51 protein-coding genes and 2 riboswitches (1 of these 53 running past the window's edge) are annotated in these 56,994 nt (G+C 69.4%); of the genes, 30 read left to right on the top strand and 21 right to left on the bottom strand.

The window, feature by feature from the left end; all coding sequences use genetic code 11:
* Positions 1–78 precede the first annotated feature (78 nt).
* Complete coding sequence (locus PHA84_RS18295) at positions 79–879, top strand: DUF1206 domain-containing protein (protein ID WP_270889580.1); 801 nt, start codon at positions 79–81, stop codon at positions 877–879.
* A 42-nt stretch (positions 880–921) separates the two neighbouring features.
* Here the strand turns inward: PHA84_RS18295 and PHA84_RS18290 are convergent, their stop codons facing one another.
* On the bottom strand, positions 922–1,854 hold the full coding sequence (locus PHA84_RS18290) for a proteasome assembly chaperone family protein (protein ID WP_270889579.1): 933 nt from the start codon (positions 1,852–1,854) through the stop codon (positions 922–924).
* A gap of 193 nt (positions 1,855–2,047) precedes the next feature.
* Here PHA84_RS18290 and PHA84_RS18285 point away from each other — a divergent pair, with 193 nt between their 5' ends.
* Both PHA84_RS18285 and PHA84_RS18280 read left to right on the top strand, forming a co-directional pair.
* Positions 2,048–2,668: a TetR-like C-terminal domain-containing protein gene (locus PHA84_RS18285; protein ID WP_270889578.1), complete on the top strand. Its 621-nt coding sequence runs from the start codon at positions 2,048–2,050 to the stop codon at positions 2,666–2,668.
* Positions 2,669–2,711: 43 nt separating this feature from the next.
* Positions 2,712–4,262, top strand: coding sequence for an MFS transporter (locus tag PHA84_RS18280; protein WP_270889577.1), 1,551 nt, complete (start codon positions 2,712–2,714; stop codon positions 4,260–4,262).
* A gap of 20 nt (positions 4,263–4,282) precedes the next feature.
* On the opposite strand, the gene hrpA is transcribed toward PHA84_RS18280, so the two are convergent.
* Positions 4,283–8,191 (bottom strand): ATP-dependent RNA helicase HrpA, encoded by a 3,909-nt coding sequence (gene hrpA / locus PHA84_RS18275; protein ID WP_442952934.1) that lies wholly within the window; start codon positions 8,189–8,191, stop codon positions 4,283–4,285.
* Positions 8,192–8,251: 60 nt separating this feature from the next.
* Complete coding sequence (locus tag PHA84_RS18270; RefSeq protein ID WP_270889576.1) at positions 8,252–9,571, bottom strand: bifunctional o-acetylhomoserine/o-acetylserine sulfhydrylase; 1,320 nt, start codon at positions 9,569–9,571, stop codon at positions 8,252–8,254.
* 111 nt (positions 9,572–9,682) lie between these two features.
* A riboswitch (SAM riboswitch) is annotated at positions 9,683–9,795 on the bottom strand.
* A gap of 114 nt (positions 9,796–9,909) precedes the next feature.
* On the opposite strand from PHA84_RS18270, the gene PHA84_RS18265 reads away from it, so the two are divergent.
* The gene (locus tag PHA84_RS18265) at positions 9,910–10,356 is read left to right on the top strand and encodes a nitroreductase family deazaflavin-dependent oxidoreductase (RefSeq protein ID WP_270889575.1); all 447 of its coding nucleotides are present in this window, start codon (positions 9,910–9,912) and stop codon (positions 10,354–10,356) included.
* On the opposite strand, the gene PHA84_RS18260 is transcribed toward PHA84_RS18265, so the two are convergent.
* The 4 genes from PHA84_RS18260 to PHA84_RS18245 all read right to left on the bottom strand — a co-directional run bounded on the left by PHA84_RS18260 (position 10,310) and on the right by PHA84_RS18245 (position 15,024).
* Complete coding sequence (locus tag PHA84_RS18260) at positions 10,310–10,735, bottom strand: hypothetical protein (protein ID WP_270889574.1); 426 nt, start codon at positions 10,733–10,735, stop codon at positions 10,310–10,312. The genes PHA84_RS18265 and PHA84_RS18260 overlap by 47 nt on opposite strands.
* A complete protein-coding gene (locus PHA84_RS18255) occupies positions 10,728–11,093 on the bottom strand; it encodes a hypothetical protein (RefSeq protein ID WP_270889573.1) in 366 nt (121 codons plus the stop codon). Before PHA84_RS18255 ends, PHA84_RS18260 begins: the two co-directional genes overlap by 8 nt.
* A gap of 10 nt (positions 11,094–11,103) precedes the next feature.
* Positions 11,104–12,690 (bottom strand): RNA polymerase sigma factor, encoded by a 1,587-nt coding sequence (locus PHA84_RS18250; RefSeq protein WP_270889572.1) that lies wholly within the window; start codon positions 12,688–12,690, stop codon positions 11,104–11,106.
* A gap of 96 nt (positions 12,691–12,786) precedes the next feature.
* Entirely contained in the window at positions 12,787–15,024 is a 2,238-nt protein-coding gene (locus PHA84_RS18245) for an MMPL family transporter (protein WP_270889571.1), read from the bottom strand.
* A gap of 113 nt (positions 15,025–15,137) precedes the next feature.
* On the opposite strand from PHA84_RS18245, the gene PHA84_RS18240 reads away from it, so the two are divergent.
* The 3 genes from PHA84_RS18240 to PHA84_RS18230 all read left to right on the top strand — a co-directional run bounded on the left by PHA84_RS18240 (position 15,138) and on the right by PHA84_RS18230 (position 18,946).
* Positions 15,138–15,929 carry a TetR/AcrR family transcriptional regulator gene (locus tag PHA84_RS18240; RefSeq protein ID WP_270889570.1) on the top strand — a complete coding sequence of 264 codons (792 nt, stop codon included), beginning with the start codon at positions 15,138–15,140 and terminating at the stop codon, positions 15,927–15,929.
* 164 nt (positions 15,930–16,093) lie between these two features.
* Positions 16,094–16,405 (top strand): hypothetical protein, encoded by a 312-nt coding sequence (locus tag PHA84_RS18235; protein ID WP_270889569.1) that lies wholly within the window; start codon positions 16,094–16,096, stop codon positions 16,403–16,405.
* Between the two features lie 246 nt (positions 16,406–16,651).
* A complete protein-coding gene (locus PHA84_RS18230; RefSeq protein ID WP_270889568.1) occupies positions 16,652–18,946 on the top strand; it encodes an FG-GAP-like repeat-containing protein in 2,295 nt (764 codons plus the stop codon).
* A gap of 213 nt (positions 18,947–19,159) precedes the next feature.
* On the opposite strand, the gene PHA84_RS18225 is transcribed toward PHA84_RS18230, so the two are convergent.
* Both PHA84_RS18225 and PHA84_RS18220 read right to left on the bottom strand, forming a co-directional pair.
* A complete protein-coding gene (locus PHA84_RS18225) occupies positions 19,160–19,417 on the bottom strand; it encodes a hypothetical protein (protein WP_270889567.1) in 258 nt (85 codons plus the stop codon).
* Positions 19,418–19,430: 13 nt separating this feature from the next.
* Positions 19,431–19,856 (bottom strand): Hsp20/alpha crystallin family protein, encoded by a 426-nt coding sequence (locus tag PHA84_RS18220; protein ID WP_270889566.1) that lies wholly within the window; start codon positions 19,854–19,856, stop codon positions 19,431–19,433.
* A 137-nt stretch (positions 19,857–19,993) separates the two neighbouring features.
* Here PHA84_RS18220 and PHA84_RS18215 point away from each other — a divergent pair, with 137 nt between their 5' ends.
* On the top strand, positions 19,994–20,350 hold the full coding sequence (locus tag PHA84_RS18215) for a MerR family transcriptional regulator (protein WP_270889565.1): 357 nt from the start codon (positions 19,994–19,996) through the stop codon (positions 20,348–20,350).
* Between the two features lie 16 nt (positions 20,351–20,366).
* Here PHA84_RS18215 and PHA84_RS18210 read toward each other — a convergent pair whose 3' ends face one another.
* Positions 20,367–20,882, bottom strand: coding sequence for a hypothetical protein (locus PHA84_RS18210; protein WP_270889564.1), 516 nt, complete (start codon positions 20,880–20,882; stop codon positions 20,367–20,369).
* 382 nt (positions 20,883–21,264) lie between these two features.
* Here PHA84_RS18210 and PHA84_RS18205 point away from each other — a divergent pair, with 382 nt between their 5' ends.
* Together PHA84_RS18205 and PHA84_RS18200 are read left to right on the top strand one after the other, a co-directional pair.
* A complete protein-coding gene (locus PHA84_RS18205) occupies positions 21,265–23,904 on the top strand; it encodes a hypothetical protein (protein ID WP_270889563.1) in 2,640 nt (879 codons plus the stop codon).
* Positions 23,905–24,006: 102 nt separating this feature from the next.
* Positions 24,007–24,303: a hypothetical protein gene (locus PHA84_RS18200; protein ID WP_270889562.1), complete on the top strand. Its 297-nt coding sequence runs from the start codon at positions 24,007–24,009 to the stop codon at positions 24,301–24,303.
* Here the strand turns inward: PHA84_RS18200 and PHA84_RS18195 are convergent.
* The 3 genes from PHA84_RS18195 to PHA84_RS18190 all read right to left on the bottom strand — a co-directional run bounded on the left by PHA84_RS18195 (position 24,285) and on the right by PHA84_RS18190 (position 26,848).
* Complete coding sequence (locus PHA84_RS18195; RefSeq protein ID WP_270889561.1) at positions 24,285–25,223, bottom strand: hypothetical protein; 939 nt, start codon at positions 25,221–25,223, stop codon at positions 24,285–24,287. The two genes, PHA84_RS18200 and PHA84_RS18195, sit on opposite strands and share 19 nt — an antisense overlap.
* A complete protein-coding gene (locus PHA84_RS20865) occupies positions 25,220–25,831 on the bottom strand; it encodes a DUF6318 family protein (protein WP_442952933.1) in 612 nt (203 codons plus the stop codon). Before PHA84_RS20865 ends, PHA84_RS18195 begins: the two co-directional genes overlap by 4 nt.
* A gap of 141 nt (positions 25,832–25,972) precedes the next feature.
* Complete coding sequence (locus PHA84_RS18190; RefSeq protein WP_270889560.1) at positions 25,973–26,848, bottom strand: LysR substrate-binding domain-containing protein; 876 nt, start codon at positions 26,846–26,848, stop codon at positions 25,973–25,975.
* 175 nt (positions 26,849–27,023) lie between these two features.
* Between PHA84_RS18190 and PHA84_RS18185 the strand changes: the two genes are divergently transcribed.
* The 8 genes from PHA84_RS18185 to mmuM all read left to right on the top strand — a co-directional run bounded on the left by PHA84_RS18185 (position 27,024) and on the right by mmuM (position 34,750).
* Positions 27,024–28,382, top strand: coding sequence for an MFS transporter (locus tag PHA84_RS18185; protein ID WP_270889559.1), 1,359 nt, complete (start codon positions 27,024–27,026; stop codon positions 28,380–28,382).
* A 139-nt stretch (positions 28,383–28,521) separates the two neighbouring features.
* Positions 28,522–28,980, top strand: coding sequence for a pyridoxamine 5'-phosphate oxidase family protein (locus PHA84_RS18180; RefSeq protein WP_270889558.1), 459 nt, complete (start codon positions 28,522–28,524; stop codon positions 28,978–28,980).
* A gap of 55 nt (positions 28,981–29,035) precedes the next feature.
* Positions 29,036–29,245, top strand: a complete 210-nt coding sequence (locus PHA84_RS18175; RefSeq protein ID WP_270889557.1) for a hypothetical protein — start codon at positions 29,036–29,038, stop codon at positions 29,243–29,245.
* Between the two features lie 182 nt (positions 29,246–29,427).
* Positions 29,428–31,542 (top strand): DUF6421 family protein, encoded by a 2,115-nt coding sequence (locus PHA84_RS18170; protein WP_270889556.1) that lies wholly within the window; start codon positions 29,428–29,430, stop codon positions 31,540–31,542.
* Positions 31,543–31,556: 14 nt separating this feature from the next.
* A complete protein-coding gene (locus tag PHA84_RS18165) occupies positions 31,557–32,309 on the top strand; it encodes an SDR family NAD(P)-dependent oxidoreductase (RefSeq protein WP_270889555.1) in 753 nt (250 codons plus the stop codon).
* Positions 32,306–33,388: a threonine aldolase family protein gene (locus PHA84_RS18160; RefSeq protein WP_270889554.1), complete on the top strand. Its 1,083-nt coding sequence runs from the start codon at positions 32,306–32,308 to the stop codon at positions 33,386–33,388. Before PHA84_RS18165 ends, PHA84_RS18160 begins: the two co-directional genes overlap by 4 nt.
* An 86-nt stretch (positions 33,389–33,474) precedes the next feature.
* Positions 33,475–33,858, top strand: a complete 384-nt coding sequence (locus PHA84_RS20860; protein ID WP_442952936.1) for a matrixin family metalloprotease — start codon at positions 33,475–33,477, stop codon at positions 33,856–33,858.
* Entirely contained in the window at positions 33,797–34,750 is a 954-nt protein-coding gene (gene mmuM / locus PHA84_RS18155; RefSeq protein ID WP_270889553.1) for a homocysteine S-methyltransferase, read from the top strand. Before PHA84_RS20860 ends, mmuM begins: the two co-directional genes overlap by 62 nt.
* 59 nt (positions 34,751–34,809) lie before the next feature.
* Here the strand turns inward: mmuM and PHA84_RS18150 are convergent, their stop codons facing one another.
* On the bottom strand, positions 34,810–35,319 hold the full coding sequence (locus tag PHA84_RS18150) for an SRPBCC domain-containing protein (RefSeq protein ID WP_270889552.1): 510 nt from the start codon (positions 35,317–35,319) through the stop codon (positions 34,810–34,812).
* 129 nt (positions 35,320–35,448) lie between these two features.
* On the opposite strand from PHA84_RS18150, the gene PHA84_RS18145 reads away from it, so the two are divergent.
* Positions 35,449–35,991, top strand: a complete 543-nt coding sequence (locus PHA84_RS18145; RefSeq protein ID WP_270889551.1) for a hypothetical protein — start codon at positions 35,449–35,451, stop codon at positions 35,989–35,991.
* Here PHA84_RS18145 and PHA84_RS18140 read toward each other — a convergent pair.
* The 4 genes from PHA84_RS18140 to PHA84_RS18125 form a co-directional block, all read right to left on the bottom strand.
* Complete coding sequence (locus PHA84_RS18140; protein WP_270889550.1) at positions 35,980–36,942, bottom strand: RNA polymerase sigma-70 factor; 963 nt, start codon at positions 36,940–36,942, stop codon at positions 35,980–35,982. The genes PHA84_RS18145 and PHA84_RS18140 overlap by 12 nt on opposite strands.
* Complete coding sequence (locus PHA84_RS18135) at positions 36,939–37,913, bottom strand: NAD-dependent epimerase/dehydratase family protein (protein ID WP_270889549.1); 975 nt, start codon at positions 37,911–37,913, stop codon at positions 36,939–36,941. Before PHA84_RS18135 ends, PHA84_RS18140 begins: the two co-directional genes overlap by 4 nt.
* Before the next feature lie 129 nt (positions 37,914–38,042).
* Entirely contained in the window at positions 38,043–39,443 is a 1,401-nt protein-coding gene (locus PHA84_RS18130) for a nuclease-related domain-containing protein (RefSeq protein WP_270889548.1), read from the bottom strand.
* A 156-nt stretch (positions 39,444–39,599) separates the two neighbouring features.
* Entirely contained in the window at positions 39,600–40,610 is a 1,011-nt protein-coding gene (locus tag PHA84_RS18125) for an aldo/keto reductase family protein (RefSeq protein ID WP_270889547.1), read from the bottom strand.
* Between the two features lie 68 nt (positions 40,611–40,678).
* On the opposite strand from PHA84_RS18125, the gene PHA84_RS18120 reads away from it, so the two are divergent.
* On the top strand, positions 40,679–41,011 hold the full coding sequence (locus PHA84_RS18120) for a TfoX/Sxy family protein (protein ID WP_270889546.1): 333 nt from the start codon (positions 40,679–40,681) through the stop codon (positions 41,009–41,011).
* Positions 41,012–41,043: 32 nt separating this feature from the next.
* On the opposite strand, the gene PHA84_RS18115 is transcribed toward PHA84_RS18120, so the two are convergent.
* The gene (locus PHA84_RS18115) at positions 41,044–42,315 is read right to left on the bottom strand and encodes an adenylate/guanylate cyclase domain-containing protein (RefSeq protein WP_270889545.1); all 1,272 of its coding nucleotides are present in this window, start codon (positions 42,313–42,315) and stop codon (positions 41,044–41,046) included.
* Positions 42,316–42,369: 54 nt separating this feature from the next.
* Here PHA84_RS18115 and PHA84_RS18110 point away from each other — a divergent pair, with 54 nt between their 5' ends.
* Positions 42,370–42,633, top strand: coding sequence for a hypothetical protein (locus tag PHA84_RS18110; protein ID WP_270889544.1), 264 nt, complete (start codon positions 42,370–42,372; stop codon positions 42,631–42,633).
* A 9-nt stretch (positions 42,634–42,642) separates the two neighbouring features.
* On the opposite strand, the gene PHA84_RS18105 is transcribed toward PHA84_RS18110, so the two are convergent.
* Positions 42,643–44,793 (bottom strand): MMPL family transporter, encoded by a 2,151-nt coding sequence (locus PHA84_RS18105; protein WP_270889543.1) that lies wholly within the window; start codon positions 44,791–44,793, stop codon positions 42,643–42,645.
* Positions 44,794–45,045: 252 nt separating this feature from the next.
* Here PHA84_RS18105 and PHA84_RS18100 point away from each other — a divergent pair, with 252 nt between their 5' ends.
* From PHA84_RS18100 to PHA84_RS18060, 9 genes are all read left to right on the top strand, one after another.
* Entirely contained in the window at positions 45,046–45,639 is a 594-nt protein-coding gene (locus PHA84_RS18100) for a YdeI/OmpD-associated family protein (RefSeq protein WP_270889542.1), read from the top strand.
* A 290-nt stretch (positions 45,640–45,929) separates the two neighbouring features.
* A complete protein-coding gene (locus tag PHA84_RS18095) occupies positions 45,930–46,895 on the top strand; it encodes an alpha/beta fold hydrolase (protein ID WP_270889541.1) in 966 nt (321 codons plus the stop codon).
* A gap of 160 nt (positions 46,896–47,055) precedes the next feature.
* Positions 47,056–47,979, top strand: a complete 924-nt coding sequence (locus PHA84_RS18090; RefSeq protein WP_270889540.1) for a phosphotransferase enzyme family protein — start codon at positions 47,056–47,058, stop codon at positions 47,977–47,979.
* A 377-nt stretch (positions 47,980–48,356) separates the two neighbouring features.
* Positions 48,357–48,471: riboswitch (SAM riboswitch) on the top strand.
* A 263-nt stretch (positions 48,472–48,734) separates the two neighbouring features.
* The gene (gene ssuE, locus PHA84_RS18085; RefSeq protein ID WP_270889539.1) at positions 48,735–49,310 is read left to right on the top strand and encodes an NADPH-dependent FMN reductase; all 576 of its coding nucleotides are present in this window, start codon (positions 48,735–48,737) and stop codon (positions 49,308–49,310) included.
* Positions 49,311–49,399: 89 nt separating this feature from the next.
* A complete protein-coding gene (locus PHA84_RS18080) occupies positions 49,400–50,413 on the top strand; it encodes an ABC transporter substrate-binding protein (protein ID WP_333742375.1) in 1,014 nt (337 codons plus the stop codon).
* Entirely contained in the window at positions 50,410–51,267 is an 858-nt protein-coding gene (locus tag PHA84_RS18075; protein WP_270889538.1) for an ABC transporter ATP-binding protein, read from the top strand. Before PHA84_RS18080 ends, PHA84_RS18075 begins: the two co-directional genes overlap by 4 nt.
* Positions 51,267–52,175: an ABC transporter permease gene (locus PHA84_RS18070; RefSeq protein WP_270889537.1), complete on the top strand. Its 909-nt coding sequence runs from the start codon at positions 51,267–51,269 to the stop codon at positions 52,173–52,175. The genes PHA84_RS18075 and PHA84_RS18070 overlap by 1 nt, the downstream gene beginning before the upstream one ends.
* Positions 52,176–52,212: 37 nt before the next feature.
* On the top strand, positions 52,213–53,670 hold the full coding sequence (locus PHA84_RS18065) for an LLM class flavin-dependent oxidoreductase (RefSeq protein WP_270889536.1): 1,458 nt from the start codon (positions 52,213–52,215) through the stop codon (positions 53,668–53,670).
* A complete protein-coding gene (locus tag PHA84_RS18060; protein ID WP_270889535.1) occupies positions 53,667–54,569 on the top strand; it encodes a TauD/TfdA dioxygenase family protein in 903 nt (300 codons plus the stop codon). The genes PHA84_RS18065 and PHA84_RS18060 overlap by 4 nt, the downstream gene beginning before the upstream one ends.
* Before the next feature lie 62 nt (positions 54,570–54,631).
* Here PHA84_RS18060 and PHA84_RS18055 read toward each other — a convergent pair whose 3' ends face one another.
* A protein-coding gene (locus tag PHA84_RS18055; RefSeq protein ID WP_270889534.1) for a hypothetical protein crosses the window boundary here: on the bottom strand, positions 54,632–56,994 show its 3' portion. 1,969 nt of this gene lie beyond the right edge of the window; 2,363 of the gene's 4,332 nt are visible here — the last part of the coding sequence; its start codon lies beyond the right edge, outside the window; its stop codon occupies positions 54,632–54,634.

Genomic DNA, 56,994 nt, shown 5'->3' with positions numbered 1-56,994 from the left:
ACGGGTTGGTGCACTGAGACCCACGGGCTTGGGGCGATCCACACTGTCGACGGCCTAGGTCAGTGGTTAGGTGGGCCCATGGATGGACATGACGTCAAGCTGGCCGCGGCCCGTGCCTCAGACCACCCCGCCCTGGAGGCCGCAGCCCGTGTCGGCTACGCCGTCAGCGGTCTGCTGCACGTCCTGATCGGCTGGATCGCCCTCCAGGTGGCGTTCGGAAGCTCCGGCAAGAACGCCGACCAGAGCGGGGCGCTGGGATCACTCGCGGGAAGCGGACTCGGCAAGGTGCTCCTGTGGATCGGCGTCGTGGGCTTCCTCGGTCTCGCTGTGTGGCAGCTCGCCGACGCAGTCGTCGTGTACCGGGGGCGGGAGAAGGACCTCTGGGCGGAGCGCACCAAGTCGGCCTCGACGGCTGTCGTCTACCTGGTCCTGGGCTGGTCGGCGTTCACCTTCGCGCGCGGCGGGGGGCACAACAGCCGGCGGCAGACGGTGGACTTCACGTCGAAGCTCTTGGACAAGCCGGGCGGCCGCCTGCTGGTCGTCGCCATCGGCCTGGCTGTCCTCGGCGTGGGGGTCTACTACGTCTACAAGGGTGTGACGAAGAAGTTCTTCGAGGAGCTGCAGAAGCACCCGGGGGCGTCGGCGGTGCGCGCGGGCCAGGTGGGGTACAGCGCCAAGGGCGTGGCGCTGGGCATCGTCGGAGTGCTGTTCGTGGCGGCCGGGCTGCAGCGACGGGCTCAGGAGGCGAGCGGGTTGGACGGGGCTCTGAAGTCCCTACGGGACCAGCCGTTCGGCACGGTCCTCCTGGTCATCATGGCTGCCGGCTTGGCGGCATTCGGCCTCTACAGCTTCGCGCGGGCACGGGATGCCAGCGTGTGAACCGGCTCCGGCCGTCAGCTACCGCCGTGCCGGCTCCAGCCGTCAGCCGCCGCTGTCGGCGCTGTCCCCGTCGTCGTTGACCTGCCGTAGGAACTGCTCGAACTCTGCCCCGATCTCGTCCGCCGAGGGCAGCTCGCTGACATCGGTGGCGAGCAGGCTCGGCTTCTGGCGCCCCTCGACGAACGTGTCGTACTGACGCTCGAGCGCGGCGATCACCTGGGACACCTCCTCGGAGCCCTCCACCTCGCGAGCGATCTCGGCGCGGTTGAGCCCCGCCTGAGCGACGAGGTCGTCGATCGGCAGGTTCAGCCCGGTCGCCGCGGTGATGGCGTTGAGCGCGGTCACCGCACCATCGGCGAACTCCGCCTGGGCCAGGTAGTGCGGTACGTGGACGGCGAACCCGATCGCGTCGTGCCCGGACTCCCCCAGACGTAGCTCCAGCAGTGACGCGAGGCTGCCGGGGACCTCCACCCGGCCGAACGGGTTGTCCTGTGAGGGGATGAGGCGAGGGTCGGTGGCGTGAGCGGTCAGGCCGATGGGCCGGGTGTGGGGCACCGCCATGGGGATGCCGTGCGCGGTGACCACCAGGTCGACGCCGAGGCGTACGACCAGCTGGCGGATCGACTCCGCCATCCGCTCCCACTGGAAGTCGGGCTCCGGTCCGGTGAGGACCAGGTATGCGGTGCCGTCACGGTCCAGCAACCGGTGCAGGACCAGGCAGGGGTCCTCATAGCTCAGCCAGCGGTTGGTGTCGAACACCATGGCGGGACGCCGGCTGCGGTAGTCCAGGAGCTGGTCGGTGTCGAAGGACGCGACGACGGTCGACTCCCCCGTGGCCAGGAGGTGGTCGGTCAGAAGCCGCTGCGTGTGCCCGGCGTCCATGAACCCCGCGAGCGCGACGATCATCACCGAGGCGCGCAGCTCCCGCGGGTCCGTGTCGGTCTCGAAGTGGTAGAGCTCGGAAGGGTTCAGCACGATGACTCCAACGGTCTGTCTGTCTGGCGTTACGTCAAGGATCCAGCGGTGGCGCGGTCTTGTCATTGGCAACGCGCGGGGTGGGCCCGGGATTCCATGGCACAGCCCCACGTTCGACTTGCGGAATAGACGAGGCTCGTCCGACTGTTCGATGAAACGAAACAGTTTCGTTCTATCGAGAGAAAGGCCGGTCGTGGGCCCCCGCACCAGCACCGACGAGGCGACGCGCAGCCGTCCGCGCGTCGAGGGCGACCGCGAGCGGCAGATCCTGGAGGCCACCCTCGAGACGCTCGTCGAGCTGGGCTACGACAAGCTCAGCTTCGACGCGGTCGCCGCCGCGGCGAAGGCGTCGAAGGCGACCCTGTACCGGCGGTGGCGGACGAAGGTAGATCTCGTCATCGACGCGCTGCAGCTGATGCTCGGCGTGGAGGCGGACCGCTACCCCGACACCGGCTCGCTACGCGGTGACCTCATCGCCCAGGCCTGCGCCAAGGGCGGCATCGCAGACGAGCGACCGATCCAGATCTTTGGGGCCCTGCTCACCTCGATGCACCGGGACCCGGAGTTCCACGACGCGGTCGTCACCCGGCTCGTGGCCCCGAAGCTCGCCGTGACGCTCCAGACCTTCCGCGCCGCCCAGGAGCGGGGCGAGATCGGCAAGGGCGCCGATCTCTCTCTGTTGGCCTCGATCCTCCCGGCCATGAGCCTCCACGAGGCGATGCTGACGGGTTCCGGCCCGTCCCGTGACCGCCTCATCGCCCTGGTGGACAGCGTCGTCCTTCCCTCCTGCGCAGCGACGCTGCCGCGCGGCTGAACCACCCGTCCACGCACCACCCACTACACACAAGGGGACCTCCATGTCTTCAACAGCAGTGCTCGAGCACGGCTCCACCCCGGAACCCGACGTGGCCGAGAGCCGCGGAAGGCACCTCGGCATCGCCCTGACCGTCATCAGCGCGGCCCAGCTGATGGTCGTCCTCGACGGCACGATCGTGAACATCGCGATGCCGCACATCATGACCGACCTCGGGTTCACCCAGGAGAACCTCTCCTGGGTCGTCACCGCCTACACGCTGGCGTTCGGCGGCCTCCTGCTGCTCGGTGGACGCCTCGGCGACCTCTTCGGGCGTCGCAGGGTCTTCATGACCGGGGTCCTTCTCTTCGCCGCCGCCTCGCTGCTGGGCGGCCTCGCTCAGACCGAGGGCATGCTGCTCGGGGCGCGTGCCCTACAGGGCGTCGGCGCGGCGCTGGCCTCACCGACTGCCCTGGCGCTGATCACGACGACCTTCCCCGCCGGGCCGGCTCGCAACCGGGCCATGGGTGTGTACGCCGCGATGTCGGGCGCCGGCGCGGCTGTCGGGCTGATCCTCGGCGGCGCGCTCACCGAGGTCGACTGGCGCTGGACCATGTTCATCAACGTGCCGATCGGCATCCTCGTCGCCACGCTGGCGCCCCGCTTCCTGGCGGAGTCCCCCCGCGGAGACGGGCGGGTCGACGTTCCCGGTGCGGTGCTCGGCACGGCCGGGCTCGTGTCGCTCGTCTACGGGCTGACGAACGCCGCGAGCGACTCCTGGACGTCCGCCACCACGATCGGAACCCTGGTCGCCGGCGTGCTGCTGCTCGGGGGTTTCCTCGTGGTCGAGGCGCGGTCTCCCCACGCCCTCATGCCGATCCGCATCCTCGCCGACCGCACTCGCGGCACGTCGTTCGCGGTGATGCTGATCGTGGGCGCGGCCATGTTCGCCATGTTCTACTTCCTCGGCCTCTACATCCAGCAGGTCCTCGGCTACTCGCCGCTGAAGTCGGGGTTCGCCTTCCTGCCGTTCTCGTTCGGCATCGTCGTCGCGGCCCAGATCGCCTCCACCCTGATGACGCGGGTGGACCCGCGCTGGATCTCGGGCTCCGGGGCGACGCTCGCGGCAGTGGGCATGTTCGGCTTCTCCCGGCTCGACGTGCACAGCGGCTACACGACTGGCCTGCTGCCCTGGATCGTCACCCTGGCCGTCGGTATGGGGCTGACCTTCGTCCCGATGACCCTCACCGCGGTCGCCGGTGTGGCCAGCGAGGACTCCGGCGTCGCCTCGGCAGTGCTCAACACCATGCAGCAGGTGGGCGGCGCGCTCGGGCTGGCGACGCTCAGCACCGTGTTCGCCAACGGGGCCAGGGACCGGGGGGCTGAGCTGGGCGCTGCCCTGCAGGCGAAGGCGGCCTCTGGACATCTCTCCGCCGACCAGCTGCAGGCCGCGAAGCACCAGATCGCCCTGCAGGCGCAGACCTTCGGCTCCGGGCACGCCTACCTGGTGGGCTCAGCGATGATCCTCGTCGGTGCCGTCATCACGTTCATGTTCCTCAACGTCAAGCACGAGGTGCTGTCCAGCGACGGACACGAGAACGTCCACCTCGCCTGAGCGAGGATCGCCGCCCCGGCTCAGCCGAGGGCGGCGATGGCGGCGCGGATCCGCTTCTCGGACACGGGGTATGCGGTGCCGAGCCCGTTAGCGAACAGGCTGACCCGCAGCTCCTCCACCATCCAGCCGATCTCGCGGACCCGGTCGGAGCGGCGCTCGACCGCCGGCAGCGAGTCGAGCAGGTCGGCATACGCGCTCTCCACCCGGTCGACCACCTCCTGGCTCGCGGCGTCCCGCGCCAGGGCGGCAGGTGAGGACGGCGCCTTCTGGAGCCGTTGCGCCATGGCCCGCAGATAGCGCCGGAGGTCCCGCAGTCGGTCCAGGCCGGTGTCCGCGACGAAACCCCGGTAGACCAGGCTGTCGAGCTGGGCACGCACGTCCGCAACCAGGGATGCCGCCGCTGGGGCAGTCAGCCGGTCGAGCTCGCTGCGGACCTGCCTTGCCTCGGCGAGCACGGGCTCGACCTCGTCCACGACCGCGAGAACCCGCGTCGCCACGTGGGTACGGACAGCTGCGAGCACCTCCTGGAACGCGCCGGCGTCCCGCACGGCGCCAGCGCCGCCAGGGCGCTCCGAGACGATGGAGTCGACCGCGCAGGCCAGCGCGTCCTCCAGGAGAGCCGGGACGGAGCCGTGTGGGTTGTCCCCGAGCGTCAGCTTCTGCGCGTTGGTGAGCCTGGCCAGTACGCGCTTCCAGGGTGCGGTCGTGTTCAGCAGGACCAGCCGGCGTACTCCCAGCGTGGTCGCGGCCTGGGCCTCCCGCTCGCCGGCCAGGACGAGGAGGTCCACACTGTCGCCGCGGTCGATGAGGGCGGGGAAGCCCTGGACGGTCAGCCCGCCCGAGTCGGAGGTGAAGGTCGCCGGCAGCTCGCCGAAGTCCCACTGTCGCAAGCCCTTGCGCTCGATGGAGGCACCGGCCCGCGACATCCGCTGCTGCACCTGCCCTGCCAGCGCTTCCCGCAGGGCTGTCAGGTCCTTGCCCCGTCCGAGCACTCGCCCACTACCGTCCTCCACGCTGTACGTCACCCGAAGGTGGTCCGGGACGGCCTCCACGGACCAGTCGGACGGGTCGACGCGCACGGCGGTCTGGGCGTACAGCACCCTGCTGAGCTCGTCGACGAGGCTGCGGCCACCTCCGGGTCTGGCGTCGGCGAGAGCGCGCGCCGCATGGTCCGGCGCCGGGACGAGGTTGCGCCGTACGGCCTTGGGCAGCCCGCGTACCAAGGCGGTCGCCAGGTCGTGGCGCAGCCCTGGCACCTGCCAGTCGAAGCCCTCGTCCATGACCTGGTTCAGAACCTGTACGGGGATGTGCACGGTGACGCCGTCGGCGGCGGAGCCCGGTTCGAACTGGTAGGTCACCGCGAGCTCGAGGCCCCCCTGGCGCCACACCCTCGGGTAGTCCTGCGCCGAGACCTCGTCCGCGCTGTCCCGGGTGAGCAGCTCCTCGGTGAAGCTCAACAGGTCGGCGTTGTGACGGCGCGCGTCCTTCCACCAGCGGTCGAAATGCCGCTGTGACACCACGTCGGCGGGGATGCGCTCGTCGTAGAAGTGGACCAGGTCCTCCTCGTCCACGACGATGTCACGGCGTCTGGCGCGCTCCTCGAGCTCCGAGAGTCGTTGCAGCAGAGCCTGGTTCGAGCGGAAGAACGCGTGATGGGTGTCCCAGTCGCCCTCCACGAGCGCATGCCTGATGAACAGCTCGCGGGACTCGGCGGGGTTGACCCGCGCATACCCGACGGTGCGCGCTGCGACCAGCGGGATCCCGTAGAGGGTCACGCGCTCGGTCGCCTGCGCCGCCCCTTGCTTCCGAGACCACCGCGGCTCCGAGTAGGTCCGCTTGACGAGGTGGGGCGCCAGCCGCTCGGCCCAGACAGGGTCGATCCGCGCGTTGGTCCTGGCCCAGAGCCGGGTGGTCTCCACGAGCTCGGCCGACATGACCCAGGTGGGCTGTCGCCGGAAGAGCGTCGAGCCGGGCGAGATGCCGAACCGCGCACCCCGGGCACCGAGGTAGTCGCGCCGTACCTCGTCGCGCAACCCGATCTGTGAGAGCAGCCCGGCCAGCAGAGCCTGATGGATGACGTCGGCCTGCGGCTCTTGGTCCGGTGCCGCCGTGGCCTGTCGCGGGTCCACTCCCACGTCCTGGCAGGCCTTGCGAAGCTGGCTGTGCAGGTCCTGCCACTCCCGGACGCGGAGGTAGTGCAGGAACTCGGTGCGGCACATCCGCCGGAACGCACTGTGGCTCAGAGACTTCTGGCGTTCCTTGAGGTAAGCCCAGAGGTTGAGCAGCGACATGAAGTCGGAGTGCTCGTCGCGGAAGCGGGCGTGCGACTGGTCTGCCTGGGTCTGCTTGTCGGCGGGCCGTTCCCGTGGGTCCTGCATGGACAGCGCGGCGACGATGACGAGCACCTCCCGGGTGCAGCCCAGCCGCCCCGCCTCCAAGAGCATCCGCCCGAGCCGTGGGTCGACGGGCAGCCGGGCCAGGGACCGACCGTACGGCGTGAGCCGGCGCTCCGCTCGCCGCCCACGTCCTCGCGACGAGGAGGCCGCAGGCGCCTCGACCGCGGTCTCGAACGCCTGCAGCTCCTCCAGCAACCTGACACCGTCGGCCACCTGGCGCGGGTCCGGGGCATCGACGAAGGGGAAGGCGGCGACATCGCCGAGCCCGAGCGAGGTCATCTGGAGGATGACCGAGGCGAGGCTCGTGCGCTGGATCTCCGGCTCGGTGAACTCGGGTCGGGCCTCGTAGTCCTCCTCGGAGTAGAGCCGTATGCAGATCCCGTCGGCCACGCGCCCGCAGCGACCGGCGCGCTGGTTCGCGCTGGCCTGGGAGACCGGCTCGATGGGCAGGCGCTGCACCTTCGTGCGCTGGCTGTACCTGGAGATCCGCGCAGTACCGGCGTCCACGACGTACCGGATGCCGGGAACGGTCAGCGAGGTCTCGGCCACGTTGGTGGCCAGCACCACCCGGCGGCCGCTGGAGCGTGCGAAGACCCGGTGCTGCTCCGCTGCGGACAGGCGTGCGTAGAGCGGGAGGATCTCTGTCGCGGGAAGGCTCATCGACGACAGAGCATCGGCGGTGTCCCGGATCTCCCGCTCTCCGGAGAGAAACACCAGGATGTCCTGGTCCCCCCCGTCACCCCGGCTCTCCGTCCACAGCTCCTCCACCGCGACGCAGACACCGGTGACCTGGTCACGCTCCGTGTCGTCAGGACGGTCGGGGTCGACCAGGGGGCGGTACCGGACCTCCACGGGGTACGTCCGCCCCGACACCTCGATGATGGGCGCCGGCTCCCCCGTCTCGGCGTCGGCGAAGTGCTGGGCGAACCGCTGCGGGTCGATGGTCGCCGACGTGATCACGACCTTGAGGTCGGGCCGCCGCGGAAGCAGCTGCTTGAGGTACCCCAGGATGAAGTCGATGTTGAGGCTTCGCTCGTGGGCCTCGTCGATGATGATCGTGTCGTACTTGCGGAGCATCCGGTCCCGCTGCATCTCGTTGAGGAGGATGCCGTCCGTCATGACCTTCACCAGGGTGCCGTCGCTGCTGTGGTCGGTGAACCGGACCTGGTAGCCGATGACGCCACCGAGCTCGACCTGCAGCTCCTCCGCGATCCGCTCCGCGACGGAGCGAGCGGCGATCCGCCGGGGCTGCGTGTGCCCGACCAGCCCCTCCCGGCCGCGGCCGAGCTCGAGGCAGATCTTCGGCAGCTGCGTCGTCTTCCCCGACCCCGTCTCCCCCGCCACCACCACGACCTGGTGGTGGCGGATGGCTGCCGCGATGTCGTCCTTGCGACCGACGACCGGTAGCTGCTCGGGGTAGCGCAGGGCCGGGAGCGCGATGGTGGCTCGCCGGCCGGCACCCCGGCGGCGACCACCCCGGTTCCGGGCAGTGGACGACTGCACGGAACCAGAGGCGGACACACACCGCAGCATACGTTTTCGCGCTGGCGGGCCCCGGCCTGCCTTGCTCTGCCGCCCCCGACCTTGCCGGGCTCAGCCGGCCTTCGCCGCGATGAACCCCTGATCGAGGTCCGCCAGGATGTCGTCGATGTGCTCGATCCCGACAGCGAGCCGGATCAGCCCTGGTGTGACGCCCGCTGCGAGCCGGTCGCCGTCGGCGCCCTGTGAGTGCGTGGTCGAGGCCGGATGGATGGCGAGGGAGCGGACATCCCCGATGTTGGCCACGTGGCTGTGCAAGGTCAGCGCCTCGACGAAGCGACGGCCAGCTTCCACCCCACCGTCGATCTCGAACGCGAGCACCGCTCCGGCGCCACGCGGCGCGTACTTCTTGGCCTTCTCGTACGACTCGTGTTCCGGCAGCGAGGCCCAGACCACGCGTTCCACCTGCTCCTGCGCCTGGAGGAAGGCCGCCACCTTGTGCGTGTTCTCCAGGTGCCGGTCCAGCCGCAGGCTCAACGTCTCGATCCCCTGCGCGATGAGGAACGCGTTGAAGGGCGAGATGGCCGGGCCGAGATCGCGCAGGAGCTGGACGCGGGCCTTGAGGATGAACGCCAGGTTCGCGCCGAAGGGGCTGCCGACGCCGAGGTCCCGGGCGAACACCAGGCCGTGGTAGCTCTCCTGCGGGGTGTTGTAGTGGGGGAAGCGCTCCGGTTCCGCCCCGAAGTCGAAGGACCCGCCGTCGACGATGATGCCGGCGATCGACGTACCGTGCCCTCCGAGGTACTTGGTGGCCGAGTGAACCACGATGTCGGCCCCCCACTCCAGCGGGCGCGTCAGGTACGGCGTCGCGATGGTGTTGTCCACGACGAGCGGGACGCCTGCCTCGTGGGCCGCGACGGCGACCGCCTCGATGTCGAGTACCTCCGACTTCGGGTTGGAGATGCTCTCCCCGAAGAACAGCTTGGTGTTCGGCCGGACGGCGGCCTTCCACGACTCGATGTCGTTCGCGTCCTCGACGAAGCTCACCTGGATGCCGAACTTCGGCAACGTGTGCTTGAGCAGGTTGTAGGTGCCCCCGTACAGGCTCGGGCTGGCCACCACGTGGTCGCCGGCCTCGGCGATGTTGAGGATGGCGAGGGTCTCCGCGGCCTGTCCGGATGCGACCAGGAGCGCACCGACCCCACCCTCGAGCGAGGCGACGCGCTGCTCCACCGCGTCCTGGGTGGGGTTCATGATGCGGGTGTAGATGTTGCCGAACTCCTTGAGCGCGAACAGGTTCGCGGCGTGCTGGGTGTCCTTGAAGACATAGGAGGTCGTCTGGTAGATCGGCAGTGCCCTGGCGCCGGTGGTTGCGTCGGGCTCCTGGCCGACATGGATCTGGCGGGTCTCGAACGACCAGTTCGTGGTGCTCATCTGGATGCCCTTTCAGTGGTGTACGCCGCGTGCGCGGAGGCTGGGTCGCCCCTTGCCGATGGTCGCCACAGGCACCACCGTCCGGGGACGGTGCGGGATACAGAGGTCGGTCTCCCGCGCTTGCGCTCGGCGGATGCCGTGCGCCAGGTCCTCACCCGGGGCACCCCACCGCGGAGGAGGGTTGCCGGCCAGCAAGCCGGGGCTGTGAGCTGGCACTCATGACCTGGGCCGAGGCTACGCCTGCCACGCCCGCGCGGGGCATCCCCGTCTCTCATGACGGACGGACGCAGCAGCACCCCCGTGATGCAAGGCGCTGGGCACCGTGTTTGCATGGGTCCATGACTATCCAGGGTGAGTACGCGCCCAGCGCCGCTGGCTGGGTGCGGGACCAGGTGGAGGCGATCGAGGCGAAGGGGACCACCCGCGCTGTCGACATCATGGGACGTCCCGTCGTGCTGCTCACGATGCTGGGCATCTCCGGCAAGGTGCGCAAGGTCCCGTTGATGCGGGTCGAGCACGACGGCGTATATGCGGCGGTGGCGAGCAAGGGTGGTGCCCCTGAGCACCCGAAGTGGTACCGCAACCTGCTGAAGAACCCTGTGCTCGACCTTCAGGACGACGACCGCACCTGGACCGTGCGGGCCCGCGAGATCCATGGGGCCGAGCGTGAGCAGTGGTGGCAGCGGTGTGTGGAGGCCTACCCGCCCTACGCCGAGTACCAGACCAAGACCGACCGGCTCATCCCGGTCCTGCTACTGGAGCCGCTGGACGAGCGGTCCGCCTGAGCCAGGCAAGCCCCAGCATGGGCAGGACCAGGGGCACGAAGCCGTACCCGGACCCGAAGTGCGACCACACCGTCTTGTCCGGGAAGGCGCTCGGAGCGAGGTAGGAGGCCAGCCCGACCACGAGCACCCCAGCCAGCTCCACGGAGATGGCCACGAGGGCGACCCTGCGCGAGGTGCGGTCGCCGCGGGCCAAGGCCACCGTCGCCACGACGTAGATGACGGCAGCCACGGCGGACAGCAGGTACGCCAACGGCGCGCGGGAGAAGTACTCCAGGATCTGGAGCGTCGAACGCCCGGTCGCCGCGAGCGCGAGGAGACCGTAGACAGCGACCAGGAGAATGCCCGGCCCGGACCGGGTGGACCGTACGCCGTCAGCCACGAAGGTTCCAGATCTGCTGCAGCCGAGCGGTCATCACGCCCGCGGCGAAGGCGCCCACGGCCACGACGCCCATCGACCAGCGGGTCTTCTCCTTGAGGGCGAGGAAGGCGGCTGCGGGTGGGACGAAGGGCAGCGTCACCGCGTACGCCGCGAACGTCGCCCGCTCACCGGGGCCGCCCGGCACCCTGCCGAGATGAGCCAGGCAGACGACGAGCTGGACGAGGAGACCGAGCTCGAGAAGGGCGGCGACCAGCAGCAGCCGGTCGTCCACGAGCCGGCTACGGACGGCGTACCACCCCGACAGCCCCATGAGGCACACAGAGGCGACGAAGACCACCACGGTCAGGGCGTAGAGCACGGCGGGAAGCCTACGCGGGCGACGCGGTCCCGGTGCTGGTGGGTTTGGGGCTGCCAGGCTTGGTGCTGCCATTCGTGCCCGAGCTCTTGGTGGTCGAGGTCCGGGGGGTCGACGTCGTGGTGTTCGACGTCGTGGTGTTCGACGTCGTGGTGTTCGACGTCGTGGTGTTCGAAGGCCTGGGCGTCGAGGTCCGGCTCTTCGACGGCTGGGGGCTGGAGGTCTTCGTCGAGCTCTTGGTGCTCGACGTCTTAGGGGTCGGCGCCTTGCTGGTGGAGGTCTTAGTGGAGCTCTTGGTGTTCGAGGTCCTCGTGGTCGTCGCCGCCGCGGTGTGAGTGCGCGAGCCGTGAGGTGCACGCCTTCCGCCCTGGGTCGCTGTCGTACTCGGTTCTTCAGTCTGCGAGCCGCTGGTGACGGACGGACCGCCGCCGGTCACCCCAGTCGCGGTGACCGTAGGGCCCGAACCGCGGGGACCTGGCGCACCCCCGCCCGGCGCGCCGGACGGCGTGGAGAGCACGACGGTGCGGTACGCCTCGACCTTCGCGGCTCCCCCAGCTGCGACGGACAGGGTGCGGAACGCGACGGACACCTCACGCGCGACGCCCTTGGACTTGTCCTGCCTCCACGCCTGGCACAGCCCCCGGGCCGGGCTGCCCGTCGCGTCCGGGCCCACGGGCGCGGGCACCGCAGAGCGATGACGTCTGCCCCAGGCGCCGGACCCCGGGCCGGGGGCGCCGAGCGCGTCGTGGGCGACCTGCTGCACCGCCCTCGGAAGGGCGCCGACGTACGCGGCCGCCCCCAGGCCACCCAGCGTGGCTGCCGACGCGCACACGGCGGCCACGCCGAGGAGCGCCGTACGGGACGCGCGGATGACGGTCACGCCTGACCGCCCGCCCTTGCCTGGATGCAGCGCACCCGCGGTGGCGACGATGGGCGACGCCCCCGGGCGATGCGAGGCCTTCTTGGGTACGCCGCGGAAGGCTGCGGTGGCGACGGACTCGTCCGCAAGCTCTGCTGCCAGGGGTGGTGCCGTCAGAGACCACTCCAGCAGCTCCGCGTCGGCGCCCAGCCTCTCCAGGCCCTGCTCCTCCGCCCGGCGAACGGTCTGGGCGTCGGCGCCCACCACGTCGGCGACGGCCTGCACCGGGAGCCCGGCACCGAGGCGCAGCATCACCACCTCACCCTGTCCCAGCGGCAGCTGACGCAGGGCGGCGACGGTGTCGCCGAGCCCCCGGTGTTCCGGGTCGATGGCCTCGCCCGGCTCGACGAGGTCCTCGAGCGTGATGTCGTCGTCGCGCAGTTCCAGCCCCTGCACCACCGTGACTTCCGACCATGCCTGACGAAGGCTGCCCTCCTGGGCCCGCAACCGTGCGCAGGCGAGCACCCAGACCCGCCAGGCCGTCTCGTCGCCGGAGAACCCGGGGAGGCCCCGTAGCACGGTGACCCACGCCTCACAGGCCCCGTCGTACGGATCGTCCTGCCCCGTCACGCGCAGGTAGCGGGTTATCACCGGGTTGGCGTCGCGCCAGAGCGCGCTGAAGGCTCGCTCGTCCCCCCGTTGGGCAGCGTCCAGCGTCTGCGCGAAGCGCGTCCCCAGCACGAGACCAGTATCAGTGGTCGCGCGTCTGGTCCGGCTCCTTCTTTCGGATCAAATCGCTGCTCCGTCCGATGCGGTAGACGATGCGGTACTCGCAGGTCAGGGCTGCGGCAACAGATCCGTGTGGTGAGGCACCGCACCCGGGGAGCTCGGCTGAGGCTCGGACCGGGAATCCGGGCTCTCCCGGTGCCCGTGGCGCTGCCACCACCGCGCCAGGGGCGGGGGGGCGTACCAGTTGGCCCGTCCGAGCAGCCGCATGGTGGCGGGCACGAGGAGCGCGCGGACGACGGTTGCGTCGAGAAGGACGGCGACGAGCATGCCGATCCCGATCATCTTGAGGAAGACGATCCCGCTCGTCGCGAACCCGCCGATCACGACGGCGAGCAGCAGCGCCGCACTCGTGATGATCCGGCCCGAGCGCTGCACCCCCGCGGCGACGGCGCGGGTGTTGTCCGCCGTACGGTCCCACTCCTCGCGGACGCGGCTGAGCAGGAAGACCTCATAGTCCATGGACAGGCCGAACAGGATGGCCAGCATCAGGATCGGCTGCGTGACGTCCAGATAGCCAGGGGAGGTGAACCCCAGGAGGCCGGACAGATGCCCGTGCTGGAAGATCCACGTGACGACGCCGAAGCTCGCCCCGATGGACACCGCGTTCATCGCAATCGCCTTGAGCGGCAGCACGATCGAGCCGAACGCCACGAAGAGCAGCACGAGCATGACGAGGGCGACGGCCAGCCCCATCCACGGCAGGTGCTCACCCACGGAGGAGATGAGGTCGACGGCATCGGCGGTGGCACCACCGACCAGCGTCGTGCCGCCCCCGGGCGGGTCGACCGCCCTCAGCTCGCGCACCACTGCCTGGCTGGCACCGCTCTGTGAGCTGCCCGCCCAGCTGGCCTGCACCAGGGTCAGGTCCTGTCCGCCGCGAGACCGCGCGGCAGCCACGTGCACCTCCTTGATGCCGTGGATGGTGCGCACCTCGGTGACGTACCGGGCGACCTGCTCGGGTGACGCTCCGCGGACCACGATCGACGCCGAGGCCGTCTCGCCACCGAAGAGCCTCGCCTGCAGGTCCGCCGCTTGCCGGCTGGGCGAGCTGGCGGGGAGGACGCGCTCGTCGACACTTCCCCATCGGGCACCGGCGAAGGGGCTGGCAAGGGTCAGCAGGCCCACGGTGATCGCGACGAGGTACACCACGGGCCGCCGCATGACGCTGTGGGCCACGCGTGCCCAGGCGCCTCGTACGACGTCGTCGTCCGTGCCATGGAGCGCAGTCGCCTGCTCGACCCGAGCACCGCGACGCCACGGCATCCGGCCCAGCTCGATGCGGTGCCCCAGCACGCTGAGCAGCGCTGGGAGGACGGTCAGCGCGGCCGTCATCGCGACGAGCACCGCGGCGACACCTCCGTATCCCATGGACCGCAGGAAGTTCTGCGGGAACAGCAGCAGAGAGGCCAAGGACGCCGCGACGATGAGACCGGAGAACAGCACTGTCCGGCCCGCGGTCGACATGGTGCGGGCGATGGCGGCGCGCACGCTTTCCCGCGACTCGTCCGGTTGCGCGGCGAGCTCCTCGCGGAACCGGCTGACGACGAACAGCGCATAGTCGATGGCAAGGCCCATGCCCAGCAGCGTGATGACGTTGATGGCGAAGACCGACACGTCGGTGAGGTCCGTGACGACGCGGACGGCCGCGAACGCCCCGAGCACGGCGATGGCCCCCACGAGGGTGGGCATCAGGGCGGAGACGAGGCTCCCGAAGATGAGCAGGCTGAGCAGCAGGACGACGGGCAGGGTGAGCGACTCCGCTCGGGCGATGTCCTTCGAGACCTGCTCGTTGACGTCTCCGAAGACGGCCCACCGCCCACCGACACTGGTGGTCAGCCCAGGCGCCTTCAGGTGACCCTTGACCGCATCCCAGCTCGTGCTCTTCTCGTCCTGGGTGGTGCCGGCCAGGGTCACCAGGACCCGCGTGGCGTGACCGTCGCCGCTGACCAGTGCGGGTGAGGGCGTGGTGTAGGTGCTCACGACCGCCTTCACGGCATCGCGCGGCAGCGCCGCCACCGTCTGGGTCACCGCGCGTTGGAAGGCCTGGTCCTGCACCTGCCTGTCGGCGCTGGAGTACACGACGACGAGGTCCGTCTCCCGGCCGGGGAAGGCGGCCTGCTCCAGGGCCAGCTCCTTCGCCGACTCGGTGGCGGGGTCGTCGAACCCGCCGTTGGAGAGGTCACCGAAGACCCCGATGCCGTATGCCGCCGCGGCGAGGACGACCGCCACTCCCGCCAGCAGCACTGCCCACGACCGCCTGGCCACGAACCGACCCCAGGTCTGCATGTCCACCAACTCCGAACCAGTTCCACTACGACGCATCACGGATGTTTACGGCATTAACAGTGAAGGGTGTAAACTTCGTTGTCAAGGGTTCACGGACGAGTCGAGGAGGCGTGATGACGACAGCACCAACGCGTCGTGAACGTCAGCGCCAGGCGACGTACGAGGAGATCGTCGAGGTGTCGCGCCGGCTTCTGCGCGAGGCGCAGGACGTCTCCCTGCGAGCAGTGGCGCAGGAGATGGGGCTCACGCCGCCGGCCCTCTACCGCTACGTGGAGAGCCACGCCGAGCTCATGCGCCTGGTGGCCAGGTCGGTCTTCGCCGACGTCGTCGCCGCGATGGCTGTGGCCCGTGACGCTCAGCCCCTGGACGACCCTGCGGCTCGGATCGTCGTCTCCACGGCGGCGTTCCGCGCCTGGGCGCTGACCAACCGCGAGGAGTTCCAGCTCGTGTTCGCCTCCCCGACGTCCGCGACGTTGGCAGCCGTGGCCGAATGCACGCCGCCGCTCATGACGTCTCTGGACAGCCGCGGTCCGGACGACACAGGCGTCCAGCTCTTCGCAGGTTTCTTCAGCGAGCTGTTCGGTGCCCTGTGGGCCTCGTACCAGTTCCCCGTTCCGGACGACTCCGAGCTGGACCCCCGACTGCTGGAGGCGCTCCACGAGGAGCTCAAGCCGCAGGCCGTCACAGACAGCCTCGGCGTACCCGCGGCCGGGATGATCTGGCTGTTCGAGCGCGCCTGGGCGCGGCTGTACGGAACCGTGACCCTCGAGGTGTTCGGGCACATCCACCCGGCCTTCATCTCCACCAGTGCGCTCTTCGAGGCCACCATGCTGGACCTAGGGCGCGACCTGGGCATCGGCGGCGAGTGGCCGAGGCTTCGGCAGCTGGCCCGCCAGTACTACTGACCGACCACCCTCGCGGTGAGAAAGCCGGGGCGTCAGCCTTCAGGACCAGGCGGCGCCGAGCTCGCGACCGCCGGCGCGGGGAGGGCCTTGATGCCCTGCGGGGAGGCCAGGTAGAACCCCAGCAGACGGACCCCGTGGCGAGCACAGGCCTCCACGGTCGTCGCATGCCAGGCCCGGTCGAGCTCGGTGGGCAGCAGACCGCGCCGCCTCCCGCGGCCCATGAGGAGCGAGCCCTGGTCTCCCCCACGACGGGCACGAGAAGCTCGAGCAGCCGACGCAGGTCGGCGACCGGCGAGGCCTCGGCCAGGTCACCCAGCACCATCGGCTGGACGCCCTGGTCCGCCGCGTTGCACAGCATGAGGGCGAGGGCGCCGCTGCGACGGTCCTCCATCCCGAGGATGAGGTCGATGACGTCGGCCTGGACCGCCTCGTCCGCCAGCGAGATCGAGCGGATGTCGTCCGGGAGGTCTGCGTAGCTCATGTCCCGCATGTTGCCCCACTGGCCAGCCGGATCCGGCGCGTTATCCCCAGGGGCACCCCCGGGGCGATCATGCGGCAACCTGCCCCGCCATACCCCATGCGCCGCCCGTGCACGCTCGGGACACGCCTGGGCCGGGGTCGTCCGAACGGCCACACTTCGGGTCCGAACCGGGCAGCAGCGGTCACAACATGCCAGTCTTCACGCTGGCCACACCGGACTCACTACTTGACACGGAACCCTCATGCGCCTGATTCATGCCGTACTCGCCGTCAGCCTCACCCCCGCCTTCGTCGCCCTGCCCACCGTCTCGTTCGCTGCTCCGGACAAGCCACGGCCGGTGACGCCGAAGGTGGTGAGCATGTCCATCAGAGGCATCGATGCCAGGTATCTCGCCGGCTCTAGTACGGCGACCGACACAAACAGCGGAGCGACCCAGAAGGGGACCACCGCAGGGGCGACCGCGCGCGTCGCCCGCGGGCACCGCGTCTCGCCGGTGGTGGTCACCGGAGAGCAGGCGACGAAGCCGTTCACCGTCGCGGGCGTCTCCTGGGCGACGGGCGCTGGCGTCGACGCCAGCGAGGTGAGCGTCCGGATGCGGGTGCGGGAGAACGCCGGGTGGTCGACGTGGGAGTCGCTCGCCATTCCCGACGATGGTCCGGACGGCACGACCGGTGAGGCCGCCAAGGCGCGGGTCGGCACCACCCCCCTGGTGACCGGAGGCGCCGACGCCGTCCAGGTCCGCGTCGACACCCCGGACGGGAAGCCGCTGCCCGACCTGAAGGTCACGACCATCGACCCCGGTACCTCGCCCGCCGACGACGACCTGGCGCCCCAGCATCCCGCCTCCGCGTCAGCGGCGGCCGTCCAGCCCACCATCATCACCCGCGCCCAGTGGGGCGCTGACGAGTCGCTGCGGGGCAGCACCACGCTGAACACCACGGTGAAGGCCATCACGATCCACCACACGGCGGGGACCAACGACTACACGGAGGCCACCGCCGCAGCCCAGGTCCGGGGCATCTACGCCTACGACACGATGGGCCTGGGCTGGTCCGACATCGCGTACAACTTCCTCGTCGACAAGTGGGGACGGGTGTACGAGGGGAGGGCCGGCTCGATCACCCTGCCGGTCCGCGGCGCGCACGCCATGGGGTTCAACACCGACACCATGGGGGTCTCCGCCATCGGCAACTACGAGACCACCACCGCGCCCGCGGTCATGGTCGACGCACTGGCCCGCGTCGCAGGATGGAAGCTCTCGCAGTACGGGGTCGACCCCCTCGGCACGACGCAGCTCACCTCCGCAGGCGGCACGGGGACCAAGTACGCCGCGGGCACCGTCGTGACGCTTCCCACCGTCCACGCGCACCAGAACACCTCGTACACGCTGTGCCCGGGCAAGTACCTCTACCCGCAGATGGACACCATCCGCAGCAAGGCGGCGATGTACGCGAAGTACTCCTCGACCACCGGGCCGCTCCCGGTCACCACGGCCGGCCTGTACGCCGCGTACGGCTCGCTGACCCTGGCCAACGGCTCGACCGGCTACCCGGTCCGCGACCTGCAGCTCGAGCTGAACCGGCGCCGCTTCTCGGTGGGCACTGCAGACGGCGCGTACGGCGCGATGACCACCTCTGCGGTGACGGCGTTCCAGAAGGCCAAGAGCCTGGTGGTAACCGGCAAGGTGGCCGCCAACGACTGGAAGGCGCTGTCCGGACTCGCCTACACCCCCGTCTCGACAACGCCTGCGCCTTCGCCCACGCCGGCACCGGTGGCGGGCTGGAACGCAGATGGGCGCGGGGACGTCATGGGACGGGTCGCGACGGGCGACCTGTACTACTACCCCACCGGTGTGGGGACCATCGGCAAGCCGGTGCGCCTCTCCTCCGGCTGGAACCAGTACACCCGGCTCCTCTCCCCCGGCGACTGGACCGGCGACAGGCGCTCCGACGTGCTCGGGCTCCGGTCCACCGGCGAGCTGGTGCTGTCAAAGGGCAACGGGGTGGGCGGTTTCACAGGGTCACCGGTGGTCATCGCGCGCGGCTGGAGTGCCTACTCCGACCTTCTGGCGCCCGGAGACTGGAACGGTGACCACAAGCCGGACCTTCTGGCCCGCAAGACGAACGGGGAGCTGTGGCTGGTGACCGGCAACGGCGTCGGCGGATTCTCCGCCGCGGCTCGCCGGATCGGGACCGGGTGGCAGATGTTCACTCAGCTGGTCACCCCCGGCGACGTCACCGGTGACGGCCGGCCGGACCTGCTGGGCCGCACACCGGCGGGAACGATGTACCTGTATGCCGGGACCGGCACCGGGACGGGCTACAAGCCCGGCACGGTGCTCTCGCGGGGATGGCAGATGTACAACACCGTCTTCTCCACCGGCGACCTCACCGGAGACGGTCGCGCGGACCTCATCGCGCGGACCCCGCTCAACCACAGCTTCGTCTACACGGGGAACGGCAAGGGGGGCTTCGGCGCCGCAAAGGCCATCACCGCGCCCTGGGGAGCCGTCACCCGGATCTTCGGGGTTCGCTGAGGCGACGCCACGGTCCGCCGAGGTTCGCTGACGAGCTCCGCGGGACACGAGCAGGCCGGGGCCCCCGTCAGGGGCCCCGGCCTGGCTGCCCGCGCCACTTGGTGTGCGCGCGCCTTCAGGGCGCCGGGAGCAGGCCGACGATCGCACAGTCGTGCCTGGCACGATGCTCACATCGAGCACACCGCACGAGCGCGGACAGCGTCCGGGGGTGCGTCACCGGCACGGAGGCGAACGCTGCCGTCCCGGTAGGTGCTCCAGCACCACGGTCTCGGCCGGCCCGACACCGGCCTCAGGTCGCGGAAGGCCCGCCGCCGGTCGGTGAGCAGGGCTCACCGGACGGACGGGCGCGGGCGGGTCCTCGCTCTGCCAGCTCTCGGCAACGATGGCCTCGAACTCGGCTCGCAGCAGCTCCTCGTCCGCACAGACCAGGTCGACCCACGCGTCCTGGGTCGATGGCAGCGCACGCTCCATCGGCGAACCTCGGTCAGGCCGAGATGGCCGTCGGTTCGCGGTCGGAGCCGGACTGGATCTGGATCTTGCGAGGCTTAGCCTCCTCCGCCACGGGGATCGACAGTCGCAGGACGCCGTCGTGGTACGACGCTTGCACCCGGTCGACCGCAAGCGTGTCGCCCAGGAACAGCTGCCTGCTGAAGACTCCACGCGGCCGTTCCGTGGCGATCGTCTCCACCTCGTCCTCCAGCCCCGGACGCTCGGCTTTCACGGTGAGGACGTTGCGTTCGACGTCGAGGTCGATGGAGCTGGGGTCGACCCCAGGAAGGTCGAACTCGACCACGAAGTTCTCGCCCTGCCGCCAGGCGTCCATGGGCATCACCGTGGGCCGGGACATCGTCCCGAACACCTGCTGGGCCAGCCGGTCCAGCTCGCGGAACTGGTCAGTCCGCATCAGCATCGTCAGCCACCTCCAGTGCGATCGTGGTGTGTGGTGTCTTGGTTTCGGACTCGCTCACGACCCGGTAGGATGTGAGGCATGTCCTACAGATTTTGTAGAGCGGACAGTATCGACTTGTCAAGTCCTCCGGGGCACTTATGAGCGAGTCCGAGTCGGTCTCCCAGCGCCCTGTGTATGCCATCTCGGTGGCGGCCGACCTGGCGGGTCTGCCGATCCCCACGCTGCGCCTGTACGAGCAGTTCGGGCTCGTCCGGCCCGCCCGGACCGAGGGCGGCACGCGCCGCTACAGCGACGCCGACGTGGCCCGGATCCAGCGCGTGAGCCGGCTCGTCGACGAGGGCGTGACGTTGGCGGCGACCGGTCGCGTGCTGGAGATCGAGGACCACAACGCCGAGCTGTCCGCGCGCAACGAGGACCTGCGGGCCGACAACCGGGAGCTGCGCCGCGACAACGCGCGGCTGCGCCGACAGACGGGTGAGACCAGCAGTCGTTGAGTGGCCCGAGGATGAGTCAGTGCTGCGCGATGACGCTCTTCCAGCTGTAGCTGTAGGCGAAGCCCTGCGGGAAGTTGTCGTCCGTCGCGCTGGAGTCGAAGACACAGAACTGCACCCACGCCGGACCGTTCTGGAGCGTCTGGGACACATAGTCCGTACCGAACGGGTGGTCGACCAGCTTGACCGTGAACCGCTGCACGTGCCAGTGGCCGTCACAGCCGATCGTCTGACCGGCAGGGTCGTTGGCGTACTGGTAGTTGGTGTCGTACCACGCGGTGGACTTCATGCCCGAGCCGTCGGCGGTCGGGTCCTCTCCGCCCTGCTTGATGGACGCCCAGAGGTGGGTTCCGGTCTCGCCTCCGTAGCACCGGTACTTGGCCTGGATGTAGGCGTCGCTGCCGTTGGCCACGACATGGCTGCCGACCCAGGCGACCTCGGGCGCGGGTAGCTCAGCCGCCGTGGCGCTGGTCACGGGGATGGCGGTCGTGGCCAGGGCGAAGGCAGCCGCGGCGGCGAGGCGAACAAGTCTCATGCGGTCTCCATGGTTCTGTGAGTGGTCGTCAGTCGTGTTGTCGTGAATCGTGAGCTCGCACAGGGCTGGTCGCTCTGCGCGGCAGACGACGACCCTAAACGCGCTGCGGCGCAGGCGAATCCGTAGTTCTTCTGTTCTTCCAGTACGTCAGTTGGCTGACGGTTCCGGGGCTGGAAGCTGGTGGACGCCTACCGTTGCCTCGCTTCGCGGCCGGGTGTAGCGTCCGAAAACTGGACATTCCCGCACGGGCAGACCTTGTCGAGAATGTCGCGAATGTCGAGAACGTGGAGAATCGCACCGGCACACGGAGCCCAGCGACGCGCTCCGGCCCTTCGCGTCGCGCTACCCGGACTGAAGGTCCGGGTCGAGTCGGAGGACGTACATGTCTAAGAGATTCGTGATCGCAGCGACAGCGGCAGTGCTGGGCACCGCGATGGTGGGGCAGCTACCCGCGTCCGCGGGCGGTGGTGTGACGGCGTTGAGCGGTGCCGTCCCGCGCGTCTCTGCAGAGACCGGCTCGACCGGGCCGTCCGAGCTTTCTGCCACCACGCGGCTCGCGGACCGTCGTGAGGTGGCGGCCGGCACGCGGGCGTACTCCATCGGGTTCGAGGACGGTCGCTTCTACGCCAACGGCTGGCACATCACCGGTGAGATGGGCGGCGTCTGGACGCCGCCGATGAAGATGGTCGACGGCATCTGGTTCGGTCTCGACGGTCAGTGGGTCGGTCCGGCGACGTCGTTCTCCAGCGGCTGGGGCTACACCCGGTACGACCTGCCGACCACGGCCGGTCTCGAGGTGCGGCGGACCGACTTCGTGCCGGACGGCACGCGGGCTGCCTTGTTCGGCCTGACGATCACCAACCCGGGCGCCGGCCGCACGGCCACCCTCGCCGTGGACGCACATTCGGAGCTGATGGGGCAGTACCCGTGGGGGTTCACCGGGGTGACGCCCAACGCGAGCGACAACCTGCCGGACCACGGCGCTTACGACGGCAAGAGCCTCGTCTTCACCGACGACGGTGCCCTCCCGGGGGCCCCGACGCACCACTATGCGGCTCTGGTGGGGAGCGCGGCGACGCCGAGCGCCGGCACCATCGGCGACCAGTTCTGGGGACCGCAGCCCGGCCACCGCTGCACGGGCACTGAGCCCGGGGCTCCCGCGGAGCCGAAGCCGTCGGAGTGCGACGACGGGCCCTTCGGCCGGGGTACCGGCGGACAGCTGACATACTCCGTCCCCTTGGCTGCCGGAGCCTCCACCACCGTCTGGCTGGCCGTCGCCGGCTCCGACCAGGGGCTCCCGTCCGCGCGGGCAGAGCTGGATCGAGCCCTTCAGGACCCGGCCGCCCAGCTGACCGAGAAGAAGGCCCGGCGTCAGGCGCTCTCGGAGATGACCCAGCTCTCGCTGCCCGGAGACCCGCTGGTACAGAACGCTGTCGAGTGGGGCAAGCAGAACATCGCGGACCTCACCCAGAGCGCCGAGAACCTGCAGATCCGCTGGACCAACCAGGGCAAGCAGTTCCCGGCTCCCCTGGGGACCGTCCCACGGGCGACGTGGATCGGGGCGGGCTACCCGGACTACCCGTGGATCTTCGGGACCGACGCCGAGTACACGGCGTTCGCGGCGGTCTCCGTGGGCCAGTTCGAGGCCATCGAGTCACACCTCCGGGCGCTGCGCGACATCTCCGACATCCTCAACAACAGGTCAGGAGTGGTGACCCACGAGGTGGTCTCCGACGGCTCCATCTGGTTCGGGCACGACTCCCGGAGCACCAACGCGGACGGCACCACGGCATACGACTTCAACACCGACGAGACGGTGAAGTTCCCCAGTACGGTGGCCCTCCTCTGGCGCTGGACCGGAGACAACGGCTTCCGGGACGAGATGTACGACTTCTCGGTGCGGAACCTTCGGTACGTGGTGAGGAACCTCGACGCCGACCACGACGGCTGGCCGGAGGGTCTGGGCAACGTCGAGCGCAGCGGAATGGGTCAGGAGAAGCTCGACAACACCGTCTACTTCATCCGCGGGCTCTACGACCTCGCCGACATGGCGCGGTCGAGGCACGACGGCCGGACGTATGCCTGGGCCACCAACCTCGCCCGCCGGCTGCACCAGCGCTTCGACGGCACGTGGTGGTTCGACGCGGCCGCCCAGTATGCCGACTCGCTCAGGGATCCGGGCAACGTCCAGTCGTTCCAGAAGCACTGGATCGGTCAGACGCCGATGGAGGCGGAGCTGAGGATCCACGGAACCACCGTGCCGGGGCTGGCGCCGTACTCGCACGGCTCCGCAGCGCTCGCCGGACGCGAGGACCCCTGCTACAGCGGTGCGCACCCGCTCAACCCAGGGCTGTTCCACACAGGCTGCGGCGGCGGTCCGACCGGAGCGGGCGAGAAGGTGATCTTTGGGCTCACCACGTCGATCCAGTCGGTGGGCGAGGGCAACTACGGGCGGCTCGGCCCTGGTCAGCAGCAGCGGTACACCCACGCGCTGGCGGAGCCGATGTTCGGCGAGCCGGCGACGGGCGGAACCCCGGACGAGCAGCCGGGCGCCATGCCGGAGATCTTCCCCTCCCCGGACCAGGGACCCAACATCGACAGGTGCTGGACCTGCCGGTCCATGTTCATGCAGGCGTGGGGCAACTACGGCACTGCGTGGCCGGTCGTCCACCAGTGGCTTGGCGTCAGGCCAGACCTGGGCTACGGCCGGCTCGACGTCGTGCCGCAGGTGCCGCAGGGGCAGACGACGGTTCGAGGAGACCACATCAGGCTGGGGCAGGGGTTCGTGGACGTCCGGGCGACGCACACGGGCAGCACGTACGTCACGTCGATCAGCACTGAGCGGTCCGTAGGGGCGGCGAAGGTCTTCATCGGGCACACGCTGCCTCGAGGGTCGCACCCGCGCGTGGTGTTCCTTGACGGACGTCGGGTGCACCACGTCACCGTGCGTCAGACCAACCGCGGAGCGGAGGTGACGGTACCCACCACGGCGGGAGCCCACACCCTTACCGTCACCGGTTGACCGAAGGTGGAGGCGTTCGGCCGGTCCCCTGATCGGCCGAACGGGTGGCCCCGAGGTCGATGGCCGTGACGGCCCGCAGGAGCCGACGTAGCGTCCCGTTCCATGTCCAGTGGTCCCCCCGCCACCGACCCCTTTCGCAGCGACGGCGTTGCGGGGGCGTCAGACGACCCCGCAACCGGCTGGTGGTGCCGATGCGGCGCGACCAGCAGCCACCCCTCCCATCCTCAGACCTGCGCCGACAGCCTGGCCGCGCTCGAGCACACCGACCGCGTCGGCAGGCGCGCCGACGCGCTCGTGAGCCGGCTCGCGGCGGCGCGCGCGATGGGTACCGCGTTCGGGGAGGTCCAGCCGCTGGCGACCTTCCAGAGCCGGGACCACGGTCAGCCCGGGTTGCCGTAGAGGCGCGCCTCTGCCGTCTTGACCTCCACCTGCCGGGTCGTCCCCGTGATCGTCACGTCGCCCGGGATATCCAGCCACGCACCGCCTGCGACGCGGTACTGCCCGCGGTACGTGACATCCGCATGGGTCTCGAACCGTCCACCGTTGCGATAAGCGTGGATGACGTCTCCGGTCGGATAGGGCCCGCCGAGCGACTGCGTGGGTCCGGCGGTCGCGCCGTCTCCGAAGACATAGGTGACTGAGGCGAGCCGAGGTCGGATCTCGACCTGGAAGCCACTCATCCGCACCGGGTCGACGGCGTCGATCTCATCGGGACCGAACCCTGAAGCAGGCCAGCGCAGCTGGAAGTACGTCGGCAGGGTGACGAGCGTGAGGTTACCCTCCGGCTGGACGTGCAGTGCGGCGTGCGCAAAGTCGGTGTTGTGGAATGCCGCCTGGATCTGCGCCATGGTGAGCGCCGGCCGATGCCCGGGCACGAGGTCGGGGAAGCACGTGACGCCGAGGTACTCCCACGCCGCAGCCGCGATCACGGCACCACTGCGGTCGACCGGCTTGCCGGTCTGGTCGACGCGTGAGCGGAAGACCTTCACCGCAGGTCCGAGTCCCTGGGCGGCCGTGTTGCCCACGCAGGGGGCGTCCATGTTGGTGCAGGATGCGTCGTCGATGCGGGAGTCCGGCGTGCTCTTGACGCAGTTCGCCGTCGAGGCGAAGACCAGGAACGGTGGCTTGGCCTGCGGCAGCGCGGCGCGGTCAGCCTCGCGTTGATACCCCTCCAAAGCGCCTCGGCCCAGCGTATGAATGCGGACGCCGGTGGAAATCACGTTACCGAGGGCGCTGGGAGGCGGGACGTCACCCGTGGACTTAGAGCTTGGGGTCAGCACGAGCCCCACGGCGAAGACGAGCGCTAGAGAGGCGCTCATGCGTGTTCAACTTCGTACAAGACCCAACGGCCATGCGCCCAACGAACCGCGATGTTGACTGCGCCGGTTGCCTGCTTATCGTGGTACAGCACATGGCCATCTGCGGCCACCAACGGCGACCCCGTCTGACGCAGTTGCCCAGCGAAGTATCGCTGATCTGACGGAGCGCCGTCTGCCTTCGTCAGGTGGCGAACCTCCACAGGCGACGTTGTATATCGCTCCCCTCGAGCTAGATAGCCCTCGAGATCCTTGTCGGTCTTCCTACAGAACAAACAGCCGCCGTCACTCAGGGCGCGCATCGCGGCCCTCCGTGGCTTGGTGTAGGCAGCATTTAGTTCGTCGAAGAAGTACTCGATGAAGGCTTTGCCGCCTGCGTCGGTGTGGGCCCTTGCCGCTGACGGATAGCTGTCCGCGGGGCGGGACCCTGTCGTACTGGAAGTCGCGACTGTGCTCGACGTGCTGGGTCCGGTGGTCGTCGGTGAGCCCTTGGTCGGGGCGCCGGTCGCCGATCCATCCGCAGACGGCTGCTGTCCGTCGCCGGCTCCCCCACTGCAGCCGGCGGCGGACAACAGCGCGAGCGCCACCACGACGTACCCCGCTGGACGCATGACTACCCCCCGAACTCATAGGAGGCCTGCGTTAACCCCCACTTGCTTCGAGTCAGTGTAGGGACCCCTCGCCACACCACCAGCCCCTGCGCCCAACCGGTCGTTCACACCCATCACTTCTCAGACCCACCGATCGACGGGTCAGTGGCCCTGGACCGGCTGGAGCGGTGCGCCGCTGGCGAGGATGGCTGAGGTGAGCGCCTTTGCGGGCTCCGCGGGAGCCTGCCGGTTGGTGAGCAGCACAAGGTCGAGGTGCGGCAGCTTGGGGAGCTTGCTGGTCGACGAGACCTCCACGAGGTCCGGGGGCATCAGGGTGCGGGCCATGACCGCCACGCCAAGTCCGGCGCGCACCGCCGCCAGCACGCCGTTGACGCCGCGCACCGTACAGGTGATGCGGCTGCGCCGGCCCACCTTCTCCAGAGCCTGGACGCTGATCGACCGGCTCAGGCTCGGCGCCTGGTACAGCACGAGCGGCACGGGCTGTTCCGCATCCAGGCGGATGCTGTCCACGCCTGCCCAGAGGAGCTGGTCACGCCGCACCAGCTGACCGCGCGCGATCGTCGGGGTGTGGGCCGCCCGCTTGACGAAGGCGACGTCGAGGTGTCCGGACTCGATACGACGAAGAAGGCTCTCGTTCTGGAGGACGGCCAGCTCGAGGTCAATCCGGGGATAGAGCTGGCGGAAGTCCCGCAGGATCCTCGGGAGTGGTGTCAGCGCAAGGTCGTCGGTGACCCCGAACCTGAGCCGGCCCGAGAGCCGGGAACCGGTGAAGTAGCCGACTGCACGTTCCTGCGCGGCGAGGATCTCGCGCGCGAACCCGGCCATCGCCTCCCCGTCCGAGGTGAGTGCGACGCGCCTGGTGTCACGAACGAAGAGAGGCCGCCCCACGGCCTCCTCGAGGCGGCGCACATGCTGGCTCACCGTGGGCTGACGAATGCCGAGAGACTGCGCCGCCCGGGTGAAGCTCAAGGACTGCGCAACGGCAAGGAAGGTCCTGAGGAGCTCCGGTTCGTACATGGTTGACCTCTCGGATGCGCGGGCCCGCAGAAGTCTCATTGCGAACCGCAATAACACTTATATCACTCATACGTTCTCAGAATACGGCGAGCGCGCAGCCGGCAAGCCACAATTGACCAGTACCTCTCCATGCACCGACTCACACCGAACCGCTACGAAACGTCCAGGACGACTCATGGGTCTTGCCGCCGCTACTTCTGTCCGCCTTCCTCAGCTCCCTGCTACGCCGCTGGTCTCGCGTACCTTTCCCTCCCTCGCAAACCGCAACTTCCGCCTGCTGCTCAGTGGGCTGCTGGTCTCCGGCACCGGCGGGTGGATCCAACGCCTTGCCCAGGACTGGCTGGTCCTCACCCTCACGGACAGCCCGGCCGCCGTGGGTGCCATCACGGCGTGCCAGTTCATGCCGACGCTGCTCTTGGGTTTGCACGGCGGGCTGCTCGCCGACCGGTTCTCCAAGCGCCGCCTCCTTCTGGTGACGCAGATCTCGATGGCCATCACGGCGGCGACGCTGGCCGCGCTTGCGCTCTCAGGGCGCGTGCAGGTCTGGCACGTCTTCGCGATAGCCATCGTCCTCGGGGTCGTGACCGCGGTCGACAACCCGGCGCGTCAGTCATTCGTCTCCGAGGTGGTCGACACGGCCCACCTGCCCAACGCGATCAGCCTCGTCTCATGCACCTTCCAGATCGGGGCGATGGTGGGCCCCGTGGTGGGCGGCTTCCTGATGGGCACAGTGGGCGCCGGTTACGCCTTCGCGGTGAACTCCCTGACGTTCGTCGCCCCCGTCATCGCCCTCCTGCTCATGAAGGACACGTCCCGCAGAAGCCGGCGCGACGGCACCGCGGCGCAGCAGGCGGCGACAGACCCTGTGACTGGTGAGCAGGCGACGGCCAGCATCCGAGAGAGCCTCGCGTACGCGCTGAGAACCCCCACGGTGCTCTGGCCGGTGGTCATGGTCGGCTCCTTCGGCTTCTTCACGATCAGCCTTCCCGTCACCCTCGCAGCATTTGCCAAGAACGAGTTCCACTCAGGGGCAACAGGTCTGGGACTGCTGAACGGCGTCGTGGCTGCCGGAGCGCTGGTCGGCGCGATGACGACCGCACGCCGCACCAAGCCGCTTCGCCTCCGCACGGTCGGCCTGGCCGCCTGGGCTCTCGCGACGGCCCTGGTACTGGCGGCGGCGGCGCCCGACCAGCTGACGTTCACGCTGCTCCTGACCACCGTCGGCGCTGCCAACCTGGCCTTCCTGACGTCGGCCCAGTCGCTGGTCCAGCTGGCGGCGGCAGACCACATCCGGGGCCGCATCGTCGGCCTCTACATGCTGGTCTTCATCGGAAGCGGTGCCCTCGGAGGGCCTGTCGTCGGGCTCCTCGCCGAGCACCTCGGGCCGCGGGTGGGGCTGTTCGCCTCCGGCGCTGTCCCGGCGGTCGTGACGATCCTGGTCTGCCGGCACCTGGCGCGCACCGCCTCGCTGCGCGTGGGGTTGACCTCGGCCTCGGTCCGGGTCGTGCGCCCCTCGCTTCTCCCCCGGGGCTGAGGCCTCGCGCTCCGCGCCGTCGGCGGGCTGCCTTGAGAGCAGGTCGGCCGTCGCGCCATACGACGAATTGGCGATCACCCCGGGGCGGCCGGTTCCTAGGCTGGTGGGGCTCATCCTCTCCTGACGAAGGGTGGTCATGATGAGTCACGAACAGCACCTCGAGCTCCTCGACGACCCGGTGGCTCAGAAGCTGCTGGAGTCGAGGATCCCGGCGCGCCTGGCTTACTGCTGGACCGATGGCACGCCGAGGGTGGTCCCCATCGCCTTCCACTGGAACGGCTCGGTGTTCACGTTCGCCACCCAGCCGCACGCCCCGAAGGTGGCGGCCCTCGTCGCGAGTGACCAGGTGGCCCTGACGATCGACGAGGAGTCCTTCCCGTTCGGCGTCCTGATGGTGCGCGGGAACGTCGCGGTGGAGCAGGTCGGCGGCATGGTGCCGGAGTATGCGGAGGCGTGCGTCCGCTACATGGGCCCGGAAGCGGGCGCCGCCTGGGTGGAGCAGATGAGTGGACAACCCATGGCGAAGATCACCGTGACGCCGCAGGAGGTCCGGCTGCTCGACTTCGTCACGCGTTTCCCCAGCGCCATGTCCGGCTGAAGGGCGGGTGCGGCACGACCACCGCGTTCACGGCCCCAGCCGGATGACGTGTCCCTTGGCCGAGCAGGAAGCGATCACTGAACGCTCCGCCCGACGGCACCACCGCGGGACGACGCCGTCGGCCTCGCGCACCATCATCCGCAGCGGTCCCGCCATCCTGGACCCTCGGACAGTCCTGCGCTGCGTCGGCGGCTGGTACCTGACGACGGTGCGGCGAGCGCCGCTGGCGTCTCGTGCGGTCGCCGCTGAGACGATCGCCGGGTAACTCGCGCCTCGTCTCCTGTGGACGTCGAGGTCACTTCGCCACTTCACCATTCCGGCGACCGGGAGGTCGCACGTCGACGGTTGCCCTGTAGGAGAAAGCACCGCGTTGAGCGGATTATTCGACAAGTTATCCCGTCTGGTAGCGTCCGCACCGAAAGTTCTTCGGCCCAGGAGTTGATATTGGTGAGGCACGACCTGTTCCCCCACGTGCTGTTCGACGAGGCCCACAGCGAGGCGTGGACCCTTGACGTCGAGCGCGCTCTGGCGCTCAACCCGGCGAACGCCGCGGACGCCTCCTACGGCGAGGCCGCCAGGGTCCTCGCTCGCCGCGGCTTCACCGTCGCAGCCAACCACGAGCCGCTGGAGGCGGCAGGCCTGGCGCAGGCTGACGTGCTCGTCGTCGCCCACCCGGCGGCGCACGGGACCGAGCGCTCCAGTGGCCAGGGCTCCCCCCGCTTCACCGGCGAGGAGATCGACGCCGTCGCGGAGTTCGTGCGCGCCGGCGGTGGGCTGGTGGTCCTCGCCGAGTGCGACCAGGACATCTACGGGAACAACCTCACGGAGCTCCTGCGCAGGTTCGGCATCGGCGTGGTGAGCACGACCGTCCAGGATGCTGCCCAGCGACACAACGGCGTGTCGACCTGGGTACTCGCGGACCTGCCCACCGGGCGCGACGCGCACAGCGCGCTGACTGCCGTGTCGGCTGTGTGCTTCTACCGGTCGGGCGTGCTCGACGTGAGCGCCGCTCCTCAGGCCACGGTGCTGGCGCGCACCGGTCCCAGTGCCCACCCGGCCTCCGCGCCTCTCGCGGTGGCCACCGAGTTCGGCGACGGCCGCGTCGTCGCCTTCGCCGACTCCGACCTCTTCGGCGACGACTCCATCCACGAGCTCGACCACAGGGCGCTGTGGTCGAACGCCGTCACCTGGGCGGCAGGTCATGGCCGCACCGCGAGTCGCGGGAGCAAGGCTCGCACCAACAGCTCTCAGGCGCGCGACGGCGACTGGCTCGCCCTCAAGTCCGCCGTGACGGAGCTCCGGGCCATGCAGGTCAAGGACGGCTCCATCGACCGCGAGGCAGGGCATGACCTGGACCGCGCTGCTGCGCTCGTCGCCGAGCTGAGTCAGCGCATCGCCGCCCTTGCGCCCCGCTTCCCCCACGACGCGGCCTACCTGACTGCTGTGCGTGGCGACCTCCAGAAGTGGGTGGACGGCGGGTTCGAGGTCCCCGACTTCCTCGACTCCGTCGTCGAGTTCCGGCCCGACCTGTGCCGTGAGGACGGCCTGGAGCATCTCGTCGTCTTCCCCATGTACACCCAGAACGGCAACCCGAACCGGCAGTTCGAGGCGATCTGGGCCCGGGTGTACTGGCCGCAGTGGCTGGCCGAGATCGAGCGTGAGTACGACAACCCGATGTTCCTGTCGCTCGAGCTGGTCGACTTCACCGAGGGGTACGACACCAACTCCGCCGTGCTGTTCCCGGAGACGGTCGCGGTGCGCGAGGTGCCGAAGTTCCACTGGGGCGCCATCTTCGCCGATCGCGAGGCGGCGCGCTTCCGCCGCATCACTACTGCCGCCGCCGACACGCTCTCGCTGCGGCTCCCCCCGGACGCCGAGCGGCTCGTCCACCACCAGGGCCTCGCGCAGAGTGCCTTCGCGCTGTGGGACATGATCCACGACCGGACGCACAGCCACGGGGACCTGCCGTTCGACCCGTTCATGATCAAGCAGCGGATGCCGTTCTGGCTGTATGCGCTGGAGGAGCTGCGCTGCGACCTCAACACGTTCCGGCAGGCGGTGCTGCTGGAGGAGGCGGGCGAGCCCCATGCCCGTCTGGTGCAGTACGCGATCGTCTTCGACCGGCTCTTCCGCTTTCCCATCACCGGCGACCGGGTGCGCAACTACGACGGGCTGGGCGGTCAGCTGCTGTTCGGCTACCTCCACCAGAACGACGTGCTGCGCTGGACAGACAACCGGCTCACCCTCGACTGGCGTCGCCTGCCCGGAGCGGTCGTCGACCTCTGCGAGAGCGTGGAGAAGCTCTACCGTGACGGCATCGACCGTTCGCGGGTGGCGCACTGGCTCGCGGCGTACGAGCTCGTGACGCGCTACGTCAGCCCGCACCCGGCGTCTCGGTGGGCGCAGGGCGCCACGGCCCTGCCGCTGGACGGACCGCCGAAGGACCTGACGAATGCAGTCCTCCCGGACGAGTTCCCGCTCAACGTGTTCTACGAGTCGCTGCGTCGCAAGCTCGAGGACGTCGTCGCCTCCACCGCGGGCATCACGGGAGAGGCCCTGTGAGCCAGACTGTCGGTATGCCCCTGAGCCCTGACGCGACAGCCGCCTCCTCGAACGGCCTGATGGAGCCGCTGTCGGACCTGGTCGTCGTCGTGGCCGGCGCCGGCGGCTCGGCCGGTCCACCACTGGTGCAGCGACTGGCGAGCGCTGGGGCGACCGTGGTGGCGCTGGACTCCTCCCAGGAGCGTGCCGAGCAGGTCGTGGCAGCAGCGCGAGAGGCAACCGGGAGCGACCGGGTGGAGGCACATGCGGTCGACCTGCTGGACGCCGCCGCGACGGCTGACCTGGCGTCGGATGTGGTCGCGCGGCACGGGCGGGTCGACGGGCTTGCTCATCTCGTCGGCGGGTGGCGAGGCGGGGTCCATCTCGCCGAGGAACCCCTCGAGGACTGGGACCTCTTGCACGACCTGCTGATCCGCACGCTGCTCCACACCTCGCGCGCGTTCCACGACGCGCTCAAGGCGAGCCCACGCGGGCGGCTCGTCCTCATCTCGACGGTCCAGGCGCAGGCACCTGTCTCCACCAATGCCATGTATGGCGCCGCCAAGGCTGCCGCCGAGGCCTGGACCCTGGCGGTGGCCGACTCCTTTGCCGGCACGGACGCCGCGGCCCTGATCCTGCCCATCAAGGCACTGCTCACCCCCGAGATGCGGCAGGCCAAGCCTGAGGCAGCCTTCAGCGGGTACACCGACGTCGCCGCCCTCGCCGACACCATCCACGACCTCTTCCTGCGGCCCGCCGCAGAGCTCAACGGAAAGCGCATCTCATGACGACGCCCACCAGCCGCACCACCTCGGCCCGCCGGCTCCACGACCCCCAGGCCCGCGGCTTCGCCAGCGACAACTACGCAGGCGTGCACCCCGAGGTCCTCGAGGCCATCGCCCTGGCCAATGGGGGGCACCAGGTCAGCTACGGTGCCGACGCGTACACCGAGCACCTCCAGGACGTCTTCCGCGGACACTTCGGCGGCCACGCCACCGCATACCCGGTCTTCAACGGTACGGGCGCCAACGTCGTTGCGCTGCAAGCGGTCACGGAGCGCTGGCAGTCGGTGATCTGCGCCGCTTCCGCACACATCCACGTCGACGAGTGCGGCGCCCCCGAGAAGATGGGCGGTCTCAAGCTGTTGCCCGTGGGGGCGCCTCTCGGCACGCTCACGTTGGACGCCATCGACACCCAGGCCTACGGTTTCGACGACCAGCACCGCGCCCAGCCGGGCGTCGTCTCCATCACCCAGAGCACCGAGCTCGGCACTCTGTACTCCGTGGAGGAGATCGCCGAGATCGTCGAGCATGCCCACACTCTCGGCATGGCGGTGCACCTGGACGGGGCCCGCATAGCCAATGCCGCTGCCGCCCTGGACCGGCCGCTGCGCGACTTCACCACCGACGTCGGCGTCGACATCGTCTCGTTCGGCGGCACGAAGAACGGGCTCATGCTCGGTGAGGCCGTCGTGGTGCTCAACCCGGACGCGGTCCGCGGCATGGACTACCTGCGCAAGTCCTCCATGCAGCTGGCCTCGAAGATGCGGTTCCTCTCGGCCCAGTTCGACGCGCTGCTCTCCGGCGACCTGTGGCTGCGCAACGCCCGCCACGCCAATGCCATGGCGCAGCGGCTCGAGACGGCGGTGCGGGCCATCCCGGGGGTACAGGTGCTGCGGCCGGTCCAGGCGAACGCGGTCTTCGCCGTCCTGCCGCAGGACGTCACCGCGCGGCTGCAGAAGCTGTACCCGTTCTATGTGTGGGACGAGTCGACCGGCGAGGTGCGCTGGATGACCTCCTTCGACACCACGGAGGCGGACGTCGACTCCTTCGCTGCGGCGCTACGGGCGGAGCTCGTCGCCGACTGACGGGTTCCTCGGCCGCCGCGGGCGCGGTCCTGGTGGCGTGGACGACCTCACAGGTGGTGCCACAGCTCAAGGGCCCGGTGACGGGGATGGGTGGCCCCGTGTACCAGCTGGGCAGCATCTCGGTCACGACTCGCTTCATCGGAGGGAGGGTCTATCTCGGCACTCCGCAGATCACGAGGGCGCTGCGAGGGACGGGCGGTCACGCCGTTGCCCGCGCTGTCGTCATGCACGAGCTGGGCCACCTCGTCGGTCTGCAGCACGTCTCGAACAAGCGGCAGCTCATGGCACCGACCCTGCACCGGGGCATCACGGATTCCCCAGCGGTGACCTCCCGGGCCTGCGGTTGCTCGGCTCCGGTGGCTGCCCCTACGAGACGAAGCAGCGGCCCACCGGGAGGAAGATGGTGGCGTGATCGCGGAGCCTCCTCACCGCAGCGACGACTTCTCTGGCGAGCGCGAGCCACAGGGTGAGGCGGACCGGGTCATCGTCCTCGACGGCGGCCTCTCCAACGCCCTGGAGGCTCGAGGCCACGACCTGAGCGACGCCCTCTGGACGGCGCGGCTGCTTGGCGACGCGCCGGAGGAGATCGCCGAGGTGCATCGGGCCTACTACGACGCCGGCGCTCGCGTGGCGACGACGGCCAGCTACCAGGCCAGCGTGCCAGGCTTCGCGCGCGCAGGCCTCGACCGCGCCGACGCGGAGAGCCTGATCGTCCATAGCGTCGTCCTGGCGGTGGAGGTGCGAGAATCCCTGGTAGGCGACGGCCTCGCCCGGTGGGTCGCCGCCTCGGTCGGGCCGTATGGCGCGATGCTGGCGGATGGTTCGGAGTACCGGGGCCGCTACGGCGTCTCACGTGCAGAGCTCCGGGAGTTCCACGGGCCACGGATGGAGCTGCTCGCCTCAGCCGGGCCGGACTTCCTCGCGGTGGAGACGATCCCGGACCTCGACGAGGCCGAGGTCCTCGTCGAGCTGCTCGACCAGCTCGGGCTGCCCGCGTGGTTCTCCTACTCCGTCGACGGAGACCGCACCAGGGCGGGTCAGCCGATCGACGAGGCGTTCGGGGTTGCCGCGTCCTCCCGGGCGGTGTTCGCGGTGGGTGTCAACTGCTGCGCACCGGCCGACGTGCGGACCGCCGTCGAGCGAGCAGTAGCGATGACCGGCAGGCCAGCGGTGGCGTACCCCAACGGCGGGGAGACCTGGGACGCGGTGAACCGGCGTTGGGCTGGGGACGGCTCGTTCGACCCACACCAAGCCGCCGAATGGGCGGTGGCCGGTGCGCGCTACGTCGGGGGCTGTTGCCGGGTGGGGCCGGACGACATCCGCGCCGTCGCTGAAGACATCCGCGCCGTCGCTGAGCCGTGACCCCCATCGGCCGTCCAGGACGATGAGGTGGCAGCCTGAGTGCGGACGTCGCGACGAGCTCAGGTGGTTTGGGTGAGCTGAGAGGCGCCCACGCCGGAGCTGAACCGCCCGAGCGCTTCGTCCCAGTGCTGCCAGTCCCCTCGTGGGTCGCCGGCGATCCCGCGGCCCTCGTGGAACAGCTCGACCCTCGTCGCGTCGCCCTCGGGCCGGAGCTGGATGTCGACCATGCTGAGCGGGCCGTCCTCGTACGGGTGCCACGTCACGCGCACCTGTTCCACCGGGTGGAAGCTGCGCATCACGCCATACGACCCGTCCGCGGCGCGCCACGGTTCACCCTTGTTGCCGAGCCGTGCGCCCTCACCGAGCAGGGCCTCGGTGCCGTCCGGGCTGATCAGGTGCTGCCATACCTGGTCGGTGGACGCGGGGACCGTCACACCGACGTGCACGCCGGCCTCCGGCTCTCCGGCGTCTGCGTCTTCGGGTGTGCTGTCGACCTCACTGCTCATGGAGACCTCCGTCCGCTCGGTCGTGCCCCGGGTGGGCAGGACCCAGTGGAGATAGTCGACCAAGGAGGGCCACCTCCTGGCAACAGGTACGGGGCCTCTTCCCGGGTGGACACGCCTGGCGAATGGGCTGAGGATGTCAGGGCTTCTGTCGACGGGGCGGGCCCGGCCCGCCGCACACACGTGAGGGTAAGGATGCGAGGGGCCCAGACGAGGCGGCTGACCCGCGCCGACGTCGGTGCGTGGGTGTTCAAGGGGAACCCCCACGACGACTGCGACTACTTCGGCGGCCACGACGGCCTGCGGCGAGAGCCCGGATCAACGCTTGAGGGCGTCTGGCGGATGGGGTCGACCTACCGAAGTGGCTTGGTCGGGACAGGCGACCCCTTCGTGCTGTGGATCAGTGGCAGGCACCGACCCGGTATCCACGAGATCGGCGTGGTGACCGAGCCCGTGAAGCCTCATCCGGTTGCCTCGGACGGGCTCGAGGACCGCAACGGCCCGCTCCGGCAGGTCTCGTGCGCCCCCTTCCGGTCCGTCCTGCTGTCGGAGCCAGTCTCCCGCTCGCAGCTCAGGGCCGACCCGGTCACCGCCGGGTGCGAGCCGTTGCGCATTCCGGTGATGAGCAACCCCACGTACCTGACCCCCCTTGAGCTGGAAGCTCTGGTGAGGTACCTGGAGCCGACGGAGCTGGAAGCAGCCGGCTGGAGCAGCCTCGTGGCGCCGTTACGCCTCTGAGCCGCGGGGACGGGACTCGCGCATCAGGGCCCAGGCGTCGGCGACCGGTCCGAGATGGTGGAGCTTGTCGGGGTTGATGACCGACCGGATCACCTGGATGCGCCCGTCCAGGATGTCGAGGGAGATGACGTTGATGGTGCGCCCCTCCCGGTCCCGCAGTATGGCGCCGGGCTGGCCGTTGACCTCGCGCCGGTCCACGGACACTCCGGCACGAGGGACGCGGGCCCCCAGCCCGGCGAACATCCGGGCGACCTTGTCCGCGCCCATGACCACGCGCATCCACTGCGGGGCCTTTCCGCCGCCGTCGCCATACACCTGCACGTCTGCGGCGAGCAGGTCGAGGAGGCCCTCGAGGTCGCCCACGGTGAAGGCGTCGAAGAACCGCCTCGCCAGCGTCTCGCGCTCTCGGCGGTCCGTGTCGAAACGCGGTCGCTCCTCCGACACGCGCCGGCGAGCCCGGGAAGCCAGCTGTCGGCAGTTCGCCTCGCTCTCGCCGACGATCTCGGCGATCTCGGCGTACGGGTACCCGAAGACGTCATGCAGCACGAAGACCGCTCGCTCGACCGGTGACAGCCGCTCGAGGAGCAGCAACGCCGCCATCGACAAGGAGTCGGCGAGCTCTGCGGCCCGCTCGGGGCTCTCGTCAGTGGCCACGCGGGTGGAGCAGGCGAGGTCGGTCCCCTCAGCGGCGGTATCCGTGAGCAGCGGCTCGGGCAGCCAGTGGCCGACATACCGCTCTCTGCGCACCCGGGCCGACCGAAGGACGTCGATCGACACGCGGGTCACGATCGCGGAGAGGAACGCCTTGGGCGACACCGGTGGCGTGGCGCTCGCGTGGTAGCGCAGCCAGGTCTCCTGTACCGCGTCCTCCGCGTCGCTCACGCTGCCCAGGATCCGGTAGGCGATGGAGAACAGCAGCGGACGCAGCTGCTCGAAGTCGGCGTCGGTCATGCATCCTCCCGGAGGCCGCCGTCGGCGCGGAGGTCGCCTGGGTCATCCGTGAGGCGCAGTCCCTCGCGGAACCCCTGCCGCCAGCTGGGCCACCGCAGCCGCCATCCGAGCTCCTGCTTGGCGCGCGCGTTCGAGGAGCCCCGGGTCTGGGTCATCATCGACACCGCCACCTCACCGCCGAGCAAACGGCCGGCCCACCCGGGGACCCGCAGCGGCGGCCGTGCCCCCACGGACTCCGCGTAGTACGGGAGCCACTGTGCCACCGGGGCCGGTTCGTCGTCGACGATGTTGAGCACCGCGCGGGTACGCAGCTCCAGCGCCAGCCCGGTGGCTGCAGCGGCATCGTGGACGTGCACCCAGGACCAGTACCCCGTCCCGCCACCGATCACCGGGAACTGTCGCTTCCGCACCATGGGCACCATGGCGTCGGTGGCACCAGGTCCGTACAGGTTGCCGTACCGCAGCACAGCACCCCCCGCCTTCGCCACCTCGGTCTCCAGGTGCTTGATAGCTGCCAAGGTCTCGCGCTGCGGCCTCGGCGGCTCGGCGTCGAAGGGGTCGTCCTCCGTCTTGACCCACCCACCGACGCGGACGTTGGTCCACCCGGTGTAGCTCTGCGCCACCACGTGCCCGACTCCGCACGCCTGCGCTGCGGCGAGGAGATGGTCCGTCCCCTCCGTGCGCAGCCGGTTCGTCGTCGCGAACCAGCGTCCGAAGTGCTTGAGGTCCGGCTTGCCGGCCAGCGCGGTCATCTGATGCACTATCGCGTCGGGCTGAGCGGCTGCGACCGCCTCCCCGACCTGGGCTGCGTTGAGGCCGTCGAGGATGACGGCCCGGGCGCCGAGCTGTTCGAGGAGCGGCAGCTTCGCCTTGCTGGTCGTCGTGGCGGTCACCAGGTGTCCTCGCCCCACGAGCTGCGGCACGAGCTGCCGTCCGATCGCTCCTGAGCCGCCTGCCACGAAGACGTGCATGATCTTCACCTTTCGTCTTGAGTGCCTGTGGTGCATGAGACGAGATAGCGAGTAGGGCTGTGACAGCGTGGGGCGCCCGATCCCTGCCGCACCCAAGCAATGGACCTTGCCCCCGGGCTCAGCGGTTACTCAGCCGCCGAAATTGGCGGCTGCCGCGATCGCCACAGCCAGCTGACGGCCCCGGTCATCGGAGATGCCCAGCTTCCTCGTCGACACGACCACCACCGTGTCCGCCCGCGCCTTGATCCCGCTGGAGCCCCTCGTGACGGGCCGGCCCCGCGCCACGGACGCCTTGGTGGCAGGCAGGAAGGTGGAGTCCAGACTGGTGCCGAACACGACCCGCCGCTGCTTCGCCGACGTTGCGAGCGCGGTGTCGTATGGCGCGTGGTCGGGCGTCATGACGATCGTCACGAGGACGGTGGACTCATCATCGAGCCTGGTGCCCCAGGCGCAGCCGGTGCTCACCGCAACGGGTTGAACTGACCTCTTGATGATGGCCTTGATTTGTGAGGCAGTCGCCGTCGCGCAGTCAGGCGGCCCCAACGGCTTGGGTACGGCGGCCCTCGCGGTCACCTTCGTCTGGGCCGGCTTCTTCGTGTCGCCCGCCGGCTTGGTGGGAGCAACCGGCCTCTTCGTCGCGGTAGCTACGCGGGCACCTGTGGTGGAGGAGGTCCCCGACGGTGTGATCGTAGAACTGTCCCCATCAGCGCTCCGTTCGGGTCCTGCAGGGACAAGCGACGGTAGCCGTTCCAGCACGCCAAGGAACAAGGCAGTCGCAGCCATCAGGGCCAAGAGGCTACCGAGCGTGCGCATGGCGCCATGCTTCCGCGGTCGCGGCCCCGAGCGGCCCGGGCCGGCAGCATGGTGTGCAGAACTGCGCGGAGGTCGGCCACCTCGGCCGCTCCGCTGGCGCGCGTGCCCCGCTTCGGCCGCCTTACCCATCGCGGAGAGGAGGTCGGGGTCCGTGGTGGTGGAGGGGAAGTCGGTCAGCACGCGCGTTACCGCACTCGCCACCTCCTCAGGGCGGAGGAGAGCCGGCCGGTAGCCGATCCAGCCGTTGAGTGCCGACAAGGGCACGACCCAGACGCCCCGCACCATACGTGGGGCACCGAACTCTCCCTCCTGGGAGCCGGCAAGACAGATGACCGGCGTGACGGCCAGGTCGGACTCCGCCGCCATGTAGGCCGCCATGCCGTGGACCTTCTTCAGCTCACCCGCCAGGCTGACCGTCTCGCGACGACCGTCCCGCACGCGATGCTGGAATAGGCCGCCGTCGTGCTCCGTGACCCGTCCGGCGCGGTTCTTGGCGTCGACGAGAAGGACGCCCCCAGGTCCGACGACGACGTGGTCGAGGTTGGCCTCGGACCTCCCCGGACGCAACAGGCGGTCGTGGACCACGGTCCACGCCGCAGGCAGGCCATCCAGAGCGGCTGCCACGCGCCGTTCCCCCTCGGCGCCAGCCGCCCAGGCGCCGGCCTGATCCATCAGTCGCTTGGCGTGCTCGTCGGCACTACCCCCTGGGCCACCCACGGACCAGATCGTGCCTCGCTCGCTGAAGCCTCGTGGCCGTTTTGCGCGAAATACGCCCGTTCGGACGTCGAGGCGTCGGTTCTCGCGGCAAGCAGAGGGGGCGGCTGGATCGCTGATCCAGCCGCCCCACCGGAAACGTCTGCGGGTGCGCCGGCGTCAGGCGACGCGTGTCTTGGGGGCAGTCTCCTGCGTCTTGCCCGGGCCACGCTCGACGATGTCCCCCAGGACCTCGTCGATCCTGCCGAGGACCTCCGGCTCGAGCTTCACGCCCGCGGCCTTGACGTTCTCGTGCACCTGCTCGGGACGCGAGGCCCCGACGAGCGCTGCGGCGACGTTCGGGTTCTGAAGGACCCAGGCGACGGCGAGCTGGGCCATGGACAGTCCGGCCTCGTCGGCGATGGGCTTCAGGTTCTGCACCCGGGTGAGGACGTCGTCGTTCATGAACCGCTTGATCATGTCGGCGCCGCCCTTCTCGTCGGCGGCACGCGAGCCCTCCGGCGGCTGCTGTCCGGGCTTGTACTTGCCGGTCAGCACACCCTGCGCGATGGGGCTCCACACGATCTGGCTGAGGCCGAGCTCCTGACATGTCGGGACGACCTCGCCCTCGATGACCCGCCACAGCATGGAGTACTGCGGCTGGCTCGAGATGAGCTGGATGTTGAGCTCCTGGGCCAGCTTGTGGCCCTCGCGGATCTGGTCGGCGGTCCACTCGCTGACCCCGATGTAGAGCGCCTTGCCCTGGCGGACGATGTCCGCGAACGCCGTCATCGTCTCCTCGAGCGGCGTCTCGGTGTCGTAGCGGTGGGCCTGGTACAGGTCGACATAGTCGGTCTGCAGCCGCTTCAGCGAGCCGTTGACCGACTCCATGATGTGCTTGCGGGACAGGCCGGTGTCGTTCTTGCCTGCCGGGCCGGTGGGCCAGTAGACCTTGGTGAAGATCTCCAGGCTCTCGCGCCGCTCGCCCTTGAGCGCCTCACCCAGCACGACCTCCGCCTTCGTGTTGGCGTAGGCGTCCGCCGTGTCGAACGTGCTGATGCCCGCGTCGAGCGCGGCGCGCACGCACTGCGTCGCCACGTCGTTCTCCACCTGCGAGCCGTGGGTGAGCCAGTTGCCGTAGGTGATCTCGGAGATCTTGAGTCCACTGTTGCCGAGGTATCGGAATTCCATGCTGCAACCGTATGTCGTGGAACCGGACTGTGCTGGGCGGGGTTCGGTTCGTGCGGCAGGATCGGTCCATGGCGTATGACGAGGAGCTGGCACAGCGGATCCGGGACCTGGTCGGCGACGACCTCGACGTCACGGAGAAGCGGATGTTCGGCGGCTTGACCTTCCTCGTGAACGGGAACATGTCGGTCACCGTCAGCGGCCGCGGTGGGTTGATGGTGCGGCTGGAGCCCGAGGACGCCGAGGCGCTCCTCGACGGCGACACCGTCGTGCCCTTCGAGATGCGCGGTCGGGCGATGAAAGGCTGGGTGCGGGTGCGCGAGGAGGGCTACGCGACGCAGGACCAGCTGCGCGACTGGGTCGACCGGAGCGCCGAGTACGCGCGCAGCCTTCCACACCACTGACACGGTCGCCGAAGGTTCACGTGGTGGAAGGGTCACCGGTCGAGCAAGAAGGTGGCCATCGGACCCTTTCCCTTGACCTCGATCGTCCCGCGGGGTCGCACCGTGACGCTCGAGCCGAGCTCAGCCGCGACGCGTTCCGTCACCTGGATCTGGCCCGACAGCCCGTGCGACTCCATCCGGCTCGCTGTATTCACCGTGTCGCCCCAGAGGTCGTAGATGAACTTGCGGCGTCCGATGACGCCGGCCACCGCGGGGCCGGCGTCGATGCCGATGCGGATCGCGAGCCACTCCAAGCCGGGCTCACCCGCGATTCGAGCAATCTCGTCGCGCAGGCCGAATGCCGTGCGAACGACGGCCTCCAGATGGTCCGGTCGAGGCTCGGGCAGCCCGCCAGCGACCATGTAGGCGTCGCCGATCGTCTTGATCTTCTCGACGCCCTCAGCGTCGGCCACCCGGTCGAAGGCGGAGAAGATGCGGTCGAGCAGGGCGACCAGCTCGCTCGGCGGCATGGTCTGCGCACGTGTGGTGAAGCCGACCAGGTCGGCGAAGAGGACGCTCACGTGCTCGTAGTGCTCTGCGATGACACCGGAATGCACCTTCAGCCGCTGGGCGATCGGCTCGGGCAGGACGTTGAGCAGGAGGCGCTCGGAACGTGCGCGTTCGACCTCGAGAGCGGCACCGATCCTCTGCCGCTGCTCCACGAAGTAGCCCAGCATGAGGTAGGCCGTCACCGTGACTCCCCCGACGTTGAGCACGAAGAAGCCCGTGGCGACGGCAGGCGGGACGTCGGCGGGATGCTCCGCCAGCCGCGGGTCGAGCAGGGCGAGGACCAGGACCTCACCGAGGTACGCCAAGAGCCACGGGGTCGCCTCACGCGGTCCGACGAGGGCCAGCGCCGCCAGTGGCACGATGACCGCCCAGAGGACGATTCCGCTCGAGGCCACGAAGCCCCCCAGCGAGACCTGGAGCAGCGCGGGCAGCACGAGGTAGACGGAGAGCTGGGTTACGCGGAACACCGGGAAGTTCTTGGTGCGCGAGAGCATGACAAGACCCACGACGGTGGTCAGCTGGTACGTCCCGGGGATGGCCGCCGACCGCGGGTCCCCGAGGACGAGGTACGTCCCGACCCAGACGCACGCGAGCAGGGCGATGAGGACGGAGGCGAGGACAAGCGTCCCCTGACGCAGAGACTCGTCGTCCGTCAGGCCAGGTCGAGCGCCAAGACGGGATAGCCGCTCGAGCAGCCCGTGGACCACAGCCCAAGGCCCGGCTCGTTTCCGACCGAGGACCTCCGCCGTCCCCATGGCGTCATGCTACGCACCGGGGGCTCTGTCCGAGGGTGCGTTGAGACGGGACCTTTGGCCCTGGGCCACCTGCCCGTCCCCGGCGTCCTCGCGCCCCTGCTCGTCTACGGGTCCAACCCCGCGACGGCGATCGCGGTGCCATGGCTTCCCCGTCGGACCGACGTGGTGCTCCCGGTCCGCCAGGCCCCCCGTCGCGGTCCAGGACTGAGGGTCCAGGGACTGGCCGACCGCCGGCACCTGCCAACGGTCAGCACCCAAGACCGTCGTGCGGTATGCCACGGAGCCCGGCTCCGCGGCATACCGCACCGCCAGCAGTAGTGCGCGTCGTCAGTGAGCCGGCTCGAGAGCGGGAGTGCCCTCCGGCTCCTCCTCCGGCGCCGTGTCCACCGTGTCGAGGTCACGGTCGGTGCGCGCCAGGCGGCTCGGCCACCACATCCGCCCGCGGACGTCGAGGTTCAGCGCGGTCACCAGGACCGAGCGGACCACAAGCGTGTCGAGGAGGACGCCGAGCGCGACGGCGATCCCGATCTCGGCGAAGGTCACCACGGGAAGGGTGCCGAGGACGGCAAACGTGCCGGCGAGCACCAGCCCGGCCGAGGTGATGACGCCCCCCGTGGCGCCGAGGCCGAGCAGGGCGCCACGGCGGGTGCCGATCTCCTTGGCCTCCTCGTGGACCCGGGTCATGAGGAAGATGTTGTAGTCGATGCCGAGAGCGACGAGGAAGACGAACACGAACAGCGGCAGCGAGGAGTCCGCGCCGGCGAAGCCGAGAACCTGCCGGAAGAGCAACGCCGACAAACCCATCGCCGCGCCATAGGACAGCACCACGGTGCCGACGAGGATCAGCGGGGCCGTGACGGCACGGAGCAGCAGCACGAGGATCAGTAGCACGACGCCGAGGATGAGCGGGATGATCCGGACGTTGTCGTCGGCGGACGCGCGGAGTGTGTCGGCCCGCGTGGCGGTGTCCCCACCGGCAATCGCGTCAGCTGCGGGGACGCCTGCGACGGCGGCGCGGATGCGGTCGACGGTCGCCGTGGCGGCGTCGGAGTCGGGGGCATCCGTGAGCGTCGCCTGGATGAGCGACCGCGCCCCCTTGGTGACCGGCTGAGCGACGGTGGACACGCCCGGGACCGACTCCAGCCGACTCTTGACGGCGTCGGCCTGGCGGGCGTTGGCGAGCACCATGACCGGCGAGCCGGACCCCGCCGGGAAGTGCCTCGCAAGCACCTGCTCCCCCACGACGGACTCCGGTGTGCCGTAGTAGGCGTCCTTGTTCTGCAGCCCGACGGCGTTGAGCTGGAGGATCCCCAGGGAGGCGACCGCCAGCAGGAGCGAGGTGACGACCCAGGTGCGTCGCGGGGCGCGCGCGATCCGGCGACCGACGCGCGCCCACACGCCGTCGCGGGTGTGGTCGACGGAGCCGTACGTGGGCCGCACCGGCCAGAAGATCCAGCGGCCGCAGACCACGAGCAGTGCGGGCAGCAAAGTCAGCATCACCAGCAGACCCACGGCGATCCCGATGGCGGCGACCGGACCTAGGCCCTTGGTCGAGTTCATCGTGGCAACGAGCAGGCACAGCATGCCGGCGATGACGGTGGCGCCCGAGGCGAGGATGGCCGGCCCGGCGCGGTGCAGCGCGAACGCCATGGCCTCGTGGCGGTTCTCGTGACGGCGGAGCTCCTCCCGGTAGCGGGCGACGAGCAGCAGGGCGTAGTCGGTGCCCGCGCCGAAAACGATGACGGTGAGGATGCCGGAGCTCTGGGCGTTGACGGTGAGAGTGTCGCCCTTGGCCAGGAAGTAGATGACCGCCTGGGCGACGAACAGAGCGGTGCCGGCCGAGACCACCGGGATGAGCCACAGGACCGGGCTTCGGTAGGTCAGCAGGAGGATGACGATCACGACCCCCATGGCGGAGTACAGCAGCTTGCCGTCGATGCCCGAGAACGCCTCGGAGGAGTCGGCGGCATACCCGACCGGACCGGTGATGTGCATGGAGAGGCCGTCCGGATGCTCGTTGCCGATCTGGCGCAGGTCATCTACGGTGGCGCCGAGCGTGTCCCAGCCGCCGTCTCCGGCATCCACCGGAATGACGACCTGAAGGGCCTTGCCGTCCTTGGCCGGGATCGGTCCCACGGTCTCGCTCTTGACCGGCGCGAGCGCGTTGAACTTCGCCACCTGCGCGGCCACGGCCTGTTGGTCTTGTGGCGTGATGCCGGCTGCGCGCTCGTAGACGATCACGGCCGGGAACTCGTTCTTGCTCTGGAACGCCTCGATCTGTCTGACGACCTGCGTCGACTGCGCGTCTTGCGGGAGCCAGGCGACCGCCTCGTTGTTGAGGACCCCAGTCAGCTTCCCCGCCGGGCCCACAGCGGCGGCCAACACGACGAGCCAGAAGCCGAGCACGAACCACTTCGTCACCTTGGAGGACGGGAACCAGGCGAACCGCCCGACGTCGTCCATGCGTGTCTGCGTCATCGTCCGTGCCTCTCACCGTGGGGCTGCGGCGCACCCCGCACGGCGCCATCCCGACCAAGGTAGAGATCGGTCGGTGGGGACCACAACAGGTTCCGGGCCGATTGCTGGTCGGTTCAGGGGGCGTTCAGGGGGAACCCTGACAGCCAGCGTGGAGGTCCTGGCGGTGCGAGGTCGGTCCGGCGCCGCGGTCCTCGCTGCTTGGAGCGACGCGAAGCTGGCCATCCTGTCGGTGAGCGGTGACAGGATGGCCGCATGTCCGGCGAGGAGACGCCTCAGGAGCTGGCCGGCCAGCCGGTGATCTCATTCGCCACTGTGCCCGACTGCGAGGCGTGGTTCGCCGAGCACCACGCCGACCACCGCGGCTTCTGGCTCAAGATTGGGAAGAAGGGCGCGGCGCAGACGGTCAGCTACTTCGAAGCGCTCGACGTCGCTCTCTGCCACGGCTGGATCGACGGGCAGAAGCGGGGATACGACGAGACCTATTGGCTGCAGCGCTTCACCCCCCGCGGGCCGCGCAGCAAATGGTCGCAGATCAACCGGGACAAGGCCGAGGCGCTGATCAAGGCCGGTCGCATGCACCCGGCAGGGCAGGCGCAGGTCGACGCGGCGAAGGCGGACGGCCGCTGGGCGGCGGCCTACGCCGGCCAAAAGAGTGCGACCGTCCCCGACGACCTGGCTGCAGCGCTCGCGGCCGACCCGCAGGCCAAGGCGTTCTTCGAGACACTCGGAGGCGCGAACCGCTATGCGATCCTGTACCGCATCCACGATGCGAAGAAGCCGGAGACCCGGGCCGCGCGCATCGCGAGGTTCGTCGAGATGTGCCACAACCACGAGACCGTTCACTGACTCGTGGCGGGCCTCGGCGATCTGTCGGATCGCCTGGTGCGAGACCGCCCACGGATGCTCATGAAGTCCCGGCGTCGCCCGACGCTGGCCAGCAACAGGCCGAGGGGGACGACGGCCTACCTTCACGGGTGTCGCGCCGCGGGACGTCTGGACTCCGGCAAACCGATAGGCGCCTCCCGGCCTCGACGCCGCGGAGGGACACACGTCGTCCATGCGCGCATCACGGCCAAAGCCGACGTTCCGCGAGGGACAGTGGACCTGCCCGGGACGCTGTCATAGCGTGCGTGCCCATGACTGAGGGACCCCGTAAGCAGGGGCTGCACGGCGTCGGTGAGAGTCAGCAGATCTACTGGGAGGAGTGGGGATCTCCCCATGGGGTCCCGGCGCTCTATGTGCACGGCGGCCCCGGTGGTGGCCTGGGAACCAGTCTCTACCGCAACCGTTTCGACCTGACTGCCACACGGGTAGTGGGCTTCGAGCAGCGGGGCTGTGGCCGCTCCACGCCGCACGCGTCTGATCCGTCGACCTCTCTTGTCACAAATACGACGGCCCACCTCATCCAGGACATGGAGCACCTGCGCGAACATCTTGGCATCGATGCGTGGATCCTTGACGGAGTGTCGTGGGGGTCGACGCTGGCGCTCGCCTACGCGCAGGCTCACCCGGAGCGTGTCCTCGGTCTCGTGCTGTTCGCAGTGACTACGACCAGCCGCCGCGAGGTCGACTGGATCACCGAAGGCGTCGGCGACATATTTCCCGAGGCATGGGAGCGCTTCGCCTGCCACGCTGAGCAGTCCGGAATCGGATACAAGCGAGGGAAGGGGCGGCTGGTCGAGGCATATGCCCGCCTCATGGAATCGCCGGAACCAGCGGTCCGTGAGGCGGCGTCCCAGGAGTGGGCCCTGTGGGAAGACACTCACATCTCGATCGGCGCCGGAGGCTTCCAGCGAGACACCCGGTGGCTCGAAGACCGCTTCAGGCTGGCCTTCACACGTCTCACCGCGCACTACTGGGCCCACGACGGCTTCTGCGAACCGCCCATCCTCGAACGCATGGAGCGCCTGCACGGCATCCCGGGCATCCTCCTTCACGGTCGACGCGACATCTCCTCGCCGACCATCACTGCTTGGCAGCTTTCCCGCAGCTGGCCCGAGTCGAACCTCATCGTCGATGAGGGCGACGGTCACGGCGGCCCCGCGATGATCGGGCGCTGGCGTGAGGCGAACGACGAGCTGGCCACCCGTGCGAGCTCATAGAGGCCATGGCGCACACGACGACACCGCAGGCAGCGCCCTGCGAGTCTGCCGCTCCCGCGGCGCAATGACGCGGTGAGCGGCGACCTCTCCTCAATGCCCAGTGCATCTCGGAACCGACATGAGAGATCGCAATGGCGGACTCGTAGGCGAGGATGGTGGCGTGCATGATGACGTGCTCGCGGACTTCCCGTACCTGTGGGACGCGGTCTGCCAGCGCTACGGCCTCCGCGGTCGCTCGACCGCCACGCGCCTCACAGGCGGGTACGCCAACGACGTGTTGAGAGTCGATCAGGACGGCCACGCGCCTGTTGTGCTGCACATCAAGCGTCCGCCGAGCAGCGCCGCCAGCATGGACTGGGAGCACCGTCTTGTCCGAGCGGTGAGCACTGAGCTACCGGAGGCCTTAGCCCCGCGGCCCGCGCTCGACGGGTCGACCTGGTTCTGGCACAACAACCGTCCGGTATGGCTCGTGCCATGGGCCGACGGCGTGCCGGCCGCACACGCAGACCGGCACGCCGTCGCCGTGGAAGTGGGTCGCCTGCACTCCTGCGGGGTTCGGGTCTCGAAGCGGCCGGACCATCGACGGCTGTTGCAACTCCCGCTACCCGCGGTCGGCCCATACCCCTCCGAGTTCGACGCTTGGCAACCACTGATACATCACGAACGCGGCAAACTCGGCCGCCTCGTCGAGTGGATCGACCGGGACCGCCGCCCAATGACGGGCCTGACCCACAACGACATCTTCGCGGGTAACGTGCTTGTCCGCGGTGGGCGAGTGAGCGCGGTCTTGGACTGGGAGGAAGCAGAGCTCGACTGGCTGGTTTGGGACCTCGCCAGTGCCATGCTGTCGTTCTGTTCGTCCCAGGGCGGCGAGCTCAACCGGGACGTGATGAACGACTTCGTCCGGGCCTACCGCGCTGCCGGCGGCCCGGTCCCGCCCGAGGAGGACGACCTGCTCGTCCCCTTGGCCCGCACTCGGCTTCTGCTAGAGGTGCTCCGTGCACCCTATGACCGCCACCCGCAGTGGGACCGGCAGCTGGCCAGCCTCCGCGCCTTCACGATCTTGAGTGGCACGGCAGGGTAAACGCGCCAGCCACACGGACCCCTTCAGCGGGCCCCCGATAAGCCAGTGGTGCCTGAATAGGGCGACGACTCGCCCTTGGCGCAGCCCGTATGGCTGGTCTGCCACGGCGGACATCGCCCGCGCGCCAGCTACCACGGCCTGTGCTGCGACACGGTCAGGGTCGCCTTACGTCCAACGAAACCCGGACCGTGGTCGCACCGACAGTCTGGCCCGGCCTGTCCTTGGCCCAGGTAGGCGGCGGTGTGACGGACCGCTGTCTCGGCTGAAAGCCTCCTGCGCAACGGATTTCGTGCGTGTGCGACGCCTGTCGTCCCACGATGCGAGAGGTATATCCTACTTGTTTGGTAGGTAACTACTGAACCACTACGTTCGACGTAGGTCATGAGCTCCAGTGCCAAGCCCCGGCTCGCTGGACGGCAACCCTCCCACTCGCGGTTGGGTGCTCCGGGTGAGGACCCGGCGTCAGTCGAGCGACTGACGCAAGCGCGAGGCTCTCGAGCCTCAACTCGAGGACGGGATCCGATGAGCGACAACGAATCCAGGCAGGCAGCTGATCGCTCCTGTCGACCGGTCCTGCGCAGGCACGTCGACCTGCTCAGGGTCTCCAGCGCGCTCTGTCGTCGCTGACGCGTCTCCTCGCCCTCTCCTCGCCGCAACCGCGCCCTGACTCCTCGGTGTAGCGAAACCCTTCTCTGCCTCACGGCTCTGCGCCTTCGCGCCGGGCCGGAGATGCCCTGTGCCCGAAAGGAACCGCCATGGCTGTCATTGCCACGATCTCCAGCAGCCCCTCCCTCTCGTCCAAGACCGATGCAGTTCTCTCCGACATCGCCCGGCAGCTCCAACGCGCCGGCCACGTCGTCGTGCCGATCGTGCTGCGGGACCTGCCCGCAGCGCCCCTCCTGCGTGGCGACGCGCACGACCCCGACGTTGCCCGGGCCGTGGCCACCCTGGACGCCGCCGACGCCGTGGTCGTCTCAACGCCCGTCTACAAGGCGGCCTACGGCGGGCTGCTCAAGACCTTCCTGGACCTGCTGCCGCAGTTCGCGCTTCGCGGCAAGGTGGTCCTCCCCGTGGCCACCGGTGGCACGCCAGCCCATGTGCTCGTCGTCGACTACGCACTCCGGCCGGTGCTCGCAAGCCTCGCGCCCAGCAGCATCACCCCGGGGTGGTTCGTGCTGGCCGAGCACGTGACCCTCCTCGAGGGCGGTGAGGTGCTGCTCGACGAGGCCGCCCAGCGACCGCTGCGCGAGGTCACAGCTGGCTTCCTCGACACCGTCGCCGGCCGGTCCCTGGTCGCCGCCAGCGCTGCTCGTCGCGAGGCGGTGGCCTGATGCGCACCCTCCTTCGCCACCCACAGCGTTCATTCAACCCAAGTGGTTCCCTCACCCCACGTCGCTCACTCGCGTCGAGCCCGGCCATAGTGACTTCCCTCGTCGCTGCACTACCCCTGGTCCTCGTCGGCGGCTGCTCGCTCCCGTCGAGCGGGGCGAGCACGTCCGGCCGGGACAAGGGCCCGGTGACACTGCGTTATCAGGGCAACGCCAACTCCGTCTCGCTTCCCGAGCTGGCGGCCGACCTCGGCTACTTCCCGACGATCAGGCTCACTTGGGTCGGCAACACCACCAGTGGCCCCCAGGACATCCAGTCCGCGGCAACCCGTCAGACCGACTTCGGTGGCGCCTTCTCAGGTGCGGTCGTCAAGCTGATCGCGGCCGGAGCCCCGGTCAAGGCAGTCGTGAACTACTACGGCGAGGATGCCAAGTCCTTCAACGGGTTCTATGTCAAGGACGACAGCCCGATTCGAGGCGCTCGCGACCTCATAGGCAAGAAGATCGCCGTCAACACCCTCGGCGCGCACGCCGAGGCCGTCATCGACACCTACCTGCAGAAGAACGGGCTGAGCCCGGCGGAGATCAAGCAGGTGCAGCTCGTCCCTCTGCCCCCGAACGACACCGAGCTGGCTGTCCGTCGCGGTCAGGTGGACGTCGGCACCCTGTCGGGAGTCCTGCAGGACCACGCCATCGCCACCGGAGGGCTGAGGTCACTGTTCAGTGACTACCAGCTGTTCGGCGCCTTCAACGGCGGTCAGTACGTCCTGCGGGACGACTTCATCGCCCAGCACCCGGCCGCCGCCAAAGAGTTCGTCACGGGAGTGGCCAAGGCGATCGAGTGGGAGCGAACCAGCCCACGCGAGGAGGTCATCGCGCGCTTCACCGCCATCATCGACGAGCGGGGCCGCAACGAGAAGACCGACAACCTCAAGTACTGGAAGAGCGTCGGGATCCCCAGCAAGGGCGGTGTCATCAGCGACCAGGACTTCACCCGCTGGGAGCCCTGGCTCGTGCAGAGCGGGATCGTCAAGCAGGGCGCGCTCAACCCCGGCGAGCTGTACACCAACAGGTTCAATGCACTCGCGGCCGGGGCTGCGTCATGAGCGGTCACGACGGCGCCCACATCGAGCTGTCGCATGTGACCAAGCAGTTCGCCCTGCGGGCCACGAAGGACCAGCCGCAGAACCGCACGCTGGTCGCCCTGCATGACCTTTCGCTGCAGGTGCCGCGCGGTGAGTTCCTCACGCTGGTCGGACCGAGCGGGTCGGGCAAGACGACGCTGCTCGACCTGCTTGGTGGCCTGACCCGGCCCACGAGCGGCAGGGTCCTCGTGGACGGTGCGGAGGTGGCTGGCCCGGGGCTGGACCGCGGCATCGTGTTCCAGCAGTATGCCCTGTTTCCCTGGCGCACCACTCTTGCCAACGTCACCTTCGGTCTCGAGCAGGGCGGTCTGAGCCGTCGGGAGCGCAGCGAACGCGCCCGCGACAACCTGGCCCTCGTCGGGCTCGAGGGGTTCGAGGACCGCTACCCGCACGAGCTCTCGGGCGGGATGAAGCAGCGCGTGGCCATCGCCCGCAGCCTCGCCTACCAACCCGGGATCCTGCTGATGGATGAACCGTTCGCGGCCCTCGACGCGCAGACCCGGGAGCAGCTGCAGGAAGAGCTGCTGCGGATCTGGCGAGCCACCGACACCACGGTCGTCTTCATCACCCATGGCATCGAGGAAGCGGTCTACCTCGGCCAGCGGGTGGCCGTCCTGAGCTCGCGGCCCGGGCAGCTCAAGGCACTGGTCGACATCGACCTCGGCGAACGCGAGGCCACCACAGACCTGCGGTCCGACCCGCGCTTCGTCCACTACCGGCACGAGGTCTGGACCCTCCTGCACGACGAGGTCCGCAGGGCGCAGGACGCCGGTCACCTCAAGATCCAGCCCGACGGCACAGAGAAGGCAGCCTGATGAGCACAGCAACCCTCGACACAGCAGGCGACCTCGCGGGATCGGGGGGTCTGGACTCCCAGGATCTCGGCGCCTCAGCCGGGCCGACCCTCACCGGGGCGGTGACCCCGCGGCATACCAGAGCTCGTCGCGTCACGCGGGGCATCGGGCGGCTGGCCCGGCGGTCGGCGGCCGTCGTGCTGTTCCTGCTGCTGTGGGAGTACGGCACGCAGCACCTGCTGGACCCGGCCCGCAAGGTGTTCCTCCCACCGCTGCACGAGGTACTTCAGGCCTGGTGGGGCCTGGTCCAGAGCGGCCAGCTCCAGCAGCACGTGGCCGCGAGCCTGAGCCGTTCCGCGATCGGGTTCAGCTTCGCCGTCGTCGCCGGCATCGGCCTGGGACTCGTGGTGGCCTGGTACGACGGGCTGCGCGAGTTCCTCACCCCGCTGCTGGAGGCCTTCCGCAACACCGCCGCCCTCGCGCTGCTGCCGGTCTTCGTCCTGCTGCTCGGCATCGGGGAGACCAGCAAGATCGCGATCGTCGCCTACGCGAGCTTCTTCCCGGTGCTGCTCAACACGATCGCCGGCGTCCGGACCGTGGACCCACTCTTGGTCAGGGCGGCGCGCTCCCTGGGACTCGGGAGCCTGAGGCTGTTCCAGAAGGTCGTGCTGCCCTCGGCGGTGCCCACCATCTTCACAGGCGTCCGGATGGCCGGCACGGCCTCGATCCTCGTCCTCATCGCCGCCGAGATGGTGGGCGCCAAGGCCGGACTGGGCTACCTGATCGTGAACGCCCAGAGCAGCTTCCAGATCCCGGACATGTATGCCGGGATCCTGACCGTCTCCCTGTTCGGACTCCTGGTCAACACCGTGCTCGTCCGGCTCGAGCGGCACTTCTCCCGCTGGCGCGGCGCCCACTCGGCCCGCTGACCATCGCCACAAGAACCCTTGGAAGGAAACACGATCCATGTCTTCAACTCCCACGTCGGCGGCGCCCAGAGCGCTCCATCTCAACGCCTTCATCCTGTCCACCGGGCACCACGAGGCAGCCTGGCGTCACCCTGACGTCGAACCGGCCCGGGCCCTCACCCTCCAGCACTATGTCGACATCGCCCGGACGGCCGAGCGCGGCCTGCTCGACTCGGTCTTCTTCGCCGACGGCGTCGCCCTGCACGGCAACGTGAAGCACAACACGCACAGCGCGTTCGAACCGCTCACCCTGCTGTCGGCCCTGGCCGCCTCGACGACCCACGTGGGGCTCATCGCCACGGCGTCGACGACCTACAACCACCCGTACACGCTGGCTCGTGCGTTCGCCTCGCTCGACCACCTCAGCGGCGGACGGGCCGGGTGGAACATCGTCACCAGCGCCGGGCAGGACGAGGCCGGAAACTTCGGCCTGAAGAGTCGCCCGGACCACGAGGCGCGGTATGCGCGGGCAACCGAGTTCGTCCAGCTCGCCCAGGCGCTGTGGGACTCCTTCGACGACGAGGCCGTCATCGCGGACAAGGCGTCCGGCATCTACGCCGACACCAACCTGATCGCCCCGATCAACCACAAGGGCGAGCACTTCGAAGTCCGCGGCCCGCTCAACATCCGCCGGCCCGTCCAGGGCTACCCGCTGCTCGTGCAGGCCGGGTCCAGCGAGTCGGGCAAGGAGTACGCAGCCCGGTTCGCCGAGGCCGTCTTCACCGCACAGCAGACCTTGGAGGAGGCGCAGGAGTTCTACGCCGACCTCAAGGCCCGCCTCGCCGCGCACGGTCGTCGACCCCAGGATCTGCTCGTGCTCCCCGGCATCAGCCCCATCATCGGCAGGACCGAGGAAGAGGCGAAGGCGAAGGCGGCCGAGCTCAACGGCCTGATCAACCCGGCGTACGGCCTAGCGCAGCTTTCGACCATGCTCGACCACGAGCTGACCGAAGCCGACCTCGACGGGCCGCTACCCCCCGTGGCGGCGGGCACCGAAGGCAACCAGAGCCGCAAGCAGCTCGTGCTCGACCTGTCCGCCCGCGAGGGCCTCACGGTCCGCCAGCTCATCGAGCGGCTGGCCGGCGGGCGCGGTCACCGAGTGTTCGCCGGCACCGCCGTCCAGGTGGCCGACCAGATCCAAGGGTGGTTCGAGGAGGGCGCGGCGGACGGCTTCAACATCATGCCGCCGACACTTCCGGCTGGGCTCGACGACTTCGTCGAGCAGGTCGTCCCTGAGCTGCAGCGGCGCGGGCTGTTCCGCACCGAGTACACGAGTAGCACGCTGCGGGAGCACTACGGGCTGGCCCGCCCGGCCAACCCCAACCTCAGTCGGCAGCACCAAAGGCAACATCGCCAGACCGACCAGGACCAGACCGGTCGGGACCACACCGACCGGGACCATACCGAGCAGGGTCAGACCGAGCAGGACCTCACGACGAAGGAGAACGCCGCATGACCGCCATCGCCACCGACCGGGATGTCCGCAAGATCACCGGACGCATCGGCGCCGAGATCGTCGGCGTCGACATCACCGCCGACCTGGACGCGGACACGGTCGAGTTCCTCAACCAGGCGCTCTTGGAGCACAAGGCGCTCGTCTTCCGCCGCGCCCCGCTCACCGACGAGCAGCAGGAGCGGTTCGCCGCCCACTTCGGCCCTCTCACGACAGCCCATCCGACCGTCGCTTCCGCGCCAGGTGCACCCCGAATCCTGCCCGTGGACAGCGAGAAGGGCATCGCCAACCACTGGCACACCGACGTCACCTTCGTGCAGTCCCCGCCGAAAGCCACGACGCTGTCCAGCAAGGTCGTTCCACCGCACGGTGGCGAGACGCTGATCGCCAACACCGGCGCGGCATACCGAGAGCTGCCCGAGCCGCTGCGGCTTCTCGCCGACTCGCTCTGGGCGATCCACACCAACGACTACGACTACGCCAAGCCCGAGGAGGCCCTCGACGACCAGGCGAAGGACAACCGCAGGGAGTTCACCTCCATCGCCTACCGGACGGCCCACCCCGTCGTGCGCGTGCACCCAGAGACTGGGGAGAAGGGGCTCTACCTCGGCGGCTTCGCCCAGCGACTGGTCGGGCTGTCCGCCTCGGAGAGCCGCGACCTGATCCGGCTCTTCCAGTCCTACATCACCCGGCCGGAGAACATCGTGCGCGTCGCGTGGGAACCCGACCAGCTCGTCATCTTCGACAACCGGATCACCCAGCACTACGCCATCGACAACTACGACCACCTGCCACGCCGCCTTCACCGGGTGACCGTCGCGGGCGACGTGCCGGTGAGTCTCATTGGCGAGAAGAGCAGAGTCATCGAAGGGGACGCATCGCACTACACAGCGGCGCAGTGAGCGACATGCCGGTCGCAGGTCGTGCGACTCCTCACCGTTGGCTCCCCCGGGCGAGGGGCTCCTCACCAGACGCGGACCTTGAGGGTCACGCTGACACTGCCTGAGTGGTCCGTGTGGGCGGGGAGGTACCAGCGGTACGAGCTATAGCCGCGGGTGGTGGGCTTGATGGTGGCCGACGCCGTGCTCGAGCTGCCCAGCGTGCGGGTCGTCAAGGTCACCCACCGGGTGCCGCTCCAGCGCTGCAGTGACACCACCCGTCCTGCATGGTTCGGCGAGACGGAGATGGTCAACGACACGGTTCCGCCGAGACCCAAGGAGGTCCGGCTCGCCGTGATGCTCGTCACCGGGGCAACGGACACGGTCCGAGCGACGCTGTACGAACCCCCGGTCGTGCCACTCCCGGCATACCCCACGCGGTAGCGCGTGTTGACAGTCGGCTTGGCGGTCAAGGCAAAGGTCCCTGTCGAGGAGGTCGTGGTCGAGGCGACCCTCGACCAGGTCGTCGCACCCAGCTTCTGGGCGTACAGGTTGACCGCACGACCGGTCAGGACCTTGCCGGAGAGAGTGAGAGCTCCTGAGGCGCGCACTGAGGAGCCGTACCGGATGGTCGACGGCACGATGAGCGACGCGGCCGTCTGGGTGGTGGTGAGCGCTGTCGGCAACGAGACGTTGCCCAGCGCGTCGAAGGACCGGACGTTGTAGGTATAGCGACGACCCGCGACCAGGCCCGTCGAGCTCGCCGTCACACCGGTCCCGGAGTAGAGCGTCACACCGGTCCCGGTGGTCAGGTCAGTGCGGGCCACGACGACCTTGGCGAAGTCGAAGGCCGACGGGTTCGTCCACCGCAGCGTGGCGGTGTCGTATGCCGGTGTGCTGGCTAGAGCGGTCACCCGGGGTGGAGCGGTGGAGTCGCCCACCAGGACGCCCTGCGCCGCGCCGGCAGTGCCACTACCCGCGCCGTTGTTGCCGTACACGGCGATGGACCAGCTCTGGCGTCCCGGGAGGTCTCCGAAGCTGACGTGGGTCGTGGTCCCGGGCAGACGCACGGTCCGGAGCACGAGCCCGTCCCCGGAGGTGGCCGTGGCGACCCACTCGGTCACCGGGTTCGACCACGGGCTCGTGCGCCACGTGGCATCGACAGTGTTGTCGTGCGGCGTCGTCACCGTGAGGTCGCTCGGCGGCGAGGGCCGCCCATTGGACGCGGCCCCTCCGTGCACCCCGACGAGCACCTTCTCACCGTGGTTGCCGTTGAGGTCGTAGATGTTCAGGAACAGGTCGTACTCGTCACCTGAGTCCGGCAGGCTGATCGACTTCGCGATGCTGCTCGCTGAGGTCATCAGCGTCCCCAAGCGGAGCGAAGGTGCGGTCGGCTGACCGCTCGGACGCAGGGAGTAGGAGAAGCTGCTCAGGTCGACGTAGTCAGGCTTGGGCAGTCGCACGGTGACGTTCGTGGGTCCGTCTGCGGTCCAGGTGACCGGCTCGGGGACGCTCGGCGTCCCGTTGCTGTCCGGGAGGGTGGTGACGGTGACTTCGGAGGGGTCGGAGAGGTTGTCGTTGACGTCCTTGGCCCGCACGCGGACGGTCCGCGTGGCGTCGCCCTTGATACGCCAGGCGCACGACGCCTTGTCGGCACCGAGGCTCGGACAGGCAGTAGTGGCGCCCGTCGCCGGGTCTACGAGCTCGGCCACGGCGACGGCAAGGTCGGCATCCGAGGGGTTCGTCCAGCGAGCGGTGACGCTGTAGCTGCCGCCTTCCGCGGTGAGCCCCGTCACGGCTCCGGGGGGCGTCGCGTCGAGCAGGGTACGGAAGGTGCGCGTCACAGGAACCGACACGTTGCCGACCCGATCCTGAGTCCAGATCGAGATGGTGTAGGTCGAGCCCATCGCCAGGTTGCCCGGCCGGAGCTCGGTCGTGGTGAAGAATGACGCGTCACCCGGAAGCGCGGCAGGGGTGTCGCCGGGAGCGATCGTGAAGGCCACGCCGCGGTAGTCGTCGTCCGTGGGTGGCGTGAACGTCACGACGGCGGAACGGAACGCGGGGCTGACGGACACGTCGGTCACGACGCCGGGCGGGTCGAAGTCGAGGCGAGCCACCGTGCTCCAGCGGCTGTAGTTGCCCCGGAAGTCGAGCGAGAAGACGCTGAGACCGTAGTCCTGGCCACGGACCGGGTTCGGCACACTGACGTCGTGGAGCCCAGTGCCGGGCCCCACGTCCAGACCAACGCCCTGGACCGGCGTCAGGGGCGGGGTCGTCCCGACCGAGTACAGCACCACCGTGTGGTCGAAGTCGATGGCCGTGTCATCCCACCAGGCGCTGGGGTCCTGGTAGGTGAGCCGGACCTGCTCGTGGTCGGTGTAGAGCCTGCGGTCCGTGGGCAGGGGTGGCGGCGTCGTGTCCGGTGCCGCGGCCGCGGTCGCGACCGAGC

It is taken from the genome of Pedococcus sp. 5OH_020, assembly GCF_027812955.1.
Classification (GTDB): domain Bacteria; phylum Actinomycetota; class Actinomycetes; order Actinomycetales; family Dermatophilaceae; genus Pedococcus.
This window is presented reverse-complemented; position numbering and strand designations above follow the sequence as displayed.

Excerpts from the sequence above, each read along its gene's own strand:
- PHA84_RS18205 (WP_270889563.1), top strand. The coding sequence starts at position 21,265 with ATGTCTAAGAGATTCGTGATCGCAGCGACAGCGGCAGTGCTGGGCACC.
- hrpA (WP_442952934.1), bottom strand. The coding sequence starts at position 8,191 with ATGCTGCGGTGTGTGTCCGCCTCTGGTTCCGTGCAGTCGTCCACTGCC.
- PHA84_RS18060 (WP_270889535.1), top strand. The coding sequence starts at position 53,667 with ATGACCGCCATCGCCACCGACCGGGATGTCCGCAAGATCACCGGACGC.
- PHA84_RS18190 (WP_270889560.1), bottom strand. The coding sequence starts at position 26,848 with ATGTACGAACCGGAGCTCCTCAGGACCTTCCTTGCCGTTGCGCAGTCC.
- PHA84_RS18120 (WP_270889546.1), top strand. The coding sequence starts at position 40,679 with ATGGCGTATGACGAGGAGCTGGCACAGCGGATCCGGGACCTGGTCGGC.
- PHA84_RS18235 (WP_270889569.1), top strand. The coding sequence starts at position 16,094 with ATGCCAGGCCCGGTCGAGCTCGGTGGGCAGCAGACCGCGCCGCCTCCC.
- PHA84_RS18160 (WP_270889554.1), top strand. The coding sequence starts at position 32,306 with ATGACGACGCCCACCAGCCGCACCACCTCGGCCCGCCGGCTCCACGAC.
- PHA84_RS18200 (WP_270889562.1), top strand. The coding sequence starts at position 24,007 with ATGTCCAGTGGTCCCCCCGCCACCGACCCCTTTCGCAGCGACGGCGTT.
- PHA84_RS18140 (WP_270889550.1), bottom strand. The coding sequence starts at position 36,942 with ATGACCGACGCCGACTTCGAGCAGCTGCGTCCGCTGCTGTTCTCCATC.
- PHA84_RS18210 (WP_270889564.1), bottom strand. The coding sequence starts at position 20,882 with ATGAGACTTGTTCGCCTCGCCGCCGCGGCTGCCTTCGCCCTGGCCACG.
- PHA84_RS18265 (WP_270889575.1), top strand. The coding sequence starts at position 9,910 with ATGACTATCCAGGGTGAGTACGCGCCCAGCGCCGCTGGCTGGGTGCGG.
- PHA84_RS18220 (WP_270889566.1), bottom strand. The coding sequence starts at position 19,856 with ATGCTGATGCGGACTGACCAGTTCCGCGAGCTGGACCGGCTGGCCCAG.
- ssuE (WP_270889539.1), top strand. The coding sequence starts at position 48,735 with ATGGCTGTCATTGCCACGATCTCCAGCAGCCCCTCCCTCTCGTCCAAG.
- PHA84_RS18240 (WP_270889570.1), top strand. The coding sequence starts at position 15,138 with ATGACGACAGCACCAACGCGTCGTGAACGTCAGCGCCAGGCGACGTAC.
- PHA84_RS18070 (WP_270889537.1), top strand. The coding sequence starts at position 51,267 with ATGAGCACAGCAACCCTCGACACAGCAGGCGACCTCGCGGGATCGGGG.
- PHA84_RS18135 (WP_270889549.1), bottom strand. The coding sequence starts at position 37,913 with ATGCACGTCTTCGTGGCAGGCGGCTCAGGAGCGATCGGACGGCAGCTC.
- PHA84_RS20865 (WP_442952933.1), bottom strand. The coding sequence starts at position 25,831 with ATGCGTCCAGCGGGGTACGTCGTGGTGGCGCTCGCGCTGTTGTCCGCC.
- PHA84_RS18280 (WP_270889577.1), top strand. The coding sequence starts at position 2,712 with ATGTCTTCAACAGCAGTGCTCGAGCACGGCTCCACCCCGGAACCCGAC.
- PHA84_RS18195 (WP_270889561.1), bottom strand. The coding sequence starts at position 25,223 with ATGAGCGCCTCTCTAGCGCTCGTCTTCGCCGTGGGGCTCGTGCTGACC.
- PHA84_RS18230 (WP_270889568.1), top strand. The coding sequence starts at position 16,652 with ATGCGCCTGATTCATGCCGTACTCGCCGTCAGCCTCACCCCCGCCTTC.
- PHA84_RS18095 (WP_270889541.1), top strand. The coding sequence starts at position 45,930 with ATGACTGAGGGACCCCGTAAGCAGGGGCTGCACGGCGTCGGTGAGAGT.
- PHA84_RS18185 (WP_270889559.1), top strand. The coding sequence starts at position 27,024 with ATGGGTCTTGCCGCCGCTACTTCTGTCCGCCTTCCTCAGCTCCCTGCT.
- PHA84_RS18180 (WP_270889558.1), top strand. The coding sequence starts at position 28,522 with ATGAGTCACGAACAGCACCTCGAGCTCCTCGACGACCCGGTGGCTCAG.
- PHA84_RS18295 (WP_270889580.1), top strand. The coding sequence starts at position 79 with ATGGATGGACATGACGTCAAGCTGGCCGCGGCCCGTGCCTCAGACCAC.
- PHA84_RS18105 (WP_270889543.1), bottom strand. The coding sequence starts at position 44,793 with ATGACGCAGACACGCATGGACGACGTCGGGCGGTTCGCCTGGTTCCCG.
- PHA84_RS18215 (WP_270889565.1), top strand. The coding sequence starts at position 19,994 with ATGAGCGAGTCCGAGTCGGTCTCCCAGCGCCCTGTGTATGCCATCTCG.
- PHA84_RS18245 (WP_270889571.1), bottom strand. The coding sequence starts at position 15,024 with ATGCAGACCTGGGGTCGGTTCGTGGCCAGGCGGTCGTGGGCAGTGCTG.
- PHA84_RS18075 (WP_270889538.1), top strand. The coding sequence starts at position 50,410 with ATGAGCGGTCACGACGGCGCCCACATCGAGCTGTCGCATGTGACCAAG.
- PHA84_RS20860 (WP_442952936.1), top strand. The coding sequence starts at position 33,475 with ATGGGTGGCCCCGTGTACCAGCTGGGCAGCATCTCGGTCACGACTCGC.
- PHA84_RS18065 (WP_270889536.1), top strand. The coding sequence starts at position 52,213 with ATGTCTTCAACTCCCACGTCGGCGGCGCCCAGAGCGCTCCATCTCAAC.
- PHA84_RS18100 (WP_270889542.1), top strand. The coding sequence starts at position 45,046 with ATGTCCGGCGAGGAGACGCCTCAGGAGCTGGCCGGCCAGCCGGTGATC.
- PHA84_RS18165 (WP_270889555.1), top strand. The coding sequence starts at position 31,557 with ATGCCCCTGAGCCCTGACGCGACAGCCGCCTCCTCGAACGGCCTGATG.
- PHA84_RS18125 (WP_270889547.1), bottom strand. The coding sequence starts at position 40,610 with ATGGAATTCCGATACCTCGGCAACAGTGGACTCAAGATCTCCGAGATC.
- PHA84_RS18270 (WP_270889576.1), bottom strand. The coding sequence starts at position 9,571 with ATGAGCACCACGAACTGGTCGTTCGAGACCCGCCAGATCCATGTCGGC.
- PHA84_RS18225 (WP_270889567.1), bottom strand. The coding sequence starts at position 19,417 with ATGGAGCGTGCGCTGCCATCGACCCAGGACGCGTGGGTCGACCTGGTC.
- PHA84_RS18115 (WP_270889545.1), bottom strand. The coding sequence starts at position 42,315 with ATGGGGACGGCGGAGGTCCTCGGTCGGAAACGAGCCGGGCCTTGGGCT.
- PHA84_RS18145 (WP_270889551.1), top strand. The coding sequence starts at position 35,449 with ATGCGAGGGGCCCAGACGAGGCGGCTGACCCGCGCCGACGTCGGTGCG.